A 57,671-nucleotide genomic window follows, 5' to 3' on the forward strand; every position below is an offset into this window, starting at 1 on the left:
CAGGAGACTCTAGAACAGTGGATGTGCATGTTAAAAGGGTAAGAGAAAAGCTTCAAGGAGGACCAAATTGGCAAATTGAGACTGTTTGGGGAGTGGGATACAAATTTGAGGTGAAATAGATGTTTAAAAGAGGGCTGTTTTTTAAGATGTTAGCCACCTATACAATTATAATTTCAATGAGTTTAATAATTATTGCCTCTTTTTTGTCTTATTGGTTCCAAAATTATTTTTTCGAGCAGAGAAAAGAACAATTCTTGGATAAATCATATATGATACAAGGACTTGCTATGAAATATATGGCTGGGGATGCTACTTCGGAAAAATTAAATGACGTAATGACAATTATTGCTGAGTATATAAAATCCGATATTTGGCTTACGGATAGCTACGGTTGTGTTTATTTGGTGTCTAATAAAGATCATAAGGAGTTTATGGGAAAACAGGTTTTTGCTGAGCAACTAGATCAGCTTAGGCTTGGGCATACGTTTGAGATTACAGGCCCTTATGCTGGAATATTTGATAATACGGTAAGAGTTTACGGTACGCCAATAAGAACTGAGGCGGGCACTTTTAAGGGGTCTATAATATTATGCAACTCAATTGAAGAATTAAGCCAATCTTTAAAACGTGTCTATGAAATAATTTGGATATCTGCAGTTTTTGCAATAATATTTTCTTGTATTGTTATATATTATTTTTCTCAAAAAATAATTATAAAGCCTTTAGCAGAGATTAATTCAGTAGCTAAGAAGATATCTAATGGGGATGTTTATAAGAGGGTCTATTTAAAATCTAATGATGAAATAGGAGAACTCGCTCAATCATTTAATTTTATGGCTGATTCTGTAGAAAAAAACGAGAAAAATAGACGCGAATTCATATCCAATGTATCGCACGAGATTAGATCTCCTATAACATCAATTAAGGGGTTTATTGGTGGGATACTGGATGGGGTAATTCCAGAGGAAAAGGAAAAATACTACTTATCTATTGCATATGAGGAAATTCAAAGACTAACAAGGCTTGTAAATGACTTATTAGATATGTCTGCAATTGAAGCTGGGGAGTTTAGTTTGAAAATTATGGAAGTGGATATTAATGAGATCATTAGACTTACAGTTATAAAAAATGAAACAAAGATTAAAGAGAAAAGGGTCTCTGTAGATGTATGCTTTGATGAAGATAATTTATTTGTAGCAGGAGACAAAGATAGATTAGTACAAGTGATTACAAATTTATTGGACAATGCAATAAAATATGTAAGCGATGGTGGGGAAATAAAGATTAGCTCAAAATCTAAAGGAAGAAATGCCTTAATATCTGTGTTTAATGCTGGTCCGCAAATAGCTGAGGAAGATTTATTGCATATTTGGGATAGATTTTATAAAGCGGATAAATCAAGAACAGCAAAAGATAGTACTGGACTTGGATTAGCCATAGTTAGAAATATAATAACTCAATTACAGGGTGATATATGGGTTGAAAATAAGGACAATGGTGTTTATTTTACTTTTACATTAACGAAAGTGAATAATTTATAGTGAAATAAAATTTTTATAATATAGATATGACCAGTAGGGAGGGGATGATGCTATGGATAATAAGGATGACTATGAATCTTGTAATGAAGTAAGAGATGCTCTGTGGAAGAATGCAGATTTTGGAAAGGACATCTTTAGCGAAATTAAATTTAGAAAAAACAACAAGAAAAATTATTTCAAGACATTTTTAAAAGTAATTAGTTTTATGCTGATAGCAGCCCTATCTGGGGGGATTACAGCCCAGTATATAATTAATAAGGGGAAAGTGCCAAAAGTGACTAGTAGCAATTTAAATTCAGGTGTAAGAGAAAACGATAATATTCAAGAGGCAGATGATAATCCTATTTCACAAGTTGCACAAAAGGTAGCACCATCAGTAGTTGGCATTAGTAGTAAAGCAGAAGAAGTGTGGGATACACCAGAAGGTAATGGTTCAGGGATTATATTTAAAAGTGATGGATATATTATTACTAATTATCATGTAATTAAAGGTGCGACAAAAATAAAAGTGAAACTGAGCAATGATAATATTTTGAAAGCAACAGTTGTAGGCACGGATGTTATATCTGATTTGGCGGTTATAAAAGTTGAAGCTAGTAACTTGCCTATTGCAAAATTTGGAGATTCAGCGAAGGTTAAAATTGGTGATATAGCTATTGCAATTGGTAATCCATTAGGAAAACAGTTTTTAGGAACGGTTACTGCGGGTATTATAAGCGCATTGGATAAAAGAATTAATATTGTTGATAAAAAAACAGGTAAACAAACTATCTATAAAGTAATACAAACTGATGCAGATATAAATCCAGGGAATAGTGGTGGAGCGTTATGCAATATCTATGGAGAAGTTATTGGTATAAATAGTTTGAAAATTGATTCAACCAGTGAAACTTACGGAACGGGGTTTGCTATTAATATAAATGAAGCTAAAGAAGTTATTAATGATTTGATGACTCATGGTAAAGTTATTAGACGGCTAAAATAGCTTAATTAAGGTTAATAATATAATCTTAGCAGTTGTATAAGTTAGGCATAGCATACTATTAGTTATTTTTAAAGAAAAACCATAATAAAAGAATGAATTATATGGTAATTTTTATGTAAAGTTGTGGCTTAAAATACTTTTTTAGTATAATATTATAAATAAGGCATATGAAAAAAATAATTATGTGGTAGACATAAGGCTTAAACATAATAATATTTGGGGGTAATAATGTATTTGGTAGTTGGACTAGGAAATCCAGGAGATGAATATAGGTATACAAGACATAATGTAGGATTTGATGTAATAAATTTAATGGCAGAGAAGTATAATACTTCGATTAATAGGGTAAAATTTAAAGGAGTATGTGGAGAAATAATCATATCGGGGGAAAAAGTTATTCTTTTAAAACCTAGTACATATATGAATTTAAGTGGAGAAAGTGTGCGCGAAGCAGCTTCTTTTTATAAGATTCCAAATGAAAATATCATCATAATGTATGATGATATTAGTTTGGATGCAGGTAAATTAAGAATACGGAGTAAGGGTAGTGCTGGTGGACATAATGGGATAAAAAGCATTATAGCTAACATGTCGTCCGACATATTTCTAAGAATAAAAATAGGAGTAGGACAACCGGAAAAGTCGCTAATACCTCATGTTTTAGGGCGATTTTCTAAAGAAGACCGGGTGCTTGTAGAAAAGACTTTTGAGGCTAGTATAAAAGCTGTTCAAACGATAATAGCAAAAGGATATACGGAGGCTATGAATCAATTTAATGGATTTAATGCTTAAATAAAATTATTATTGGGAAATCATCTATATTTATGGAGTGAGTGAGAGGTGTTAACGTGAGACTGAGTGGGCTTATGGAGCCTTTGAAAGAGAGTAATCAATTTAAAAGTATAATAAGTGATATAGAAGAGAAAATATATCCAATTGGTGTATATGGACTTTCGGAATCAGCTAAGAACTATTTAGTGAATGGTGTGTACGAGCAATTAGATAAATCTATATTGATTTTAACGCATAGTGATGTAGAGGCTAAAAATATTTACGAAGACTTATCTTTTTATGTAAATGATGTGTACTATTTTCCGACCAGAGAAATGGGATTTTATAATGCTGATGCTGTATCTGGCGACTTGAGATGGGAAAGACTTAAAGTAATGAAAAAAATTACTGAAAGCGGTAAAAAAATAATAATTACGTGTATTGAGGCTTTGGCAGCGACTTATATGCCTATAGATTTGCTCCAAAAATATATTTTCAAATTAGCGGTAGGGGGCACTTTAAATTTAAATGTTTTTTCAGAAAAATTAATTGAATGTGGGTATGAAAGGGTAGAAAGAGTAGACAATAAAGGTCAATTTTCAATAAGGGGAGGAATTATAGATTTATATCCCCCTATTTCTGCGTTACCTTTTAGGATAGAACTATATGACGACGAAATAGATTCTATAAGGACATTCAATAGTGAAACTCAGAGGAGTATTGATAAGGTAGCCGAAATAGATATATTTCCAGCAAAGGAAATGATATTAACCCAGGAAATTAGGGAAAAAGGATATAACAAAATAAAGGAAGACCTAATCAATGTGGTAGGTAGTCTTAACAAGAAAAAAGATAAAGAAATTATAAAAAAAATAACTTCATTAGTTGATATTAATTTGGAATCACTTAAAGAAACGTGGAGTTTTAAAGATGTTGATAGCTATATGCCTTACTTTTATGATAATGCATCTTCTTTTTTAGATTATATGAAGGGATCATTTATAGTAGTTGATGATTCACAAAGGTGCCTAGGTAAACTAGATAGCGTGTATTTCGAATTTGAAGAAAATTACGAGAATTTTTTAAGGCGAGGAAGTATACTACCTAAACAAGCAGAAATTTTAATTGATAAGCAATATATATATGAAGAGTTAGAGAACGCAGAAGTTATTACAATAAACGCTATTGCTAAAAGCACAACAGTGCTTAAGCCAAGGGACATAGTATCTTTTTCTCAAATTACTAATTATGATTACCATGGCCAATTAGACATGCTTATTGAGGATATAAATGACAAAAAGAGTAAAGGATACAAGATCGTAATTCTTTCTGGTACAAGAACTAGAGGGGAGAAGTTATTAGATATACTTAGGGATAGAGGCATTGAAAGTGTCTATAAAGACAGTATTTCTCGAATTGAGTTTGGAGAAGTGGTTGTAACCTTTGGTAATCAATTAAAGGGCTTTGAGTATCCGCAGCTGAAGTTATGTGTTATTTCCGATAAAGAGGTTTTCGGTGGATCAAAAAGAAAAGCTGCTAGTCGTTCTAGTAAAAAGGGAGCAAGTAAACTTAAAAGCTTTACAGAACTTAAATTGGGAGACTATGTTGTTCACGTAAATCATGGAATAGGTGTATACAAAGGAATTAAGCAATTGGAAGTTCACGGGCATAAAAAGGATTATTTGCAACTGAGTTATAATGGTTGTGATAACCTCTATGTTCCAGTAGAACAATTAGATTTGGTACAAAAATATATCGGTAGTGAAGGCAAAGCTCCAAAGATTAGCAAATTAGGTGGGCTAGAATGGGCTAAGGCTAAGAATAAAGTTAAAAACTCTATTGCAGATATTGCAGAGGATCTGGTAAAACTTTATGCAGCAAGGGCTACACTTAAGGGCCACCGATATAGCAAGGATACTGTATGGCAAAAACAGTTTGAAGAAGAATTCCCATTTGAAGAAACTCCAGATCAAATAATAGCAATTGAAGAAATCAAAAAAGATATGGAATCGGATAAACCAATGGATAGATTGGTATGTGGTGACGTTGGGTATGGAAAAACAGAAGTAGCCATTAGAGCGGCATTTAAAGCGGTTATGGATGGAAAGCAAGTAGCATTCTTAGTACCAACTACAATACTCGCTGAGCAACATTATAAAAATCTTACCAAAAGATTTTCAGACTTTCCAGTAAAGGTTGAAATGGTAAGTAGATTTAGGACACCTGCTGAGCAAAAAGTTGTCATTAAGGCGACAAAAGAAGGAAACGTAGATATATTAATAGGAACGCACAGAATAATTCAACAAGATGTAAAATTTAAAGACCTAGGGGTATTGATTATAGATGAGGAACAACGATTTGGTGTTACTCATAAGGAAAAAATAAAAAAATTAAGAAAAAATATAGACGTGATTACTCTAACAGCTACTCCAATTCCAAGAACATTGCATATGTCGCTTACTGGAGTGCGCGACATAAGTGTAATTGAAACGCCACCAGAGGAGCGGTATCCAATACAAACCTATGTGGTAGAATTTAACGATCAATTAATAAGGGATGCGATGTTGCGAGAACTAAATAGAAAGGGGCAAGTTTTCTTTGTGTACAATAGAGTAGAAACTATCAAAGAAATGGCCGCATTTATAGGAAAGCTAGTTCCTGAAGCTAGAGTGTGCATTGCGCATGGGCAAATGACAGAAAGAGAATTGGAATCTATTATGATAGATTTTATGGAGAACAAGTATGATATATTGATGTGTACAACTATTATTGAGACGGGAATAGATATTCAAAATACAAATACAATTATAATTTACGATGCAGACAAGATGGGACTTTCTCAGCTTTACCAATTAAGAGGTAGAGTTGGTCGATCAAATAGAATAGCTTATGCATATCTTACTTATAAAAAAGATAAGGTGTTAACAGAGGTTGCTGAAAAAAGACTTAAAGCAATTAAGGATTTTACGGAGCTAGGGTCAGGTTTTAAAATCGCAATGAGAGATCTCGAAATTCGGGGTGCTGGAAATATGATGGGCGGTGCTCAACATGGTCATATGGCTGCGGTAGGCTATGATCTATACTGTAGGATGCTCGAAGAGACAGTGAAAAAAATAAGAGGTGATATAGAAATGGAGCCTATTGAAACTTCTGTTGAAATTAAAATAGATGCGTATATTCCTAGTACTTATATTCAAGATGAGTCGCAGAAAATTGAAATTTACAAGAAAATAGCGGCTATTAATTGTAACGAGGATATGGTAGATATACAAGAGGAAATAGAAGATAGGTTTTCAGACATACCATCGAGTGTTGTAAGTCTTATGAATATCGCTTATCTTAGGTGTATATCAAGCAAGGTGGGGATAATAGAAATCAAAGAGATAAAGGAGGAGATAATATTACAATTTGATAGTAGCGAAAGAATAAATCAAAAATTAGTTAAAGCCTTGATTAGTAAATATAATAGAAGTATTGTATTTAAATTAGGGAATAAGCCTGCCTTTGCATACAAACTTAAAAATTTAAACAAAGAAGAGATGGTTGAAGACCTCATAGAGATTGTAGATCATATAAAAAGTATAGTTGAAATAAAGTAAATTTGTGTTAAAATTAATGGGTATCGTAACAGAACTTTACACGGCGATATTACATATAGAATGGGGGAAATAAAATGAAAAACGTAAAAAAAATAATTGGCGCGGCTTTAATAACTATATTAGCTACATCATTAAGTGGTTGTAATATGATTGAAAAAACACCTAAGGGCATTGCTAAAAGTGTAGTTGCGAAGGCCTTCGATGCTAAAATTACTAGAGGACAGGTTGACGAACAATTAGTGGGTGTTATTAAACAATTTGAAACGCAGTATGGAGCAAATTATAAAGCTAATGCTGAGGCTATGGCAGAATTAACAAAGCAAAAACAGCAAGTAGTAGAAGGTATGATTACTGAAAAAATTGTGAATTATAAGGCGGAAGAGTTAAAATTAATGCCGACTGAAGCTAAACTAAATGAAGAAACAAATAAGCAATTAGCAGAAATTAAGAAAAGTTTAGGAACAGATGCTAAATATAAAGAGGCTTTAGCACAAACAAGCCTTACAGAAGAATCTCTAAAAGCAAGAATAAAGCCAAGTATTATTCAAGATGCGCTATTTACTGAAGTTACAAAAAATGTTAAAGTTACGGAGGCGCAAGAAAAAGCATATTACGATGCTAATCCAAACCAGTTTACAGAAAAACCGAATACAATTCATGCAGCTCATATTTTAGTAGCAACAGAACCGGAAGCGATAGCCATTAAGAAACGTTTAGACGCTGGTGAAGATTTTGCGAAAGTCGCAAAAGAAAAAGGTACAGATGGAACTAAGGACAATGGTGGAGATTTAGGAGATGTAGAGTATAATGATGCTCAAATGGATAAAACTTTTATGGCAGCAGCTATTGCTTTGCCAAAAGGTAAAATCTCAGCACCTGTTAAAACTCAATATGGATGGCATATAATAAAGACTATAGAAAAAAAAGAATACCCTGTAAAGAAATTTACAGCTGTTAAGGCAGAAGTAGAAAAAACGCTTATAACACAGGGAAAAGAAAGTGCATGGACAGCGGCTATGACAAAATGGAAAGAAGAAGCGAATATAAAGCAATATCCGAAAAATCTATAGAATTTTAACGACATTTAAGAAGGAAGGTCTCCCACTTCTATAAGTGGGAGTATAAATCTATTTCTGAAGTCGTTAATATTGCAGCTCCGCAGGAGATGATTTAATGTATAAAGAATACCTTTAATATGGAGGTATTCTTTATTTTTATTTAAACATTTGCAAATGTGCATAAAAATTCAAGTTTAGAAAGATAATAATAAAGCTAGTATATTATATAAAACTTTATATAAGGAGGGAATTATTTAAATGAAAGCAACCGGAATAGTAAGACGTATAGATGATTTGGGAAGGGTTGTTATACCTAAAGAAATAAGAAGAACACTGAGAATACGAGAAGGAGACCCGCTGGAAATATTTACCGATAGAGAAGGTGGAGTTATTTTAAAGAAATATTCACCTATAGGTGAATTAAGTGAATTTTCTAGAGAATACGCTGATTCATTACAGCAAAATATAGGAAACATAATAATCATATGCGATAAAGACAGCATAATATCTGTAAGCGGTTGTCCTAAAAAAGAGTATGTAGAGAAAAAAATTAGTAATGAATTAGAAAAAGTAATGGAAAATAGAAAAGCTGCTGTATTAGGTGAAGGTTCAGAAAAAGTTATAGCACTGTACGATGATGAAATGGAAAATAAGTACCATGCTCAAGTAATTGCGCCTATAATAGCAGAAGGCGATGCAATTGGAGCAGTAATAATAATATCTACAGAACCAGAAACTAAATTTGGAAATTTAGAATTAAAGCTAGCTGAAACTGCAGCCTCTTTTCTAGGAAAACAAATGGAACAATAAACCTAAAAGTATATATTACTCAGCGAAGTGAAACATATTTGCAGTAATATATACTTTTGTTTTTTGAGGTATTAGTAATAATAAGCCCTTAAATCAAATATTCATAATTAGAGAATGTAATTCTTACATACACCACGGGAATATAAGGAGGTTATTATGAAGAAACATTCATTGATAAAGGGAACTATTATACTTGGGATGGCAGGAATATTTGCTAGATTTTTAGGGTTGTTTTTTAGAATTCCAATACAAGCACTTATAAAAGATGAGGGTATGGGATACTACCAGATGTCTTATCCATTGTATATGATGTTTGTAGCAGTAGCTTCAGGTGTGCCCATTGCAATGTCCAAGATTATTGCGGAGATGACCGCTAAAAATGATCAGGAGGGAGCGCACCAAGTCTTAAGACAAACACTTGTTTTAATGATTATATTAGGCGGAGCATCTACTGCGCTTATGTTAATGTTCGCAAGGCCGATTATATCAATTCTTAAATGGGATCCTAAATCATATTACTCTTTTATGGTAATTGCTATAGCTCCAATTTTTGTTTCTATTATGTGTACTTTTAAAGGCTTCTTTCAAGGGCTACAAAATGTTAAACCTACTGCTGTTTCGCAAATAGTAGAACAATTTGGAAGAGTTGTCGCTGGAGTTTTATTTGCATATTTATTGTTTCCAAAGGGGATTGAATATGCAGCTGCAGGAGCGGCCCTTGGAACCCTTGTTGGTGCAGTTATGGGAAGTATATACTTGTTTTTAACTTATACTAAGATGAAAAAAGGGCAGGCAGTAAGGAAAAAAGCGAAGCATAAGCATATTTTAGCTGATTTAGGTAAGGCCGCATTACCAATATCTTTAGGTGCTGCAGTGGGAACTGTTATGGCATTGATAGATTCTATGTTAGTACCGCAGCAACTTCTAAAAGCTGGATTTTCCCAAACGCAATCCGCCGTAATGTATGGTCAGCTGACTGGGAAAGTATTTACATTGATGAATGTACCTTTGGCTCTTTCAATGGCTTTGTGCACATCTCTAGTGCCTATAATTGCCGAAGCGTTTTATTTAGGCAGAAGAGGTGAACTTATTAAAAGAGTAGATATGGCTGTGAAATTGTCTAATGTTATCTCGCTGCCGTCTTCTTTAGGAATGTTCTTTATGGCTTATCCTATAATGAATTTGGTTTTTATGAGAGATGCAGCCGGATATGAAATACTACAATATATATCAATATGCATACCTTTCGTAATTTTAACGCAAACCAGCACTGCAATACTTCAAGGCATAGGCAATTATATGAAGCCCGTATACAATTTGGCACTAGGGTGCATCGTAAAGGTCATTATAACGTACGTATTAGTTTCGCTTCCATTTGTAAATATCTATGGGGCAGTTATAGGAACCATTTTGGGATATGTTACAAGTTGTTTATTAAATATGCATGATCTAAAGAAAAATTTAAATATAAAAATCAACCGTGTAGACTCTTTTGTAAAACCAGCTATTGCTGCTATTATAATGATAGTTGCAGTTGTATTTAGTAACGCTAATGTCTATAATTATACAAGGAGCAGAGGATTATCTTGTTTAATAGCCATATTAATAGGCGTTATTGTTTATTTAATATTTATTTTTTTGCTTAGAATATTTGAATATGAGGAAATTAAAAAGAAAGTTTTAAAGCAAAAATAAAGGAGTGGAAGCTAATGATTAAAATAGTGGGATTGGGTCCTGGGTCAGTAGAATCACTAACTGTAGGAACACTTGAAATTCTTAAGGGTGATAAAAAGATTTATTTAAGAACAGAAAAGCACCCTACTGTGGATTACCTAAAATCGATATGTATAAAATTTGAAACCTACGATGATAGATATGAAGAATATAATAGTTTTGATGATGTGTATAGGGCTATTGCAGAAGATCTTATTAAGAAACACGAAATATATGGAGATATCGTATATGGAGTTCCAGGTCACCCGCTTGTGGCAGAAACTTCTGTTAAACTTTTAATAAAACTTTGTGAAAAAAATAAAATAGATATAGAAATTCTTCCCGCGGTTAGCTTTATAGATGCAGTGATTCAAAGCTTAAAACTAGATCCTATTGAAGGACTAAAAATAATAGATGCCTTTGATATAAAAAATCAAGTTTTAGATAAAAGAGTAGGGCTTCTAATAACTCAAGTTTATAACGTTTCTATAGCTTCAGACGTAAAACTTGCTTTGCTTGAGTATTACAAAGAGGATATGGAGGTTTATTTTGTTAGAGCCGCAGGTATAAAAGGGTTAGAAAGTATAAGGAAAATTAACTTATATGAATTAGATAGACAAAAGGATATAGATTATCTAACTTCAATTTATATACCAAAAGAATTAGAGGCTAGAAAAGATTTTCACGATTTAGTTCAAGTTATGGACACATTGAGAGCTGAAAATGGATGTGCATGGGATAGACAGCAAACTCATGAATCTTTGAAAACATATCTTATTGAGGAATGTTATGAGGTTATAGAAGCCATAGAAGACAATGATGAAGATAATATTATTGAGGAACTAGGTGATGTATTACTACAGGTTGTATTTCATGCACAAATAGGAAAAGAAGATGGATATTTTAATATAAATGATGTTATTTGCGGCATTACAAATAAGATGATAAATAGGCATCCTCATATTTTTAAAGTTCCACAAGGTAAAAATTGTAAAGAAGTTTTAGAAAGTTGGGAAAATATTAAGATTCAAGAAAAAGGGTTTAAGAGTTATACGGATACACTAAAGCATGTTCCGAAAAACCTGCCAGGGTTAATGAGAGCAGACAAGGTTCAGCAAAAATCAGCAAAAGTAGGTTTTGACTTTGACTGCGTTGAACTTGCTATGGGAAAGGTGCTAGAAGAATTACAGGAAGTAAGAGATGTATATAAAGGTAATAATAGGGTAAAAATAGTAGAAGAAGTGGGAGATTTGGTGTTTTCTACTGTAAATGTTGCTAGACTACTTGACATAGACCCTGAATTTGCAGTAAATTATACTATAGATAAATTTATCAATCGCTTTGCGTACATAGAAGAAAGTGCAAGGAATAAGGAGTTAGATTTAAAGAATATGACACTTACTGAGATGGACGAATTATGGAACGAATCTAAAAGACGATAAATTTATTTGTAAATAAAAATTAGACTAAAAGAAGGAATTTCAAAATCAGTGAAGAATATGCTATTTAATAGTATAATCACTACTAAGTAATGTACTCAATAACAAGGAGGCAACAAAAGTGAATAAATCAGAATTAATAACAAGCATATCAGAAAAATCTAATTTATCAAAAAAAGATGCAGAAGCAGCTCTAAAAGGTATTATAGAGAGTATTGAAGAAACATTAGAAAAAGGTGAAAAAGTCCAATTGGTTGGATTCGGAACTTTTGAAACAAGAGCAAGAGCAGCTAGAATGGGTAGAAACCCAAGAACAAAAGAAGAAATTCAAATTGCAGCATCAACAGTTCCAGTATTTAAAGCTGGTAAAGAATTTAAAGATATAGTTAACAAATAATATTATTATCATGTGAAAAACCTGGATGTATATCTAGGTTTTTTATTTTAAAAACTTTGGTTAAATTCTTGAATGGGTAAAGAAAATTAAAAAGGGGAAGTATAAATGAGATTAGATAAATATTTAAAAGTGTCAAGAATTATAAAGAGAAGGACCATTGCAAAAGAGGCTTGCGAGAGTGGCAGAGTTTCTATAAATGATAAAGTGGCAAAAGCAGGAACTGTAGTAGGTGAAAGTGATATTATAGAAATTAAATTTGCAAATCAAATTTTAAAAGCTAAAATTATAAATATTGCAGAGCATGTGACAAAAGAGAGTGCAAAAGAAATGTATGAGATAATTTTAGGAAGAGAAGACAAAGAATAAATGTTGCAAAATGCAATTCTTAATTAAGGTTAATAAGCATATATATTTTATAAGAATATAATTGTATGTCATTAATTAAGAATTGAGAATAAGATTAGCTTCTTAATTCCCAATTTTTTAGAGCAAAACTAATAAGGGGGATATTATGGAAGTGAAAAAAGAAATAAAAATAGAAGATAAGAAAAGCAGTTTAATGCTTGAAAACAGAAAAAAATTAACCGTTAACGGAGTTGTAGAGGTTATAAATTTTAATGAAAATCAAATATTATTGAATACAGATGTTGGAACAATGGTAGTAAAAGGGCGAGAATTAAAGATGAACAAGTTAGATGTTCAAAATGGGGATGTTATAATAACTGGGCAAGTGGATTCTTTTGTGTATACTAGCGACAAAAGTAAAGAAAAAAAAGATAGCATAATATCAAGATTGTTTAGGTAGAAGAATCATGATAATTTCTTTGATAGGCCAAGTTAATCTTATAATTTTCAGTTTGCTAGCAGGAATAATAACTGGAGTATTTTTTGATATATATAGATTGATAAGAGGATTTGAAAATCCAAATAAGGTACTGACTATAATACAGGATTTGTTATTTTGGACATTAACTTCTATAGTGGTTTTTATATTTTTGATGTATACTAATAAAGGGTACATAAACTTTTATGTGTATGTATGTTTAATATTAGGAGTATACTTATATTTGAAACTATTAAGTGGGGTATTTATAAGGACACAATATAAATTAATAATATTCAATGGGAAAGTGTTTAGGGTTGTATGGAATGCTATTTTATACCCAGCAAATTTGTTAGTTTATAAGCTCAAAATAAAAAAAAAAGATAAATTATAAAGAAATAGCTTGAAGAAATGTGGAATACAAATTAGAATAGGTTTATGAAGCGTAAACAATACTCATTCCATTGAAAGGAAAAGGGTATGGGATATGAAAAAAAAATTTAGTATTAAAAGTGCCGTATTAGTTTTTGCTATGATGTATGTATGTTATCTTTTAATTCAGCAACAATCAATTATGAGCAGACAAAAGAAAGAACTGCAAAAGTATAATGTTGAATTACAAAAGAAAAAAGAACAAAAAAAAGTATTACAGGATGAAGTAGAGTTATCTAAAACTGACAAATATATAGAAAAATTAGCAAGAGAAATATTAGGTCTTGTTAAAGAAGGTGAAACTCCTGTTATGGATAATAAAAACTAAATGCTATAATTATTGTTACGCTTATTATTAAATTAATATATAAAATAAAAACATAATTTTTAAGGAGGAGTATTTTTAATATGACCTTAATGGCTGGAAGTATTGTAGAAGGTAAAGTAGTAAATATCACCAATTTTGGTGCGTTTGTAGAAGTGGAGGGCAAGACAGGATTAGTGCATATATCTGAGGTTTCAGATACATTCGTTAAAAATGTTAATGATCATCTAAAAGAAAATGATATAGTAAAAGTTAAAGTAATCTCTGTAGATGATAATGGGAAAATAAGTTTATCAATAAAACAAGCTGGAGCGCCTAAGAAATCTATTAAACCTATGGAAATAGATTGGGAAAAGGAAAAAAGCAAAGCAAATGCAAGTGGGTTTGAAGATATAATGACTAAATTTCTAAAAGATAGTGAAGAAAGATTTCAAGATGTTAAAAAACATCAAGAAGGAAAAGGAAGAGGTTATAGTAAAAAAACTTCAAGCTATTAGTAAATCTGTAGGAACTAAGTATTTAGTTCCTATTTTAACAAAAAAAAGTTATTGACAACGGTTTGTACATCATATATAATAAAACATGTTGCCAAGAGGTAGCATTTTCTAAGCTATAAGTAAGTAAAATGAAAGTAAGTAAGCTGGAGTGGCGGAACTGGCAGACGCACAGGACTTAAAATCCTGCGGTGGTTAAACACCGTACCGGTTCAATTCCGGTCTTCAGCACCAAATATCGCGGGATGGAGCAGCTGGTAGCTCGTCGGGCTCATAACCCGAAGGTCGTAGGTTCAAGTCCTACTCCCGCAACCAACTATGGCGGAATAGCTCAGCTGGCTAGAGCATTCGGTTCATACCCGAAGGGTCGTAGGTTCAAGTCCTATTTCCGCTACCACTTTAACAGATGATGAGTTTAAAAACGCAATATGTTTTTTATAAAAAACTATTGACATATGTAGAGAATTAGTATAACATTAAAAATGATTTTGAAAAACTTATTTAATAGTAATAGTAAGCTGGTATGAAGAAGTAAATAGAGAGATAGAACTTAAAATAGTATAATAGTTAAACATTGTATCAATTAAAGTTTAGTCTTTAACATTAATATCGCGGGATGGAGCAGTTGGTAGCTCGTCGGGCTCATAACCCGAAGGTCGTAGGTTCAAGTCCTACTCCCGCAACCAATGAGTTTTAAATTACTCATCATATCAGTTAAATAAGATTCTAAATATAATTAGCTAAAAGAAACAAGCTAAAGTAAAAAAACTAAAAAATGCGTAGAATATAAAATTATAAAGAGTTTATGACGTATTAATTCAAATATTCTTAAATACAATATCGCGGGATGGAGCAGTTGGTAGCTCGTTGGGCTCATAACCCAAAGGTCGTAGGTTCAAGTCCTACTCCCGCAACCAATAAGTTTAAATTACTTAATACGTAAGTAAAATAAAACTTCATAACAAGTATACTGAAAGTAAATAAGCTGGAGTGGCGGAACTGGCAGACGCACAGGACTTAAAATCCTGCGGTGGTTAAACACCGTACCGGTTCGATTCCGGTCTTCAGCACCAAATATCGCGGGATGGAGCAGTTGGTAGCTCGTTGGGCTCATAACCCAAAGGTCGTAGGTTCAAGTCCTACTCCCGCAACCAATAAGTTTTAGATTATTTAGAACGTAAGTGAAATAAAACTTGATAACAAGTATACTGCAAGTAAGTAAATAAGCTGGAGTGGCGGAACTGGCAGACGCACAGGACTTAAAATCCTGCGGTGGTTAAACACCGTACCGGTTCGATTCCGGTCTTCAGCACCAAATATCGCGGGATGGAGCAGTTGGTAGCTCGTCGGGCTCATAACCCGAAGGTCGTAGGTTCAAGTCCTACTCCCGCAACCAACTATGGCGGAATAGCTCAGCTGGCTAGAGCATTCGGTTCATACCCGAAGGGTCGTAGGTTCAAGTCCTATTTCCGCTACCATAACTCACAATTTATATTGTGAGTTATTTTTTATTTACTGGAAAACTATAAAACTGAAGCTATAATGTGAAAAAACATATAAGTATAAATTTCTCGAATATACAATGCCATGAAGTGACAAGCTTCATTTAATATTTTAAAACCTACTATATTAATATGGTAGGTTTTTCTATATTATAGGGAATTGTAAAAATATAATGTAAAAAATATACAAATTATTGTCTCATAAAAAACATACGAGCACCCCATCTTATGACATTTATTTCCAAGGGACGTTGCTATAATGGAGTCCTAATGATTAAAGGGTGGGTGATTTTTAATATGCAATACGGGATTGATATATTTCCATATGAAAGACTTAGAAAGATAAAAGATGAAGTAAAAAAGAAAAATGCATTAAATACTAATTTAATTATTACAGGAATTGTTTATTTTGTTATAAGCTTATTAATAAGTAGGGTCTTGCTTCTTAATAACACTGCCCCATTTGGAATAGCTTTCTTAATAGCTACAATATTTGTAAATAATCATAGAATTTCAATAATTACAGCCAGTGGTACATTCTTAGGATATATTACTTTAAATGGTATTGCAAAGAATATACCATCGTATTTAATAGTAATAGTTACAATTGCTTTTTTGAGTCATGTTTTCAACAAAATAAAATCAAAAACTAAAGTTTTAGCTAGCATGTTTGCTATTATTATATTTGAGTTGTTTACCTATAACTTCTTCATAACCCGGGTAAGTGGGTTAATGGCTTTTTTAAATTCATTTTTTCTGGTTTTATGTATCTTCCCATTATATTTTATTCTGGACTATAGTCTTTTATGCTTTAAGGAGATTAAAACAAAACATATATTTTCAAATGAAGAAATAATAAGTATGTCAATTATAAGCTCCTTAATTATAGCAGGTACTTGGGGACTAAGTATATTTGCCATATCAATTACGAATATTTTAGGCCTGGCATTTGTTATAATAATAGCTTACATTAACGGAAGTGGAGCTGGTGCTGCATCAGGAATTTCCATGGGTATTATTGTAGGAATGTCTTCTGAAAATATGATTGTGTTTATAGGAATGTATGGTGTTTGTGGCTTAATAACGGGTGTTTTTAAAGAAACTGGAAAGGTTTTAAGTGCAATATCTTATTTAGTAGCCTTTTCAATAATAAAAATATATTGTATTACGGGATCTGATTTTATGATATTTGAAGCTTTTGTAGCTGCTGTAATATTTTTGCTAATACCACAAAAAGTTTATAGCGAATTATCCACAGAATTTAATTCCGATAAAAAAAAGCAAAATGTAGAACAGGGGTATATAAATAAAATTAAAGATACATTTGTAGGAAGGCTAAATAATTTTTCAGATGTACTTTCTAATATGTCAGATATATTAAATAACTTAGTGGATAATGAAAAATTGGCGATGAAAGGTAAAAGCAGCGCGTTGGTTGAAAATCTTGCGGACAGGGTGTGTAGTAATTGTAATATGAAGTCTATGTGTTGGAAAAGGGAATTACATTATACATATGCAGCATTTGAAGAATTAATTCAAAATTTTGAGAGGAAGAATAATAGCGTACCGGAAGAAATTGAAAGAAAATGTATAAAGAGAACCGCCATACTTAAAAATACAGAAGATATTGTTAATAAGCACATTATAAATGAAATGTGGAGAACGAGGCTTAGTGAAGGCAGAGAGCTTTTAGCAAATCAGATTAGTAATATGGCGGGTTCTGTAGGAGAAATTGTTGAAGATTTTAATTCTGAAATTCAAATAGATACTTCTATGGAAAAACTTATATGTAGAGCCTTAGATAAAAATAGAGTTAAGCACAATGATCTTATGTGTTTGAATGATAAGCTCGGACGATTGAGTATTAAATTGTCACTTAACGCTTGCAGTGGAAGGCAAATGTGTGTAAAGGATTTATTGCCGATTATAAATGGGGTCACAGGCAAGTGCATGTGTGTTAGTGATGAAGGGTGTAATATAAATCCGAAGACCAATATATGTAAGGTAACTATTGAAGAAACACCTAAGTTTCATGTGGTATCTAATGTGGCTAGGCAGTGTAAAGATGGTGAAAAGTCCAATGGAGATAGCTATAGCTTTGGTAAGCTTCCTGATGGAAGTTATATGTCAGTTATTAGTGATGGCATGGGATCGGGACCCCAAGCGGGTAGAGAGAGCGAGGCTGCGGTTGAATTAATAGAAAAGTTTACATCAGCAGGTTTTAGTAAAATTACGGCTATAAACACTGTGAATTCAATAATGACATTGAGATTTTCCGAAGAAGAAAAATTTTCAACTATAGATTTAAGCAGCATAGACTTATACACTGGGGAAATTGATTTCTTAAAAGTGGGGGCAGTTGCAACTTTTCTAAAATCAGGTGAAAGTTTAGAAATTATAAAATCAAAATCTCTTCCTATCGGTGTTTTAGATAAAGCAGATATAGATATACAGCAAATGGAATTAAAAAATGGAGATATTATGGTTATGCTTAGTGATGGGGTATTAGATTACAATGATGAAAATGTAGGGAGGGTGGATTGGGTAGTTGATTATTTAGGTAAAAACAATTGCAACAATCCCAAGGATTTAGCTGAAGGGTTGCTCTCAGAAGCAAAAAAATTAAGTGGCAATAGAGTAAAAGATGATATGACAGTTCTTGTTTCAAAGATATATAGTCTATACTAAATGTATTTTATAAAAGAAATATTTTAATGCCCTGTAAATTGAGAGAAAAATCAGGGAATATATAATAAAAGAGATTAAAAAATGGAGAAAGTATTTATGGGGGTAAGAACCTCTTTTACATTCTTCATTTTTCCCATTTTTAACGGCATTTCAGAAGGAAAGTCTCTCATTTCTATAAGTGGGAGTTACATGCCCTAACAAATTGAAAACTTCGGTGGGAGTTTAAATCTCCTTCTAAGTCGTTAATATTGCAGCGACCCAAGAGATGATTTAAAGGTGTGTCTAAAAAAATGGAAAATATATATTACTAAATGATATAGTAATATGATATAGTGATATGGTATTAAAAAAATATAAACCTGCAAAAAACAGAAAACATTTTAAAAATAAATTTGGGAAGTGAAAATTTTGTCAGAAACAGTTATGGACTTTATAAAAGAGAATTCAATGTTTGATAAGGGAGATAAGGTTATAGTTGCATTTTCTGGTGGACCTGACTCCACGTGTTTGCTCTATATTTTAAACAACTTTAAGGAAGAACTTGGGATTACACTTATTGGTGCACATCTAAACCATTGTCTTAGAGGAGATGAGTCTGATAAAGATCAGGAATATGCAAAAGAAATTTGTGAGAGTTTGAATATAGATTTTTATAGTGAAAAAGTGGATGTACATAGAATTTCAAAGGAAAAGAATTTATCTTGTGAAATGGCAGGACGAGAAGCTAGATATGAATTTTTTGAGCAACTTATGGTTAAATTAAATGCTAATAAAGTCGCTTTGGCACATAATGCTAATGATCAAGCTGAAACTATTTTAATGAGGATAATGAGAGGAACGGGTATCGAGGGAATAGTAGGAATAAGACCTGTTCGCGACAAAATATATGTAAGACCCATACTTCGTCTTAGTAGAAAAAAAATAGAGAAATATTGTTTAAATAATAATATCAATCCAAGAATAGATAAATCAAATTTAGAAAATATTTATGCGAGAAATAAGGTAAGATTAGAATTGATTCCATATATGGAACAAAATTTTAATAAAGATATAATTAAAACATTAAACCGATTATCAGATATTGTAAAAAAAGACAATGATTATTTGGAAAATATTTCTGAAAAAGAGTATAAAAAACATTGTGAGATAGGTCAGCAAAGGGTTATAATAAATAAGGCGGCTTTTGCGGAGCATGAAGCAATTTTAAGTAGGATTATTAGGAGTGCTTTGCTTGCGGTGAATCATAATTTATATAATTTTGAAAAAGTTCATATATATAGTATTATAGAACTTCAAAGACATGAAACAGGTAAAAGTATAATGCTACCTCAGAATATAATAGTTGAAAACTGTTATGGGAATATACATATATATATTTGTGTAAAAGCTACTGAAGCTAATAACAATCAGTACTCTCTAAATATAAATCAGGAAAACTTTATTCATTCTTTAAATAAAGTAGTAAAAATTGATGTTAATCCTAAGCTACAATTTACAGAATTTAAAGAAAATGATTGTATTAAGTATTTTGACTATGATAAAATTAAGAAACCAATAATATTTAGGTATAGAAAAGATGGGGATAGATTCATTCCACTAGGTATGAAGGGTAGTAAAAAGATAAAGGATTTGTTTATAGATTTAAAAATACCTAAAGCCCAAAGAAATGCAATACCGTTAATATGTTTTGGGGATGATATAGGTTGGGTAGTTGGATATAGGGTTAGCGAAAAATTCAAGGTTACAAAGGATACTAAAAATATATTGCAGATTAGAATTGGAAGAGAGGAATAAGAATGAACAATGATATTAAAGAGGTAGTATACAGCGAAGATCAATTAAGAGATAAAATTAGACAAATGGGCGCAAAAATAAGTAAGGATTATTTAGGCAAAGAGCTTATACTTATTGGAATTTTAAAAGGATCAGTTATATTTATGGCAGATTTAGTAAAGCAAATTACAATTCCATGCAAAATGGATTTTATGGCAGTTACAAGCTATGGGAATTCCACTAAAACTTCAGGGGTTGTAAAGATCTTAAAGGATTTAGACTTTGAAATTGAGGGAAAGGATGTATTGATAGTAGAGGATATTATAGATTCTGGAGTTACGCTTAAATATCTAATGAAGTTACTATCTGCAAGGAAACCTAATAGTTTAGAAATTATATGCTTACTGAATAAACCAGAAAGAAGAACGGCCAATATAGATGTTAAATATTTAGGTTACGATGTACCAGATTACTTCCTTGTAGGATTTGGCCTGGACTATGCAGAGAAATATAGAAATTTACCATTTATAGGAATACTTAAAGAAGAAATTTATAAGTAAATGTGTATAAAATAATATATATATTATTGTCAACTGCTTTTTAATGTGATAAAATTTTAAAGTGAATAAAAAGAGAGGGGGGTTTCTAATGAAGAAAATTTCTAGTGCATCAATCTGGATCGTAGTGTTTGTACTTGTGATTTATGCAGCACTAACCGTACTTGATAGTAGCAAAGATGTTAGTCAAATCAGCGTTAATAAATTCCAAGAATATTGGATTAAAAAGGATATTAAAACTGTTCAGGTAAAAGAAGATAAAACAGTATCAGGAGAACTAAAGAACGGAACACGATATGAAACTATAGTCCCATTGACGAGATTGCTTCAAGTTATGGACCAAAACCCAAATGCAAGCGTTACAGAAACATACTTAAAGCCAGCTAGTATGCCAATGTGGTTAAATGTCTTGCCAACACTCCTTATAATTTTAATGTTAGTGGCCTTTTGGTTTATGTATATGCAGCAATCGCAAGGTGGCGGCGGTGGCGGTAATAGAGGTGTAATGAATTTTGGTAAAAGTAGAGCCAAAATAGCAACGCCAGATAAGAAGAAAGTTACATTTGATGATGTAGCTGGTGAAGATGAAGAAAAGGAAGAACTTGCAGAAGTTGTAGATTTCTTAAAACAACCTAAAAGATACCTAGAAGCAGGTGCAAGAATTCCTAAAGGTATTCTTCTTATAGGACCACCGGGTACAGGTAAGACGTTACTTGCGAGAGCAGTATCAGGAGAAGCAGGAGTTCCATTCTATAGTATATCAGGTTCGGAATTTGTAGAGATGTTTGTAGGTGTTGGAGCTTCAAGAGTAAGAGATTTATTTGAACAAGCGAAAAAAAGTGCTCCTTGTATAATATTTATTGATGAAATTGATGCAGTAGGTAGACAAAGAGGAGCTGGCGTTGGCGGTGGTCATGATGAAAGAGAGCAAACTCTAAATCAGCTATTAGTTGAGATGGATGGATTTGGTGTAAATGAAGGCATAATTATGATAGCCGCGACAAATAGACCAGACATACTGGATCCTGCTCTTTTAAGACCAGGCAGATTTGATAGACATATATTAGTGGGTGCGCCTGATGTTAAAGGAAGAGAAGAAATACTAAAGGTACATTCCAAAGGTAAACATTTAGCCGAAGAAGTAAAACTTGACGTATTAGCTAAAAGGACACCTGGGTTCACTGGTGCGGACCTTGAGAATTTAATGAACGAAGCTGCACTGCTTACAGTTAGAAATAAAAAAACAGTTATAGAAATGAAAGAGCTTGATGAAGCAGTAACTAGGGTTATTGCAGGGCCGGAAAAGAAGAGTAAAGTTATCAGTGAAAAAGATAGAAAATTAACAGCATATCATGAAGCCGGGCATGCTGTAGTAATGAAATATTCTCCATTATCTGATCCAATTCATCAAATAAGTATTATACCAAGAGGAATGGCAGGTGGGTACACAATGCATCTACCTGAAGAGGATACTGCTTATACTTCAAAACTAAAACTTAAAGATGAAATGGTCGGGTTATTAGGTGGTAGAGTTGCTGAAAAATTAGTATTAAAAGATATTAGCACAGGTGCTAAGAATGATATTGATAGAGCATCGGCTATTGCAAGAAAGATGGTTATGGAATATGGTATGAGTGATGAACTCGGACCAATATCTTTTGGTAACGATCATAATGAAGTATTCCTTGGAAGAGATTTAGGCAAAAGTAGAAACTTTAGTGAAGAAATAGCTAATAAAATAGATACAGAGGTTAAGATGCTTATTGATGAAGCTTATGGAAAAGCTGAAAAAATCCTTGCTGAGAATGCAAGTAAACTTCATGCAGTAGCTCAAGAACTGTTGTTAAAAGAAAAACTCGAAGGCGTGGATTTTGAGGCTATAATGGCTAAAACAGATTCAGGTGAGATTGATTTAACAAAGATTTAACTTGGTAAAAGACATACAGTGAGTTAGCTGTATGTCTTTTTTTATATCATTTAACCAGTAAAGAGAGTCCATTCTAACAGAAACTTTATATTAGTGCGATTTACTAAGAAACTTACTGTAATTATATACCAACATTTGATGAGAATTGTGGTATAATATATAGAATTAGCTTTATAGGTGTAACTTTCACTGTAACCGTTAATATTGCAGCGACCCAGGAGATGATTTAATTAAACCGAATTTCTTATAAAGATTTAACTTGACAAATATATTCAAATTGTTAAAATTAAATTGTTAAATTAGGAACATTTGAAATTAATATTTTATAATATTGGATATATTATTTTGTGTTTTTATAATGGCAAAAATATAAAGCGACTTGCAAGTTATTTTAAATTATATAGGTGGTGTATAAAGTGATTTTAGTTTTAGATGTTGGAAATACTAATACTGTTTTAGGAGTTTTTAAGGAAAAGGAGTTAATTGTAGAGTGGAGAATATCTACTGATGCAAAAAAAACTGCTGACGAATACGGAATTCAAGCAATGCAATTATTTAATCAGCGAAACATAAAAACAGAATATATTAAAGGCGTAATAATTTCCTCGGTTGTTCCCAATAGTATGTATTCACTAGAACATATGATAAGAAAATATTTCGATTTGAAACCAATGGTAGTAGGCCCGGGGATTAAGACTGGAATAAATGTAAAATATGATAATCCAAAAGAAGTAGGCGCGGATAGAATTGTTAATGCTGTATCAGCTCATGAAATTTATAAAAGATCATTAATATTAATAGATTTTGGTACAGCTACAACCTTTTGTGCTATAAGCAAAGAGGCTAATTACTTAGGTGGAACTATATGCCCTGGTATTAAAATAGCTTCTGAAGCACTATTTGAGAGAGCGGCAAAGTTACCTCGGGTGGAGCTTGTAAAACCAGAAACAGTTATATGTAAAAATACTGTCGAAAGCATGCAGTCCGGAATAATATATGGATATATTGGTCAAGTAGATTATATTGTTAATAAAATGAAAAGTGAAATGGTTAGTATGGGAGAAGAAGAGCCTTTTGTAGTAGCAACGGGAGGACTTTCAAAACTGATAACCAAAGAGTCTTCTGCTATTGATGAGTTTCATCCCAACTTAACCTTAGAAGGCCTTAGAATGATTTATGAGAAGAATAGGGAATAGGTGATTTAACGACGTTTCAGAAGGCGATTTATACTATAACGAGGAAGAAACTTCAGTGGAGTATAAATCGCATTCTGAAGTCGTTAATATTGCAGCTCCGCAGGAGATGATTTAATGAAAATATCAAATATTAACTTTGAAAACAATGTTTTTTTAGCCCCTATGGCAGGAGTTACAGATATTGCCTTTAGAGGGTTATGCAAAGAATTAGGGTGTGGTCTACTATATACTGAAATGGTAAGTGCTAAAGGATTATATTATGGAAGTGACAATACAGAATCTCTTATGCGAATTTCAAGTCAAGAGAAACCCGTAGCTGTGCAGATATTTGGTAATGATCCTAAGATTATGGCTAGTTCCTGTGAAATTTTCAACGCAAGAAGCGATATATGTATGGTTGATGTAAATATGGGGTGTCCTGTTCATAAAATAGTAAAAAATGGAGAGGGATCAGCTTTGATGAAAAACCCTAAACTAGCAGCGCAAATAGTAAAAGAAATGAAAAAGGTTTCAACAAAGCCTGTGACAGTGAAGTTTAGAAAGGGATTTGATTCAAATAATGTTAATGCTGTAGAATTTGCTAAATATATGGAGGATGCAGGGGTAGATGCTATTGCAGTGCATGGCAGGACTCGCGAACAAATGTATGAAGGCAAGGCCGATTGGGATATTATAAGGGCTGTAAAAGAAAATGTTAAAGTACCAGTAATAGGTAATGGGGACATATTTTCCGTAGAGGATGCTGTCAAAATAAAGGAAATGACTAATTGTGATGCTATAATGATTGCAAGAGGGTCTAGGGGTAACCCATGGATTTTTAGAGAGATTAAGCAGGCAATAAACGGAGAAAAAGTTATATATCCTACTCCTGAAGAAAAAATAGATATGTGTATAAGGCATTTAAATTTAGCTGTAAAATATTATGAAGAAATTAAGGCTGTTAGAGAAATGAGGAAACATACAGCCTGGTATATAAAAGGGCTTAACAACTGTGCTGAAATTAAGAATGAAATTAATACTAAAAATAGTTATGATGAGGTAAAGCAGGTGCTTTTGGTTTATAAAAATTATTTGAAGACTATAAAAGAATAATTTAAAAATTAAAACGGGAATTTATATAATTAACACTGAATAAGATAATAGTACATTAATGTATAAGGTGCAGATGTATGAAGCCAATTTTATGTGTAACTTCAAATATAGATAATTTATATAATGAATTTGGATTTTTAAGTAAAATTAAAGATAAACTAAAGATGAAAGTAATAAGTAGTGAATACATTAAAGATTTAGATATTAAAGTTACTAGTGTAAAAATACCACCAAATTTTAATAGAAAAGCATACTTAAATAATTTAACTTATGCTAAAAAAATATGTAAATGTAGTGAAGTGCAATTATCGCCAAAAACACTGAGGCCTATGGATTATAATTATTTTAATGAATTTCAAAAGCGATTTTTAGCATTTAGTGTTATAAAAAGTATACAGCTTATGATTAGAATGAGAAATAAAAGTTTGAAAAGTTGCTGCATTGTTATATATGATGCGGTAGAAATGATAAACTATAATATTATTATTGAATTAGCAAAGCATTGCAAATATATTATATTTTTATCGCATGATTTAGTAAAAACTAGGAAACTTGCAGATTATATTATCGCTAATTTTGGTGTATCACCTATTGTTACAAATGATGAACTATATGCTGTTAAAATAGCAGATTTTATTGTTTCATCTAAAGATTATGAATTCGGTGATGGGAAATTAGTCTGGTTCTTAGATAATAGTATAAGCACTTCAAAAAATATTATCGCTGTAAATGATGTAAGTTATAATGTGCCTTGGAAAACTTTTGAAAGAGATTTTTCTATCGAACTTTTAGGATCGATATTATGTCAAATGCAAGAAAGTGACATTGAAAAAGCTCTTAAGTACAATGGTATATATCTTGAAAAAATAAAATTCAACAAAAATGTAATATATTAGACTATTTTGTTCGTAACATATTGACAATAGTAACGCTCTGATTTATAATGGCTAAATGGTTACATGTATTGTTATTCTAAGAATAAATCTTAGAACCGATAATTTATCAATTTGAACTAATAGTCTTATATTATATAAATTATATGAAATTACTATATTTCGAGGAAGACAGTATTGTAGTTGGGGTGTAATATGCTAGGATATTGTTAGTTTATAGTGGATTTTATGGATATTTACTAATTTATTTAATAAAAATTAAAAAGGGGAGAAATAAATGAGCGTATCAAAACAATATGTAATGACCTATGAGGGAATTACGAAATTAGAGGGAGAATTAGAATTTCTTAAGACTGTCAAGAGAAAAGATATTACTGAAAAAATAAAGGTAGCACTTGGGTATGGGGACTTAACCGAAAACTCAGAGTATGATGAAGCTAAAAATGAACAAGCATTTGTTGAAGGTAGAATAATACAATTGGAAAATATGCTTAGAAATGCAAGTGTTATAGATGAAAACGATATTGAAATAGATGTAGTAAGTATAGGATCTATAGTTAAGGTTAAGGATTATGAGTTTGATGAAGAAGTTGAATTTTATATAGTGGGTTCAGCAGAAGCAGATCCAATGATAAATAAAATATCGAATGAATCACCAGTTGGATGTGCACTCGTTGGTAAGAAATCAGGAGCAATTATAGAAGTTGCAGTTCCAGATGGTGTTGGTAGGTATGAAGTATTGGAAGTGCGACGCGGGTAATTGTTTAAAAATTATTTGATTTTTATAGAACATAGGGGTACTTAACAATTTATAATTGGTAGGTGCCCTAAAGAAATATATACATAGAAGAAATATGGCAGAGCAAATGATTGGTAATTATTTTCTAGATTGGAAAAAAACAGGAGGTATATTAATGACAAACGAAAAAAATAATGAAGAAAAAAGTGAAGAGAAAAACTTGCATGAACTTGAATCAAAATATAATGAACAGGTAACCATAAGACGACGAAAATTAGCTGATTTAAAAGAAGAAGGCAAAGATCCATTTGATGTGTACAAAGTTGAAAGAACTCATACATCACAAGAAGTAAAAGAAAATTTTGAGAAATTAGAAGGCGCTCAGGTAATTGTAGCAGGTAGACTCATGTCTAAAAGAGTTCATGGTAAGGCTGGTTTTTCTGATATTCATGATAGATATGGTAAAATACAACTATACATAAAAATAGATGATGTAGGCGAAGAAAAATTAAAAGAATATAAAAGTTTTGACATAGGAGATTTTGTAAGCATAACTGGTACACCTTTTGTTACAAAAACTGGTGAAATATCGCTACATATAGTAGACTTTCAGCTTATAGCTAAAGCTCTAAAACCACTTCCGGAAAAATGGCACGGATTAAAAGATCCTGATTTAAGATTTAGGCAAAGAGAAGTAGACATAATAATGAACCAAGAAGTAAGAGATACGTTCATGAAGAGAATATCAATAATTAAATATATCCGAGAATACTTAGATAACAAAGGATTTTTAGAAGTTGAAACTCCGATTTTATCCACAGTAGCAGGAGGAGCCGCAGCAAGACCATTTAGTACTCATCATAATGCGCTTGATATTGAGATGTATCTTAGAATTGCAACAGAGTTATATTTAAAAAGACTTATTGTTGCTGGTTTTGAAAAGGTATATGACATGGGTAAAAACTTTAGAAACGAAGGAACAGATATAAGACATAATCCAGAGTTTACAATGATAGAATTATATGAAGCTTATGCAGATTATAATGATATGATGGAAATTACGGAAAATATGATAGCTTACGTTTGTGAAAAGGTTCATGGAACTACAAAGGTTAATTATCAAGGAACTGAAATAGATTTTACACCACCATGGAGAAGAATTACTATGGTAGATGCAGTAAGAGAATATTCAGGTGTGGACTTTGATAAAATAACTACTAATGAAGAAGCTAGGGTTATAGCTAAAGAAAAGCATTTACAATTTAAAAAAGAATTAGAAAATTGCTCAAAAGCAGATATATTAAATGAATTATTTGAAGTATATGTGGAAGAAAAACTAATTCAACCAACATTCTTATGTGATTACCCTGTAGAGATATCACCTCTTACTAAAAAGAAGAGAGGAGATTCAGAGTTTACAGAGAGATTTGAAGGCTTTGTGTTTGGAAGAGAAGTGTGTAATGCATACTCAGAGTTAAATGATCCAGTAGTTCAAAGAGAGAGATTTATGCAACAAGCAAAAGAAAGAGAACTAGGTGATGATGAGGCTTATTTAATAGATGAAGAATTTATGAGTGCATTAGAAACCGGAATGCCACCAACAGGAGGACTGGGCATAGGAATCGATAGAATGGTAATGTTCTTAACGGACTCTTATTCAATAAGAGATGTTATCCTATTTCCTACAATGAAACCAATTCAGTAATTTAAGAAAATAAAAAGGATATTTTAGTTAATCTAAAATATCCTTTTTATTTTTTAAGCATAACTATAGCACTTAAAATCATAAAATTATAAAAAAAAAGAAAAAACTATTGAATTTTTAGTTATGTATGTTATAATGTTGTTGTAAGCAATAATAATCCGCGATAGCTCAACGGTGGAGCACTCGGCTGTTAACCGATAGGTTGAAGGTTCAAATCCTTTTCGCGGAGCCATTTTTTATTTTTGGAACTCAATATTATAAGAAATCTAATGCATAATAAAATAATTCACTGTGATAAAGAAGAGTAGTAGTAGTACTTTATAAGAGAGATTGTGGCTGGTGTAAACAATCAAAGTATTATTGTGAAAGGGACTTTTGAGTGTATAGAATTTAAAGTAGGGCATGTGCCAATAAGGGTGGAACCGCGGAAGTAATTTTCGTCCCTTAGGGTATAGTCTTTTTTTTATACGTAAAATAAAAGAGAATGCTTTATGCGGGTGTGATAAATTGAATTGGTTATATTTAGGGTAAATAGGAAAGAATACAAGATGTAATGTTAATATATTGTAATGACCATTGAGAAGTATATAAAACAAGATATCATTAGATTGTAAAAAAAATAGGAGGGGTTAATATGGCATTTGAAAAAAGTATGGATAAGATAGTTGCGTTATGCAAAAACAGAGGGTTCGTATTCCCAGGGTCTGATATATATGGTGGGCTCGCTAATTCGTGGGATTATGGTCCTCTGGGAGTTGAATTTAAAAACAATGTTAAAAAAGCTTGGTGGAAAAAATTTGTTCAAGAAAGTCCATATAATGTAGGCGTAGACTGCGCTATACTTATGAACCCAGAGGTATGGGTTGCGACGGGCCACGTTGGAGGATTTTCAGATCCGCTAATGGATTGCAAAGATTGCAAAGCTAGATTTAGAGCGGATAAGTTAGTGGAAGACCATATGACAAATCAGGGAGTAGAAGTAGCTACTGCTGATGGATGGTCAAATGAAGAGTTAAAAGAATATATAGCAAAAAATGAAATAGTATGTCCTAAATGTGGAAAGAAAGACTTTACTGATATTAGAAAATTTAATTTAATGTTTAAGACTTCCCAGGGAATAACAGAAGATGGAAAATCAGAAATATATTTAAGACCAGAAACGGCTCAGGGTATCTTTGTAAACTTTAAAAATGTTCAAAGAGCTTCAAGAAAAAAAGTTCCATTTGGAATAGGCCAAGTAGGGAAGGCTTTCAGGAATGAAATAACACCAGGGAATTTTATTTTTAGAACTAGGGAATTTGAGCAAATGGAATTGGAATTTTTCTGTAAACCGGGTACAGATTTAGAATGGTTTGCATATTGGAAAGAGTATTGTGCTAATTTTTTGTATAATTTGGGAATGGAAAAGGAAAATTTAAGATTTAGAGACCATGGAGAAGAGGAATTATCTTTTTATAGTAATGCTACTTGTGACATAGAATTCTTGTTTCCTTTTGGATGGGGTGAATTATGGGGCGTTGCTGATAGAACTGATTATGACTTAAAGAAACATATGGAACATTCAGGGAATGATTTAAGTTATCTAGATCCTATTACTAATGAAAAATATGTACCGTATTGTATAGAACCTTCTCTGGGTGCAGATAGAGTTGTTCTTGCATTCTTAGTTAATGCATATGATGAAGAAGAACTTGAAGGCGGAGACGTAAGAACAGTGCTTCATTTACATCCAGCACTTGCACCATTTAAGGCGGCTATTCTACCTTTAAGTAAAAAATTATCAGAGAAATCGCTCGAAGTTTTTGCTATGCTAGGCAAAAGATTTAACGTAGACTACGATGAAACCGGAAGTATAGGAAAAAGGTATAGAAGAGAAGACGAAATAGGAACTCCATACTGCATAACTGTAGATTTTGATACGTTAAAAGATAACACTGTAACAATTAGAGACAGAGATACAATGGGTCAAATAAGAGTAAGTATAGACGATTTAGAAGATTTTATAGAAGAAAAACTACAATTTTAAATTTTAAATTGTAATAGTTAGTTTGGTTTAGAGAATGGCGTGTAGTATATAATGAGGCTTGAGTAGGCTGTGGTTATACTATGCGTTGTTTTTTTATAGAATAAATCTAAAAAATTATAAAATAAATTTGTAAAATAAATAATATAATATAAAGTATATGGAGATTACATGGAGGGTTATATGAAAAAGGATTTCAATGAATTTAAGGAATTTATAAAAGGAAAAAAAGTTGGAGTTGTAGGTATAGGAGTTAGCAATATTCCTTTAATACATTTTCTAGTAAAGCTTAAGGCAGTTGTTACAGCTTTTGATAAAAAAACTTATAGTTTACTGGGACAGGTAGCAATAGATTTCGAAGAAGAGGGCGTGAAGCTGGTATTAGGGGAAGATTACTTAGATGATCTAACGGGGTTTGATGTTATTTTTAAAACACCATCTATGAGAGTAGATAACCCTGCTCTTTTGAAAGCAAAAAAAGAAGGAACATATATAACTTCCGAAATGGAAGAGTTCATAAAATATTGCCCGGCTAAAACTTACGGCGTAACTGGTAGTGATGGAAAAACAACTACAACTACAATAATATATAATATATTAAAAAAAGAAGGATATAAAACTTGGGTTGGAGGCAATATTGGTACACCACTGTTCGCAAATATTGAAGAAATAACCAAAGAGGATAAAGTAGTATTGGAATTGTCGAGCTTTCAGCTTATGACTATGACGGTTTCTACAGATGTAGCAGTAGTAACAAATCTGAGTGTGAATCATCTAGATATTCATAAGGATATGGAGGAATATATAAATGCAAAGAAAAATGTGTTTAAATATCAACGTGACGGTGATCTGATTGTATTAAATAAGGATAACGCGTTAACTTATGAATTAAGAAAAGAGGTTAAGGGAAAAGTTAAGTATTTTAGTGTATGCGAGAAACTAGAAGATGGTGCATATTTTCAAAATGATAAATTATTCATTATGAACAAGGTAGTATGTAATCTTGAGGAAGTAAAGCTAAAAGGGATGCATAATGTGCAAAACCTATTAACTGCCTTTTGTGCAACTCAAGATGAAGCAACAGCTGCGAGCATGAGAGAAGTGGCTACCACTTTTATGGGCGTACCTCATAGGGGCGAATTCGTGAGGGAGGTAGAAGGAGTTAAATATTACAATGATTCAATAGCGTCTACGCCAACTAGAACTATAGCAAGTCTCAAAGCTTTTGGAAAGCCTGTTATACTAATTGCAGGAGGATATGATAAAAAAATACCTTTTGAACCTTTAGCAGAAGAAGGCTACACAAATATTAAAACACTAATATTAGTAGGTGACACTAAATATAAAATAAAAGAAGTTTTTGAGCGTATGTCTAAAGAAAATAAAATACCTTTGCAGATTATACTTGCTGAAAATTTTAATGAAGCAATTTTTACAGCTAAATTAGTTGCTAAACCTGGTGATATAGTGACGTTGTCACCGGCATGTGCAAGTTTTGATATGTTTCAAAATTTTGAAGTAAGAGGTAATAAATATAAGGAAATAGTAATGACATTATAATAAAAGACATTTTCAGGTTCATTAAATAGGAGCTCTGGTAAAAAAAAGATTATTTTTACTGGGGTTTTTATTTTATTAATAAGGGAATTATAGTAGTACAGCACTGAGGGGGATGATTTAAGTGGTTTTTAATAAACCTACGATATTTATTTTTATAGTCTGTAGGTGTGCTAAATGCGTAACAAATGGTCCGAGCGTATCATTATGAGTAAAACGGATTATATGGAACATATAAACATATATATGGAAATAGATTGATATAATAGAGGATTATAAACAAATGGTTAGTTATACATATGATATTATATTAATTGTCGCTGGAACATACAGTTATAAATTAACTTTAAGTGCACAGTGATGAAAGAAAAATTCATTATCAAATATTTTTTAAAGTAGTTGACAATGATGAAAAAAAGAATTATAATAGTAAAAGTCATCACATGATGACAAAGCAAGTTGGTCTTTGAAAATTAAACAGAGAAATAGGTAAAGATAGCGAAATAATATTTCGTTAAACCAGTTAATTACTTTAGTATAAAGTAAAATTAGTCGTAAGACTAAAAAGTATGTAATGAGCTTGCGAATCAACTTAATTGTTGATTAAACGACTTAACAGTTGTCGCAGATTAATCATTTCAACTAAAAAAGTGTAAACTTTTAAATTGAGAGTTTGATCCTGGCTCAGGACGAACGCTGGCGGCGTGCCTAACACATGCAAGTCGAGCGATGAAACCTTTCGGGGTGGATTAGCGGCGGACGGGTGAGTAACACGTGGGTAACCTGCCTCAAAGAGGGGAATAGCCTCCCGAAAGGGAGATTAATACCGCATAATATGTTTTGGTCGCATGATCGAAACATCAAAGGATTTTTCTTTTAGAAAATTCCACTTTGAGATGGACCCGCGGCGCATTAGCTAGTTGGTGAGGTAACGGCTCACCAAGGCGACGATGCGTAGCCGACCTGAGAGGGTGATCGGCCACATTGGAACTGAGACACGGTCCAGACTCCTACGGGAGGCAGCAGTGGGGAATATTGCGCAATGGGGGAAACCCTGACGCAGCAACGCCGCGTGAATGATGAAGGCCTTCGGGTTGTAAAGTTCTGTCTTCTGGGACGATAATGACGGTACCAGAGGAGGAAGCCACGGCTAACTACGTGCCAGCAGCCGCGGTAATACGTAGGTGGCAAGCGTTGTCCGGATTTACTGGGCGTAAAGGATGCGTAGGCGGACATTTAAGTCAGATGTGAAATACCCGAGCTTAACTTGGGTGCTGCATTTGAAACTGGGTGTCTAGAGTGCAGGAGAGGTAAGTGGAATTCCTAGTGTAGCGGTGAAATGCGTAGAGATTAGGAAGAACACCAGTGGCGAAGGCGACTTACTGGACTGTAACTGACGCTGAGGCATGAAAGCGTGGGGAGCAAACAGGATTAGATACCCTGGTAGTCCACGCCGTAAACGATGAATACTAGGTGTCGGGGGTCGAACCTCGGTGCCGCCGTTAACACATTAAGTATTCCGCCTGGGGAGTACGATCGCAAGATTAAAACTCAAAGGAATTGACGGGGGCCCGCACAAGCAGCGGAGCATGTGGTTTAATTCGAAGCAACGCGAAGAACCTTACCTAGACTTGACATCCCCTGCATAACCCAGAGATGGGCGAAGTCCTTCGGGACAGGGTGACAGGTGGTGCATGGTTGTCGTCAGCTCGTGTCGTGAGATGTTGGGTTAAGTCCCGCAACGAGCGCAACCCTTATCATTAGTTGCTACCATTAAGTTGAGCACTCTAGTGAGACTGCCCGGGTTAACCGGGAGGAAGGTGGGGATGACGTCAAATCATCATGCCCCTTATGTCTAGGGCTACACACGTGCTACAATGGTGAGTACAAAGAGATGCAAGACCGCAAGGTGGAGCCAAACTCAAAAACTCATCCCAGTTCGGATTGTAGGCTGCAACTCGCCTACATGAAGCCGGAGTTGCTAGTAATCGCGAATCAGCATGTCGCGGTGAATACGTTCCCGGGCCTTGTACACACCGCCCGTCACACCATGAGAGTTGGTAACACCCGAAGTCCGTGAGGTAACCGTAAGGAGCCAGCGGCCGAAGGTGGGATTGATGATTGGGGTGAAGTCGTAACAAGGTAGCCGTAGGAGAACCTGCGGCTGGATCACCTCCTTTCTAGGGAGTAGATGTATTGACTTCGGTCGATGCAATAGAAGAATATTAATTTGTTCTTCAAAAATATCTATTGTAATTAATCGTACCTAATTCTCTGTTTAATTTTGAGAGACTAATTTCAGTTAACTCTTAGGAGTTAACTGATGAATAGTTTTTCTAATGGGGGTATAGCTCAGCTGGGAGAGCACCTGCCTTGCACGCAGGGGGTCAAGAGTTCGATTCTCTTTATCTCCACCATTAAATGGGCCTATAGCTCAGCTGGTTAGAGCGCACGCCTGATAAGCGTGAGGTCGATGGTTCGAGTCCATTTAGGCCCACCATTTATGTTCTTTGAAAATTGCACAGTGAAAAAAGTTGTTTTAAAAAAATTAAAGCTACGCAAGTAGTTTATAAATTGATTTAATACAATTTCGCAAAATTAATATAACCGTCTATGTAAATAGACAGAATCAAGGTCAAGCTACAAAGGGCGCATGGCGAATGCCTTGGCACTAGGAGCCGAAGAAGGACGCGTTAAGCTGCGATAAGCTTTGGGTAGGCGCAAATAGCCTGTGATCCAAAGATTTCCGAATGGGGGAACCCACATAGTAACAACTATGTACTGCATACTGAATAAATAGGTATGCAGAGGTAGACCCGGGGAACTGAAACATCTAAGTACCCGGAGGAAGAGAAAGAAATATCGATTTCCTAAGTAGCGGCGAGCGAAAGGGAAAGAGCCCAAACCCAGGTCTTTGACCTGGGGGTTGAGGATAGATCATAAATACTGCAATTCCTTAATTGAAGATAGCTGGAAAGCTGCTCCGCAGAAGGTAATAGGCCTGTAAATGAAAAGGAAAAACAGTCAGATCTAATCCAGAGTACCACGAGACACGTGAAACCTTGTGGGAAGCTGGGAGGACCACCTCCCAAGGCTAAATACTACCTAGTGACCGATAGTGAAGAAGTACCGTGAGGGAAAGGTGAAAAGAACCCCGGAAGGGGAGTGAAATAGAACCTGAAACCGTGTGCCTACAACCGGTCGAAGCACTTTATATGTGTGACGGCGTGCTTTTTGTAGAACGAGCCAACGAGTTACGATATGTAGCAAGGTTAAGTACTTAAGGTACGGAGCCGAAGGGAAACCAAGTCTGAATAGGGCGCATAGTTGCATGTCGTAGACCCGAAACCGGGTGACCTATCCATGGCCAGGATGAAGCGGAAGTAAAATTCCGTGGAGGTCCGAACCACGTTGGTGTTGAAAAACCATGGGATGAGCTGTGGATAGCGGAGAAATTCCAATCGAACTCGGAGATAGCTGGTTCTCCTCGAAATAGCTTTAGGGCTAGCGTCGATTAATTGAGTAATGGAGGTAGAGCACTGAATGGGCTAGGGGCTGACAACAGTTACTGAACCCTATCAAACTCCGAATGCCATATACTTTTATTTCGGCAGTCAGACTGCGAATGATAAGATCCGTAGTCAAAAGGGAAACAGCCCAGACCATCAGCTAAGGTCCCAAAGTGTAAGTTAAGTGGAAAAGGATGTGGGATTTCTAAGACAACTAGGATGTTGGCTCAGAAGCAGCCACTCATTTAAAGAGTGCGTAATAGCTCACTAGTCAAGAGATCCTGCGCCGAAGATGTCCGGGGCTAAAACTTACCACCGAAGCTATGGGTGTACACAATTGTGTACGCGGTAGAGGAGCTTTCTGTACTGGCTGAAGTCATACCGTAAGGAGTGGTGGACGGTACAGAAGTGAGAATGTTGGCATGAGTAGCGAGAGTTAAGTGAGAATCTTAACGGTCGAAAACCTAAGGTTTCCTGAGGAAGGCTCGTCCTCTCAGGGTTAGTCGGGACCTAAGCCGAGGCCGAAAGGCGTAGGTGATGGACAATCGGTTGATATTCCGATACCACCAATGGACGTTATTAGAAATGGGATGACGCAGGAGGATAAGATGTGCACACTATTGGATGTGTGTCTAAGCATTTAGGCGGAGCAGACAGGCAAATCCGTTTGCTCTTAACGCTGAGATGTGATGGGGAAGGGAATTTATTCCCGAAGTATCTGATTCCACGCTGCCAAGAAAAGTCTCTATCGAGGATATTGGTGCCCGTACCGCAAACCGACACAGGTAGGTGAGGAGAGAATCCTAAGACCATCGGAAGAATTGTTGTTAAGGAACTCGGCAAATTGACCCCGTAACTTCGGGAGAAGGGGTGCCTACGAAAGTAGGTCGCAGAGAATAGGCCCAAGCAACTGTTTAGCAAAAACACAGGTCTCTGCTAAAGCGAAAGCTGATGTATAGGGGCTGACGCCTGCCCGGTGCTGGAAGGTTAAGGGGATTAGTTAGCGCAAGCGAGGCTATGAACTTAAGCCCCAGTAAACGGCGGCCGTAACTATAACGGTCCTAAGGTAGCGAAATTCCTTGTCGGGTAAGTTCCGACCCGCACGAATGGCGTAATGATTTGGGCACTGTCTCAACAACACATCCGGCGAAATTGTAGTGCAAGTGAAGATGCTTGCTACCCGCGATTGGACGGAAAGACCCCGTAGAGCTTTACTGTAGCTTAGCATTGAATTTCGGTATTGTCTGTACAGGATAGGTGGGAGACTGAGAAACATGGGCGTCAGCCTGTGTGGAGTCATCCTTGGGATACCACCCTGACAGTACTGAGGTTCTAACTGGAGGCCATGAATCTGGTCACAGGACATTGTTAGGTGGGCAGTTTGACTGGGGCGGTCGCCTCCAAAAAAGTAACGGAGGCGCCCAAAGGTTCCCTCAGCGCGGTTGGAAATCGCGCGAAGAGTGCAAAGGCAGAAGGGAGCCTGACTGCGACACTTACAAGTGGAGCAGGGACGAAAGTCGGGCTTAGTGATCCGGTGGTACCTCGTGGGAGGGCCATCGCTCAACGGATAAAAGCTACCTCGGGGATAACAGGCTGATCTCCCCCAAGAGTCCACATCGACGGGGAGGTTTGGCACCTCGATGTCGGCTCGTCGCATCCTGGGGCTGAAGTAGGTCCCAAGGGTTGGGCTGTTCGCCCATTAAAGCGGCACGCGAGCTGGGTTCAGAACGTCGTGAGACAGTTCGGTCCCTATCCGTCGCGGGCGTAGGAAATTTGAAGGGAGCTGTCCTTAGTACGAGAGGACCGGGATGGACAAACCTCTGGTGCACCAGTTGTCACGCCAGTGGCATCGCTGGGTAGCTATGTTTGGAAGGGATAAACGCTGAAAGCATCTAAGCGTGAAGCCCACCCTGAGATGAGATTTCCCATAACGCGTGTTTTTAACACAAGTTAGTAAGACTCCTGGAAGACCACCAGGTTGATAGGTTAGAGGTGTAAGCATGGTAACATGTTCAGCTGACTAATACTAATAAGTCGAGGGCTTGACCTAAATATATAATTAGAAATAACGCGATAATTCTTCCGCAGGAACTATTTTTTTCGTAAGAAAGAAACTAAGCTTCTGACAAAGGAAGAAGCTTAATTCACTGTGCAATTTTGAGAGAATATTTATTTTCTCAATCTAGTGATTATGGCATGAAGGTAACACCCGTTCCCATACCGAACACGAAGGTTAAGCTTCAATGCGCCGATGGTACTGCAGGGGTGACCTTGTGGAAGAGTAGGTTGTCGCTAGGTAATGTTCCGCGATAGCTCAACGGTGGAGCACTCGGCTGTTAACCGATAGGTTGAAGGTTCAAATCCTTTTCGCGGAGCCATTTTTTTAAATATAATAACATATGACGGATATTAATAAATCTGGTGATTATGGCATGAAGGTAACACCCGTTCCCATACCGAACACGAAGGTTAAGCTTCAATGCGCCGATGGTACTGCAGGGGTGACCTTGTGGAAGAGTAGGTTGTCGCCAGGTAAACATGGATCTTTAGCTCAGCTGGTTAGAGCTACCGGCTCATAACCGGTCGGTCCGGGGTTCGAGTCCCTGAAGGTCCACCATATGTGGGGATATAGCTCAGCTGGGAGAGCACCTGCCTTGCACGCAGGGGGTCAAGGGTTCGATTCCCTTTATCTCCACCAAAGAACAGTCCAATATGGGCTGTTTTTTTTGTGGAGATAAATAAGTTGTTAGTAAAAAAACTGGGTTAAATCATCTCCTGTGCAGCGGTTGATTTTATTCCAAGATTGCAGCTCCGCAGGAGATGATTTAAGTGGATTATTAATGTTGTTAGTAATTCTAAATATAAAAATTCTTAATAACGTTTATAAATAAATGAATTAAATGCTTAAATACAAACAATTTCTTATATACTTGACCATGCGTGTCAATACATATAAAACAAAGGATTATAATGAAACAATGAGGAAATCGAGAATAACGTGAATATATAACAAAAAAAATAAATATACAACTTTATTATTATGATAGAATACTCCTTGTCGTCACAAACAAGTGGCAAGATAATCTAACTATTGATAACTATTTAATATATTTTCAAATGAAAATAATTTTTAAAAAGTTGTTGACAAAACAAGAAATACCTAGTAGAATAGTAGAAGTCGTCACATGATGACAAAGCAAGTTGGTCTTTGAAAATTAAACAGAGAAATAGGTAAAGATAGCGAAATAATATTTCGTTAAACCAGTTAATTACTTTAGTATAAAGTAAAATTTAGTCGTAAGACTAAAAGTATGTAATGAGCTTGCGAATCAACTTAACAGTTGTCGCAGATTAATCATTTCAACTAAAAAAGTGTAAACTTTTAAATTGAGAGTTTGATCCTGGCTCAGGACGAACGCTGGCGGCGTGCCTAACACATGCAAGTCGAGCGATGAAACCTTTCGGGGTGGATTAGCGGCGGACGGGTGAGTAACACGTGGGTAACCTGCCTCAAAGAGGGGAATAGCCTCCCGAAAGGGAGATTAATACCGCATAATATGTTTTGGTCGCATGATCGAAACATCAAAGGATTTTTCTTTTAGAAAATTCCACTTTGAGATGGACCCGCGGCGCATTAGCTAGTTGGTGAGGTAACGGCTCACCAAGGCGACGATGCGTAGCCGACCTGAGAGGGTGATCGGCCACATTGGAACTGAGACACGGTCCAGACTCCTACGGGAGGCAGCAGTGGGGAATATTGCGCAATGGGGGAAACCCTGACGCAGCAACGCCGCGTGAATGATGAAGGCCTTCGGGTTGTAAAGTTCTGTCTTCTGGGACGATAATGACGGTACCAGAGGAGGAAGCCACGGCTAACTACGTGCCAGCAGCCGCGGTAATACGTAGGTGGCAAGCGTTGTCCGGATTTACTGGGCGTAAAGGATGCGTAGGCGGACATTTAAGTCAGATGTGAAATACCCGAGCTTAACTTGGGTGCTGCATTTGAAACTGGGTGTCTAGAGTGCAGGAGAGGTAAGTGGAATTCCTAGTGTAGCGGTGAAATGCGTAGAGATTAGGAAGAACACCAGTGGCGAAGGCGACTTACTGGACTGTAACTGACGCTGAGGCATGAAAGCGTGGGGAGCAAACAGGATTAGATACCCTGGTAGTCCACGCCGTAAACGATGAATACTAGGTGTCGGGGGTCGAACCTCGGTGCCGCCGTTAACACATTAAGTATTCCGCCTGGGGAGTACGATCGCAAGATTAAAACTCAAAGGAATTGACGGGGGCCCGCACAAGCAGCGGAGCATGTGGTTTAATTCGAAGCAACGCGAAGAACCTTACCTAGACTTGACATCCCCTGCATAACCCAGAGATGGGCGAAGTCCTTCGGGACAGGGTGACAGGTGGTGCATGGTTGTCGTCAGCTCGTGTCGTGAGATGTTGGGTTAAGTCCCGCAACGAGCGCAACCCTTATCATTAGTTGCTACCATTAAGTTGAGCACTCTAGTGAGACTGCCCGGGTTAACCGGGAGGAAGGTGGGGATGACGTCAAATCATCATGCCCCTTATGTCTAGGGCTACACACGTGCTACAATGGTGAGTACAAAGAGATGCAAGACCGCAAGGTGGAGCCAAACTCAAAAACTCATCCCAGTTCGGATTGTAGGCTGCAACTCGCCTACATGAAGCCGGAGTTGCTAGTAATCGCGAATCAGCATGTCGCGGTGAATACGTTCCCGGGCCTTGTACACACCGCCCGTCACACCATGAGAGTTGGTAACACCCGAAGTCCGTGAGGTAACCGTAAGGAGCCAGCGGCCGAAGGTGGGATTGATGATTGGGGTGAAGTCGTAACAAGGTAGCCGTAGGAGAACCTGCGGCTGGATCACCTCCTTTCTAGGGAGTAGATGTATTGACTTCGGTCGATGCAATAGAAGAATATTAATTTGTTCTTCAAAAATATCTATTGTAATTAATCGTACCTAGTTCTCTGTTTAATTTTGAGAGACTAATTTTATCTAACTCTTAGGAGTTAGATAATGAATAGTTTTTCTAAAATGTTCTTTGAAAATTGCACAGTGAAAAAAGTTGTTTTAAAAAAATTAAAGCTACGCGAGTAGTTTATAAATTGATTTAATACAATTTCGCAAAATTAATATAATCGTCTATGTAAATAGACAGAATCAAGGTCAAGCTACAAAGGGCGCATGGCGAATGCCTTGGCACTAGGAGCCGAAGAAGGACGCGTTAAGCTGCGATAAGCTTTGGGTAGGCGCAAATAGCCTGTGATCCAAAGATTTCCGAATGGGGGAACCCACATAGTAACAACTATGTACTGCATACTGAATAAATAGGTATGCAGAGGTAGACCCGGGGAACTGAAACATCTAAGTACCCGGAGGAAGAGAAAGAAATATCGATTTCCTAAGTAGCGGCGAGCGAAAGGGAAAGAGCCCAAACCCAGGTCTTTGACCTGGGGGTTGAGGATAGATCATAAATACTGCAATTCCTTAATTGAAGATAGCTGGAAAGCTGCTCCGCAGAAGGTAATAGGCCTGTAAATGAAAAGGAAAAACAGTCAGATCTAATCCAGAGTACCACGAGACACGTGAAACCTTGTGGGAAGCTGGGAGGACCACCTCCCAAGGCTAAATACTACCTAGTGACCGATAGTGAAGAAGTACCGTGAGGGAAAGGTGAAAAGAACCCCGGAAGGGGAGTGAAATAGAACCTGAAACCGTGTGCCTACAACCGGTCGAAGCACTTTATATGTGTGACGGCGTGCTTTTTGTAGAACGAGCCAACGAGTTACGATATGTAGCAAGGTTAAGTACTTAAGGTACGGAGCCGAAGGGAAACCAAGTCTGAATAGGGCGCATAGTTGCATGTCGTAGACCCGAAACCGGGTGACCTATCCATGGCCAGGATGAAGCGGAAGTAAAATTCCGTGGAGGTCCGAACCACGTTGGTGTTGAAAAACCATGGGATGAGCTGTGGATAGCGGAGAAATTCCAATCGAACTCGGAGATAGCTGGTTCTCCTCGAAATAGCTTTAGGGCTAGCGTCGATTAATTGAGTAATGGAGGTAGAGCACTGAATGGGCTAGGGGCTGACAACAGTTACTGAACCCTATCAAACTCCGAATGCCATATACTTTTATTTCGGCAGTCAGACTGCGAATGATAAGATCCGTAGTCAAAAGGGAAACAGCCCAGACCATCAGCTAAGGTCCCAAAGTGTAAGTTAAGTGGAAAAGGATGTGGGATTTCTAAGACAACTAGGATGTTGGCTCAGAAGCAGCCACTCATTTAAAGAGTGCGTAATAGCTCACTAGTCAAGAGATCCTGCGCCGAAGATGTCCGGGGCTAAAACTTACCACCGAAGCTATGGGTGTACACAATTGTGTACGCGGTAGAGGAGCTTTCTGTACTGGCTGAAGTCATACCGTAAGGAGTGGTGGACGGTACAGAAGTGAGAATGTTGGCATGAGTAGCGAGAGTTAAGTGAGAATCTTAACGGTCGAAAACCTAAGGTTTCCTGAGGAAGGCTCGTCCTCTCAGGGTTAGTCGGGACCTAAGCCGAGGCCGAAAGGCGTAGGTGATGGACAATCGGTTGATATTCCGATACCACCAATGGACGTTATTAGAAATGGGATGACGCAGGAGGATAAGATGTGCACACTATTGGATGTGTGTCTAAGCATTTAGGCGGAGCAAGCAGGCAAATCCGTTTGCTCTTAACGCTGAGATGTGATGGGGAAGGGAATTTATTCCTGAAGTATCTGATTCCACGCTGCCAAGAAAAGTCTCTATCGAGGATATTGGTGCCCGTACCGCAAACCGACACAGGTAGGTGAGGAGAGAATCCTAAGACCATCGGAAGAATTGTTGTTAAGGAACTCGGCAAATTGACCCCGTAACTTCGGGAGAAGGGGTGCCTACGAAAGTAGGTCGCAGAGAATAGGCCCAAGCAACTGTTTAGCAAAAACACAGGTCTCTGCTAAAGCGAAAGCTGATGTATAGGGGCTGACGCCTGCCCGGTGCTGGAAGGTTAAGGGGATTAGTTAGCGCAAGCGAGGCTATGAACTTAAGCCCCAGTAAACGGCGGCCGTAACTATAACGGTCCTAAGGTAGCGAAATTCCTTGTCGGGTAAGTTCCGACCCGCACGAATGGCGTAATGATTTGGGCACTGTCTCAACAACACATCCGGCGAAATTGTAGTGCAAGTGAAGATGCTTGCTACCCGCGATTGGACGGAAAGACCCCGTAGAGCTTTACTGTAGCTTAGCATTGAATTTCGGTATTGTCTGTACAGGATAGGTGGGAGACTGAGAAACATGGGCGTCAGCCTGTGTGGAGTCATCCTTGGGATACCACCCTGACAGTACTGAGGTTCTAACTGGAGGCCATGAATCTGGTCACAGGACATTGTTAGGTGGGCAGTTTGACTGGGGCGGTCGCCTCCAAAAAAGTAACGGAGGCGCCCAAAGGTTCCCTCAGCGCGGTTGGAAATCGCGCGAAGAGTGCAAAGGCAGAAGGGAGCCTGACTGCGACACTTACAAGTGGAGCAGGGACGAAAGTCGGGCTTAGTGATCCGGTGGTACCTCGTGGGAGGGCCATCGCTCAACGGATAAAAGCTACCTCGGGGATAACAGGCTGATCTCCCCCAAGAGTCCACATCGACGGGGAGGTTTGGCACCTCGATGTCGGCTCGTCGCATCCTGGGGCTGAAGTAGGTCCCAAGGGTTGGGCTGTTCGCCCATTAAAGCGGCACGCGAGCTGGGTTCAGAACGTCGTGAGACAGTTCGGTCCCTATCCGTCGCGGGCGTAGGAAATTTGAAGGGAGCTGTCCTTAGTACGAGAGGACCGGGATGGACAAACCTCTGGTGCACCAGTTGTCACGCCAGTGGCATCGCTGGGTAGCTATGTTTGGAAGGGATAAACGCTGAAAGCATCTAAGCGTGAAGCCCACCCTGAGATGAGATTTCCCATAACGCGTGTTTTTAACACAAGTTAGTAAGACTCCTGGAAGACCACCAGGTTGATAGGTTAGAGGTGTAAGCATGGTAACATGTTCAGCTGACTAATACTAATAAGTCGAGGGCTTGACCTAAATATATAATTAGAAATAACGCGATAATTCTTCCGCAGGAACTATTTTTTTCGTAAGAAAGAAACTAAGCTTCTGACAAAGGAAGAAGCTTAATTCACTGTGCAATTTTGAGAGAATATTTATTTTCTCAATCTAGTGATTATGGCATGAAGGTAACACCCGTTCCCATACCGAACACGAAGGTTAAGCTTCAATGCGCCGATGGTACTGCAGGGGTGACCTTGTGGAAGAGTAGGTTGTCGCTAGGTAATGTTCCGCGATAGCTCAACGGTGGAGCACTCGGCTGTTAACCGATAGGTTGAAGGTTCAAATCCTTTTCGCGGAGCCATTTTTATTTAAAGTATATAAAGCTAATTATTAGCTTTTTTTTATTTTTTGAAAAATTAAATAAATAATATACAAATTTTAAAAAATAGATATGAGCTTTAGTAATAACTTATATTTAGTTTAAATATATAATTAAGTATCAATAAATTTATTTTATTGATACTTTTATCTTTTTTAGAAAGTAATAATTATAAAATTCAGCTATATACAAAGGCTTTTTATTTAAAGGTAGAATATATGAATATATATCTAACGAAAAGCTAGGAGGTATCGTATATGAAAGAATATATAAGCAAAAATCTAAGAAATATAGGAATTGTTGGGCATAGTGGTTCAGGAAAAACCACATTAATGGAATCAATATTATATTACACTAAAGCTATAGATAGATTCGGAAAAGTTAATGATGGTACTACAATTAGTGATTACGATATTGAAGAGAAGAAAAGAAAAACATCTATTTCTACGTCGGTGGCTTTAAGTGAATGGGAAAATATAAAATTAAATTTAGTAGATATGCCTGGATATTTTGATTATGAAGGAGAAATGATTGAGGGGCTAAGAGCTGTAGATATGGCAATGATAACTGTTTGCGGGGTATCAGGTATAGAAGTTGGAACTGAGAAGGCTTGGGAATATATCAATGACCATAAGCTACCTAGAGCATTTTTTATTAATAAGCTAGATAGGGAAAATAGTAATTTTCAAGTTGCTTTGCAGCAGATAAAAGAAAAGTTTGGAATATCTGCAGTGCCAATTCAGTATCCTATAGGTAGTGAAGAAAATTTTAACGGCGTAATAAATATCATATCTAGAAGGGCTCAAATATTTAATCCCAAAACACAGGAAATGGAAGATAGTGATATTCCAGAAGAATTAATAGGTAAAGTAGATGAGTGTAAACAGATGGTTATGGAAGCCGTTGCTGAAACAGATGAAGTTCTATTAGAAAAATATTTCAATGAGGGTTCTATAAGTGAAGAAGAAATATATCAAGGTCTTATAAAAGGAGCTTCTATGGGAGAAATTACACCTATAATGTGTGGATCTGCTTTACTTGGTATAGGAATGAATACATTGCTAGAAGATATCGTTGAATGCTTCCCTTCTCCAATTGAAACAACTATGTACATTGCAAAGGATATGAAAAACAATAAATATACGCAAGTCAAAATTGATGATATGGGTCAATTCTCAGCATTAGTATTTAAAACTATTGCAGATCCTTTTGTAGGTAAATTATCTATGTTCCGTGTTATTACTGGAAAAGCTAAAAGTGACACAATAGTATATAATACTAATAAAAATAAAGAAGAAAAAATAGGTGCTATGTATTTTTTAAAAGGAAAACAACAATTTCAAACTCGAGAAATTGAAGCAGGGGATATAGGTGCAGTTGCAAAACTTCAATGCACGACTACTGGAGATACTCTTTGTGATAGAGCGAAACTAATAATGTTTGATACTATGGAGTTCCCACAACCAGTTTTTTCAAGAGCTATTGTAACTAAATCAAAAGGTGATGAAGATAAAATATCTAATGGATTAACAAAATTGTTAGAAGAAGATCCCACATTCTCAATATCTAGGAGCACGGAAAATGCACAAACTATAATCTCAGGATTAGGATCTACCCACTTGGAGGTTATAGTTAGTAAATTGAAAAATAAATTTGGAGTTGAAGTATCATTAGAAATTCCAAAGATTGCTTATAGAGAAACAATTAAAAAAACTTCTGATGTCCAAGGAAAACATAAAAAGCAATCTGGAGGGCATGGCCAGTATGGTGATGTAAAGATTAAATTTGAGCCTAGAATAGACGGTGCAGATGATTTAGAATTTATTGATGCAGTGGTTGGTGGAACGGTTCCAAGACAGTATATACCTGCTGTTGAAAAAGGGTTAAGGGAATGCATTAGACATGGCGTACTTGGAGGATTCCCAGTTATAAGGCTTAAAACAACGTTACATGATGGTTCGTATCATGCTGTAGATTCTTCTGAAATGGCATTTAAAATGGCGGCATCGTTAGCTTACAAGAAGGGTCTTAAGGAATCAGATCCTGTTTTATTAGAACCAATTATGCATGTGGAGGTCACATGTCCAGAGGACTATATGGGCGATATTATTACGGATATAAGCAAGAAAAGAGGTAGAATTTTGGGGATGGAGTCTGTTGAAAGAGGTCAGAAAGTCATAGGAGAAGTACCTCAATCAGAATTATTTGATTATGCAACAGATTTACGCTCAATGACTGGTGCTAGGGCAAATTTTAGAGTCAAGTTTGAAAGATATGAAGAAGTGCCTCAGGATGGAATTGATAAAATAATCGAAGCTAGCAAGAACATGGAATAGTATAAAATAAAGAAATAAAACCATAGGTAGCTACGGTTTTATTTCTTTGTTTTAACGGGATTTCAGAATGATTTAATTATGAATTTTTAGGTATAGAAAAAGAATAAAAGTAAATTATGATAAATGTGCATATTCTGATCAAAATTACAAAACCTATTGTTAAATATAGTAAAGAGGGGAGAATTAAATGTCTGAATATAAATTAGACATTCCTGGAGAAATTAACTTAAGTGATTACAGTAGCATTCATGATTATATGGGCATAATAGAGCGAAATGATAAGTTCACAATTATTTCAAAAATGAAAAATGCTGATGAAATGAAAATATTATGTGAAATGTTGGAAAATAATTCTTTTACCGTTGTAACACAAGGAGATAAAGAAAATGGCAAGTATTATATCACATCGCAAAAGGGAAGGTAAGGAGGAAATTAAGGGCAGTTATGTAAGTGAGCTATTTACATAATATATTTAACAAGGACATCGCTATTAATGTTTGAATATTTTTAAAAAGCAAATTAGGAAATAAAACTTCCGAAATTTGTTTTTTGATTTTATAGGTGTTATTACTGTTTATTTTTTATTCTTATAGATAGTAAAGTATGAAACTCACTCAATATTGGTAGTATTAGGATAAATTTGGGTTCAATTGGTTATAATTATAGTAAGAAGTAAATCCATTGCAAGTGAGGTGTTTTAACATGATGTTTAATAAATTTACAGAAAGATCACAAAAGATTTTAGTATATGCTCAAGAGGAGGCAAAGCAATTAAAGCATGGTTATGTAGGGACAGAGCATATATTGCTAGGAATTCTAAAGGATGAAGATGGAGTATGTAAAAAATCATTGGGTGATATGAAAATTTCGTCTGAGGGTGTAAAGAAATTAGTAATGGAGTATGAGGGAGAAGGAGACATAGAAATGCGGAGTAGCGAGATACCTCTAACTCCAAGAACGAAAAGGCTGCTAGAACTAAGTCTTTTGGAAGCGAGAAATTTGAATCATAATTATATTAGTCCAGAACATATTTTGTTAGCATTAATTAGAGAAGAAGAAGGTGTTGCATATACAATTTTGGCTAATTTAGGAGCGGACTTTAATAAACTTAGAAATGGTATACTAAATAATTGGTGTTCTGAGGATACTCCAAAAGGTAGTTCATCAAAAGAAAAGCAAAAACAGGGTACTCCAAACTTAGAACGTTTTGGTAAAGATTTAACTGAGATGGCAAGACAAGGTAAACTTGATCCTGTTATAGGTAGAGGTAATGAAACTCAAAGACTTTTAGAAATTTTATGCAGAAGAATGAAGAATAATCCATGCCTTATAGGAGAACCAGGCGTAGGGAAAACAGCTATAGCAGAGGGACTAGCACAAAGAATAGCTTCCGGTAGCATTCCAGAAATTTTAAAAGACAAAAGGGTTATAACTTTGGATATATCCTCAATGGTGGCAGGTTCTAAATACAGGGGAGAGTTTGAGGAAAGGCTTAAAAAGGTTATGCAAGAGATAGTCGCCGCAGGAAATATTATTATATTTATAGATGAAATTCATACCATCATCGGAGCAGGAGGAGCCGAAGGGGCCATTGATGCATCTAATATATTAAAACCAGCCCTCGCTCGAGGAGAACTTCAATGCATAGGTGCAACAACTATAGATGAATATAGAAGGCATTTTGAAAAAGATGCAGCACTCGAGAGAAGATTTCAACCTATAATTGTAGGAGAACCAAGCGAAAATGAAGCTGTTGAAATATTAAAAGGATTAAGAGATAAGTATGAAGCGCATCATAGAGTAAAGATTACGGATAGTGCAATAGAAGCAGCTGTTAGCTTATCACATAGATATATATCTGATAGATACTTACCTGATAAAGCAATAGATCTTATAGACGAAGCTGGTGCAAAAGTAAGAATTCAAAATTTAACTACTCCAGCAAATCTGAAAGATTTAGAAGAAAAAATAGATGGAATTTGTAAAGAGAAAGCTGATGCTATATCAGTGCAGGACTTTGAAAAAGCAGCTAAGATTAGGGATATCGAAAAACAATTAAAGGATAAATTATATAATTCAAAAAATAATTGGAAAACTCAAAATCAAGCGGATGAGCTAATAGTTACAGAGCTTGAAATTGCTAATGTGGTATCAAGATGGATTAATATACCTATAGAAAAATTGACTGAAAAAGAATCGGAACGACTACTAAAGTTAGAAGAGGTACTCCACAGGAGGGTAATAGGACAAGGTGAGGCAGTGAAATCTATTTCAAGAGCTGTAAGACGTGCAAGGGTAGGGTTAAAGGATCCAAAGAGACCTATAGGATCTTTTATATTTTTAGGTCCCACTGGGGTAGGAAAAACAGAATTGTCTAAAGCTTTAGCAGATGCAATGTTTGGTGATGAAAATAACATGATAAGAATAGATATGTCAGAATATATGGATAAGCACACTGTTTCAAGGCTTATGGGTTCACCCCCCGGATATGTAGGTTTTGATGAGGGTGGGCAATTAACGGAAAAGGTGAGGAGAAACCCTTATTCAGTTATACTTTTTGATGAAATTGAAAAAGCTCATCCAGACGTAGTTAATATTTTGTTACAGATATTAGAGGATGGAAGGCTAACAGACGGAAAAGGGAAAACAGTAGATTTTAAAAATACAGTAATTATAATGACATCAAATGTAGGCGCGTCTAGTATAAAAAAACAGAGGTCTCTAGGTTTCGATATAAAGGATAATGAAGCAAGCTCTAAATATGAAAAGATGAAAGAAAATATAATGGAAGAGCTAAAACATTCATTTAGACCTGAATTTTTAAATAGAATAGATGACATTATCGTATTTCATTCGCTAGAACATGAAGATTTATATAAAATAGTAGGATTAATGCTTAAGGTAGTAAAAGAGCGTCTTAAAGATCTTGAAATTAATATTACTTTTGATGAGGAAACTAAGAAGCATTTAGCTAAGGCGGGACTTAATACTACTTATGGAGCTAGACCACTAAGGCGAGAAATAACTAATACTGTGGAAGATAAGCTTTCTGAAGAAATACTTAAGGGTAATATTAATAAAGGTGATAATGTAAGTGTTCTTATGAAAAATAGTAAATTGATTTTTAAGACTTTACATATTTAATGTTGTTTATGTGTAGGATATGCTTAAAAAACATAAATTTTTTTTACTTTCAGTTTATAACTAAACTTACAAATAAATAAAACTAAGGAAAACTGCACACAAGAGGTATACGGTTTTTCTTAGTTTTATTTAGGATATGCAATTATATTCTGTTATACACAACATATGAATCAGTTGTATCGCTAACTATTGGATTATGGTAATGTAATTCTACAATTTAAATAATAAAAGATTTTTCATAAACAACATAGGCACATTAATATTTTATATAAAAATGCTTATTTATTATCTATATATTTAACATTTTTAATTTCTGGCATAGATATATTCAATGATTTTAATGTATCTTTATTTATATACACTTCTGTTTCTTCAGAGATTTTAATTGGCATATTAGATATATCATTACCCTTTAGTACATCAACTGCCATGTTACCTGCTTCATATCCTAACTTATAATAATCTATTCCTACAGTAGCTAATGCTCCAGATTCTACGGAGCCTTTTTCCGATGCTATAACAGGTATTTTTGCCTCCAATGTATTTTTTACTATTATAGGCATGGATGACACTATTAACTGATCAGTTGGTACATATAAAACGTCTATTTTCGGAAGTAAGCTACTTATGGCACTATTAACTTCATTAGTGCTTGTTACTCCGGAAGTAACAATTTCATAACCTTTAGCTGCTTTTTTTAGCTCATTTACCTGTACTTGTGAATTTACTTCACTTGTATTATATAAAATTCCTATTCTTTTAGCATTGGGCATCAATTCCTTTATTAACTCCAATTGTTTTTTCACTGGTAAATAATCTGAAGTCCCAGAAACATTAGTTTCTGGCTTATCTAAAGACTTTATTATTCCAGCTTGCACAGGATCAGTAACGGCCGTAATTATTATTGGAATTTTTTTTGTAGCATTATATGACCCCTGTGCTGAAGGGGTAGCTATTGCATAAATTAAATCCTTCTTTCCAGATGCAAACTTTTTGCCGATAGTTTGGGTCGTAGTTATATCTCCTTGGGCATTTTGATAATCAATATCTATATTGTCTCCCTCCTTATAACCATTATCCTCTAGTGCTTTTATAAATCCTTCTCTACTTTGATCTAGTGCAACATACTCTACTATTTGACTTATACCTATTTTTATAACTTTCTTCTTTTCATTCGTTTTTGTACATCCGGTTAATATGCATGTAATTATTAGTGTAGTAGCTAACATTTTTTTCACAATAATACCTCCTTTATACCGCGTATTCAAATTTTTTTAATATACTTTCTATTGTTAATTTTTTCTTTTCGGATTCATTTAAATCTAAAATAACTTCACCTTTATGTAGCATTATTAGCCTATTACCATACTGAAGTGCATCCTTTAAATTATGAGTTATCATCAATGTAGTAATATTTTTTTCTTTTACAATCTTTTGAGTTAACTCCATTATCTCATTAGATGTCTTTGGGTCTAAGGCTGCAGTATGTTCATCTAACAACAGTAACTTAGGAGCAGATAGACTTGCCATTATCAATGATAGAGCTTGTCTTTGTCCCCCTGATAAATAATTTACATTCACATCTAAAAGCTTCTTTAGATCTAATGATATTCCATTTAAAAGAGCTTCTAGTTCTTTAGTTTTATACCTAAGGCAATATTTAAAATTAATTAATTTCCCCTTGTTTAAAGCCAGAGATAAATTTTCTCTAACGGTCATGGATGGACATGTTCCTAAGGATGGGTTTTGAAAAACCCTGCTTACGATTCTTGTTACTTTATGTTCAGGCATTTTAGTTAAATCATTTCCTTCAAGAAAAATATTACCTGAGGTTTCTTTAACTAATCCAGAAATTATATTTAATAATGTGGACTTACCTGTTCCATTACTACCAATTATGCTTATAAAGTCCCCTTCGTTAATGTCTAAATTGATGTCCTTAAATAACACATTTTCACCTAAATAAGAATTATAAAAAATTTTTGATAAATCTTGTATTTTTAACATTTAATAACCACCTCCGTATAGATTTGTTACTTTCACTATTACTCCTACCACCAACTGTTATAAATAAAATTATTACAAAAGATGTGACCATTTTTAAATCCACAGGTGTAAGTCCAAAATTCATAGCTAAATATATGGTAATTTGGTAGATTAGAGTGCCTATAATTACACTACTTGTCTGTTTTATAAACTTTCCGTTTTTAATAATAGATGATCCAATGATTATAGAAGCTATACCTAAAATTAATGTACCTATGCCCATAGATATATCCGAAAATCCTTGATATTGAGCCATCATACTTCCGGAAAAGGCTATAAGTCCATTTGATATCATAAGTCCTAATATTTTTATTTTACCTATTTCTACGCCTAAAGATTTAATCATTTGTGGGTTATCGCCCACACCTTTCAATGCATATCCTAATCCTGTTTTTAAAAACATATCGATAGCAACTTTAAATATTACAACTAAGATTAAAGCTACAATTAAAGGGTTGAAATCATAAAAAATATTTTCATCATTAAAGAGGGCAATGTTTGCCTTTCCCATAATCCGTAGGTTTAGAGAATATAAAATTCCCATTACTAGAATGCCTGAAAGTAAGTTTGATATTTTAAATTTAACATGGAGTATTCCCGTTAATAACCCCGCTATACACCCAGAAGCTAGCGCAAGCACTGAGCCTAAAATAGGAGAAATTCCACTTTTTAAGGTTACAGCTATTATTGCTGCCCCTAAGGAAAAACTTCCATCAGCAGATAAGTCCGGAAAGTCCAAAATTTTATAGCTTATATACACCCCCAATACCATGATTGATAAAATTAAGCTTTGTACTAATATTCCTATTGCGGCTTCCATAAAAATCCTCCTTTGTAAATTAAGATAAGATATTTAAAATACAAAAAAAAGCCACATAGAATATCTATGTGACTTTTTTCATATAACTTATGAAAAACTTATAATCATAGTCAACATAGATACAAATCATTTGATGCAAGCATCAATGGACCTGTACCTATGTTTAATTTTTAGGTACAAATCCTATGTAAATTGGCGACTAAAGACAAATTGTATTTTTTGATTTAATAAGTTTTTCATAATTAATCTCTCCTTAAAAAAATATTATATTTATAATACCATTTTTATCTTTAATAATCAAGAATATTTTTTCGTTAAAACTATTTTATTATTTTGATTTTATAGGGTGTACAACCTTATGCAAATATAAATAATTTAATTTATTTGTAAGAATTTATTTAATCTTGTATAATATTATAATGAGACAAGAAGGGTTTATTCAAATATCAAATGATTCTAGTGTTTTATTGAAGAGACTACTTTTAGAAAAAAATTAAAGGGTTACTTTTTATAGTTGTGATATTTATGTTAATGTAGTAGGGTGACTAAATTTAGAATGGGACTTCTGGAGAGTTAGGACTCGGGATTCTCTAGCGTGAAAAGTAAAGAAATAAAGATCGATAAAACAATTATTGTATAAGAGCGAAAAGAAAATTAATGCTAAGGATATTAATATTTTAGGGACGGCTTCATTAAAAGATATTATAAGTAAGATTTTTTAATGGCACTATTTATTAAGTAGGGAGAAAAAGATGAGAGAAGAAAAAAGCAAGGAACTTATGAATATATTAAAAAGAATGGCCCCTGGAACGACGCTTAGGGAAGGCCTTGAGAATATCTTAAGAGCTAAAACCGGAGGGCTTATTGTTTTAGGAGACGGAAAGGAAATATTGGACATCGTAGACGGCGGATTCCGAATAAATGCGGACTATAGCCCTGCTTATGTATATGAACTAGCGAAGATGGATGGAGCCATAGTAATAAGCAGTGATTTGAAAAAAATATTATATGCTAATACTCAGCTCATGCCAAGCCCTACAATACCCACTTTTGAAACAGGGACAAGGCATAGGACAGCTCAAAGAATAGCTAAGCAGACTGGGTATGCTGTTGTTGCTATATCACAAAGGAGAACCATCATAACTGTATACAAAGATGATATAAAATATGTTTTAAGAGATAGTAGTATTATTTTAGCAAAGGCAAATCAAGCTATTCAGACATTAGAAAAGTATGTTTCAGTTCTTGAGCGAGTAGTAAGCAATCTAAATCTTTTAGAATTTCAAGATTTAGCAACCTTGTTTGATGTAATATCAGCAATACAAAGAACAGAAATGGTTATGAGAATAGTTGGTGAAATTGAAAGGCATATATGCGAACTAGGGAATGAGGGTAGACTAATTTCAATGCAACTAAATGAGTTAATTAGAAGTGTTGAGGAGGATGGAATACTCTTAATTAGGGATTATTGTCAAAGTGGTATGGATTATACGCAAATATATAGACAAATAGAAAATATGAGTTCTGAAGAACTCATGGATTTAGATTTTATTTCTAGAATCATTGGATATATAGGTGTTCCGTTAGTAGATACTCTAATTTCTCCAAGAGGATATAGAATGCTTGGTAAGATACCTAGAATACCTGTAAATGTTATAGAAAATTTAGTTAAACACTTTAGAGAATTAAAAACTACAATGGAAGCTTCTTATCAACAACTTGATAGCGTAGAAGGTATTGGGGAAGCAAGGGCTAAAGCTATTAAAAATGGGTTAAGAAGGTTGAAAGAGCAATTTATATTAGACAAGCAAATATAGCATAAAATAAGTTTTAACTTATTTTATGCTATATTTGCTAACGCATAGTATACTTACCTAAGGTACTAATTTTGTCATACTCTTTTAAAAGAATATCATATAAGTTTAAGTCTACAAGATTACATAAAGAAGCAATATAAAAAAGGTTGTTTCCTAATTCTTTTTCTAAGACTTCTCTACAGTTTTCACAAAGATTACCTAGCATGTGGGTATCAAGTGAAGCACTAAGAGTATCCAAATCTAAATCATCTATATCAGCAGGAGTATATTGCTTCTTTGCTTCCACGCCAATACAACCACAATTGGTAACAGACTTTGCAACAGCTCTGTTAACTCTAGCCTGAGACTCTTGAAGTTTGGTGATTATATCCAAAATACTTTTATGTCGTAATAGGGACTCATCCACAGAGTTTTGAAAATTATCAAAAATACAATCTTTCATTAAGTTCAACTCCTTTTAATCATTTAAGTAGCTATACTATCTTTATTATAGGATTTACATTACGTTTTTGTCAATAAATTAAGTACGCATTTAACCTTATGAATATATAATAAAGCAACAGGAGTTTTATTAATAGGGGGCGTGTTATGTTAAATATTGGCCAAAAAATATTTGTAGCATATTATGGTGCTGGGTATGTACAGAATATAAACAGTGAAGAATTGTATAATATAAAATGTAAATATATAAATATATATCTTTTATTAGATAATATGAATTTTATGATTCCGATAGATAAAATAGAGAAACATAAAATAAGAAACATTTCAAATAAAGTAGAATTAGAAACAGTTTTAAATACAATATCAAATAGGTCCAATTGTATAGAAAGTAATTGGAATAATAGATATAGATTTAACAAGAAAAAAATCCAAAGTGGTAATGCTCTAAAAATGTGCGAGGTACTTAGGGATTTATATTATTTAAAGAAGAAAGATATGCTTCCACCGGGTGAGTTAAAGATTCTAGAAAGAGTTGAAGGGATGGTAGCCAGTGAAATAATGTTAGTGTTTGAACTTAGTATGGAACAAGCGTTAAACAAAATAAGGGATTTGGTTTAACAAATTGTTAATTCTAGGGTGCATTTTATTGAAATGCACAACTTTATAGTATATATTAGATAATAACAGGATATAAATCCAAATAAGTGTTAATAATTTAGAAGGAGGTGAAATTTTTTGTTAAAAAAAATTTTGAGAGGACTTTTTACAATCATAGGACTAATTTTAGGGTACTTAATAGGAGATATGCTTCTAAGCACAAGCTATTTAGGTGAGCTTAATTATTTTAAAAATGGTGCAATTCAAGGAATAATATTCATTATTTTTTCTACTTTAATTTTTGGAGTTATTTTATTTCTAATATCTCCTATAATCGTATCTTTTATAATGAAGTTTATGGATCATGTGGAGAAAAGCACACAAAAAATGCCAACTTCTCAAATTATTTTTGGTACGGCAGGGGCAATAATAGGTCTTATAATAGCATCTTTGTTTGCAGGATTATTTAAATACCAATCTCTTATATGGAATATTATTGCTGTTATTTTTACTGTTATAATGGCAGCTTTAGGAGCAGATATTTGCGCTAGGAAAAGAGATGAAATATTATCCTTCTTTACAAGCATTAAAAGGAAAGATGGATTCAAAGATAAGAAAATCAAAGGATTTACTAATGAAAATCCTAAGGTGCTAGATACATCAGTAATAATTGATGGTAGAATATTTGATATTTGTCAAACGGGTTTTGTTGAAGGGCCACTAGTAATACCAACTTTTGTATTGGAAGAGCTTAGGCATATAGCTGATTCATCAGATGGGCTTAAAAGGAATAGAGGCAGAAGAGGATTAGATATACTAAACAAAATTCAAAAGGAATTAAATATAGAAGTTGAAATTTGGGAGAAAGACTTTCCCAATATTGCAGAAGTAGATAGCAAACTCCTTAAGTTAGCTCAAGTTTTGAATGGTAAAGTAATTACTAACGATTTTAATCTTAATAAGGTAGCTGAATTCCAAGGAGTTCCAGTCTTAAATATTAATGAACTTGCAAATGCAGTAAAACCAGTAGTTCTGCCAGGGGAAGAAATGAAAATTCAAGTGATGAAAGATGGAAAAGAATCGGGCCAAGGGGTAGCTTATTTAGATGATGGCACAATGATTGTTGTTGAAGGTGGAAGACGATATATTGGTGAAAATATAGTTGTTATTGTAACATCAGTACTTCAGACGGCAGCAGGTAGAATGATTTTTGCTAAAAACAAGGAATCTTTAGTAAAAAGTTAGTCATATTGTGTGAGTAATTTTTCTATGAGTAAAAACTGTGCTAGTGTACTTATTCATGATGGGTCTAGAGCATTTATAAACGAATATGTTATTAGCAATTAATGACAACTTCGATGATGGTTTTACTATTGACAGTAGTACAGTTAATGTGTATATTGATTAATAACTATAAAAAATATTAAATCTAAATTAAATAGTAGGTTGAGAAACTTTCAAAGTTTTTAACCCGTTTCGGAGCTGTAGCAAAACTACCGGTAGCATAACCGTTAAAAAATGAGTACAAATTTAGGTGGTACCGTGATAAAGCTCGCCCTAAAACAGGGTGAGCTTTATTATTTTTTTGATGTTTTTTATTTTAAATGTGTATCATGTAAATAAAAAATTCAAAGATAAAAGCGGTAAAGATGGTCAGGACCTTAGTAAGTACATTGATATAGAAATACCTATAACGATAAAAAGTAGTAGCTGTGTTATAAGTCATCATACAATGGCCACTACCTTTTATCATAGAGACGTCTAATAAATAAAAAGGAGAATAAGCATGGAATTTAATATGCTAAAGGGTAAATTTACAGTAGAGCAAGTTAAACAGATAAATCCACTAGTGCTTGCATTAGTTGGAGATGCAGTTTATGAGGTATTTATTAGAACCTATCTTGTGGAAAAAAATAGAGATATGAATGTTCATAAAATTCATATTAAAACAGTTGAACATGTAAAAGCACATGCGCAAAGTGAGTATATGAAATTCTTTATAGAAAATTTAAATGAAGAAGAGCTCAGTATATTTAAAAGAGCTAGAAACTCTAAAAGTGGCACAACACCTAAAAATGGAGATTTAAATGAATATAAATGGGCTACGGGGTTTGAAGCTTTAGTGGGGTTTCTATATTTAAGTGAAAAGAATGAAAGACTAAACTATATTTTCGAGAAAATTATAAACCACGATTTGGGGGCTGAGTAATTGTGCTTAAGGTTAAATTAATAGAACATACGCCTAATCCAGAAAAAATTATAGCGGCGGCAGCTAAACTTTGTTATAGTCAAGTTGGGGTTGATGAAATACTAGAAGATTTGAATGAACAAAAAACACAAAAGTTGTTAGATATGTTAATGACTTATGGCCATCATTCGCCAATAGAACATGTGAGCTTTACTTTTGCAATTGAGGGTATATCTAGAAGTTTGACTCATCAATTAGTGAGACAC

Annotated in this window: 38 protein-coding genes, 17 tRNA genes, 7 rRNA genes and 1 other annotated feature (2 of these 63 running past the window's edge); of the genes, 58 read left to right on the forward strand and 4 right to left on the reverse strand. The window is 34.7% G+C overall.

Annotated elements, in window-relative coordinates:
- The 53 genes from ACWJJT_RS12190 to ACWJJT_RS12450 form a co-directional block, all read left to right on the forward strand.
- Positions 1 to 119: the final stretch of a response regulator gene (locus ACWJJT_RS12190; RefSeq protein WP_462954891.1), read on the forward strand. It extends 568 nt beyond the left edge of the window; the window shows 119 of its 687 coding nt (coding positions 569–687); its start codon lies beyond the left edge, outside the window; it ends in the stop codon at positions 117 to 119.
- A complete protein-coding gene (locus tag ACWJJT_RS12195) occupies positions 120 to 1,541 on the forward strand; it encodes a HAMP domain-containing sensor histidine kinase (RefSeq protein WP_462954892.1) in 1,422 nt (473 codons plus the stop codon).
- A gap of 52 nt (positions 1,542 to 1,593) precedes the next feature.
- Positions 1,594 to 2,526: a S1C family serine protease gene (locus ACWJJT_RS12200; RefSeq protein WP_462954893.1), complete on the forward strand. Its 933-nt coding sequence runs from the start codon at positions 1,594 to 1,596 to the stop codon at positions 2,524 to 2,526.
- 228 nt (positions 2,527 to 2,754) lie between these two features.
- The gene (pth, locus tag ACWJJT_RS12205; RefSeq protein WP_462954894.1) at positions 2,755 to 3,318 is read left to right on the forward strand and encodes an aminoacyl-tRNA hydrolase; all 564 of its coding nucleotides are present in this window, start codon (positions 2,755 to 2,757) and stop codon (positions 3,316 to 3,318) included.
- Between the two features lie 56 nt (positions 3,319 to 3,374).
- Positions 3,375 to 6,896, forward strand: a complete 3,522-nt coding sequence (gene mfd, locus ACWJJT_RS12210; protein WP_462954895.1) for a transcription-repair coupling factor — start codon at positions 3,375 to 3,377, stop codon at positions 6,894 to 6,896.
- Positions 6,897 to 6,970: 74 nt separating this feature from the next.
- A complete protein-coding gene (locus ACWJJT_RS12215) occupies positions 6,971 to 7,966 on the forward strand; it encodes a peptidylprolyl isomerase (RefSeq protein ID WP_462954896.1) in 996 nt (331 codons plus the stop codon).
- Positions 7,967 to 8,212: 246 nt separating this feature from the next.
- The gene (spoVT, locus tag ACWJJT_RS12220) at positions 8,213 to 8,764 is read left to right on the forward strand and encodes a stage V sporulation protein T (protein ID WP_462954897.1); all 552 of its coding nucleotides are present in this window, start codon (positions 8,213 to 8,215) and stop codon (positions 8,762 to 8,764) included.
- A 156-nt stretch (positions 8,765 to 8,920) separates the two neighbouring features.
- On the forward strand, positions 8,921 to 10,459 hold the full coding sequence (locus tag ACWJJT_RS12225) for a putative polysaccharide biosynthesis protein (protein ID WP_462954898.1): 1,539 nt from the start codon (positions 8,921 to 8,923) through the stop codon (positions 10,457 to 10,459).
- A gap of 14 nt (positions 10,460 to 10,473) precedes the next feature.
- Entirely contained in the window at positions 10,474 to 11,919 is a 1,446-nt protein-coding gene (yabN, locus tag ACWJJT_RS12230) for a bifunctional methyltransferase/pyrophosphohydrolase YabN (RefSeq protein ID WP_462954899.1), read from the forward strand.
- A 118-nt stretch (positions 11,920 to 12,037) separates the two neighbouring features.
- Positions 12,038 to 12,313, forward strand: a complete 276-nt coding sequence (locus ACWJJT_RS12235; RefSeq protein ID WP_462954900.1) for an HU family DNA-binding protein — start codon at positions 12,038 to 12,040, stop codon at positions 12,311 to 12,313.
- Between the two features lie 105 nt (positions 12,314 to 12,418).
- Positions 12,419 to 12,679, forward strand: a complete 261-nt coding sequence (locus tag ACWJJT_RS12240; protein ID WP_462954901.1) for an RNA-binding S4 domain-containing protein — start codon at positions 12,419 to 12,421, stop codon at positions 12,677 to 12,679.
- A gap of 145 nt (positions 12,680 to 12,824) precedes the next feature.
- The gene (gene yabP, locus ACWJJT_RS12245; protein ID WP_462954902.1) at positions 12,825 to 13,118 is read left to right on the forward strand and encodes a sporulation protein YabP; all 294 of its coding nucleotides are present in this window, start codon (positions 12,825 to 12,827) and stop codon (positions 13,116 to 13,118) included.
- A gap of 7 nt (positions 13,119 to 13,125) precedes the next feature.
- Complete coding sequence (gene yabQ / locus ACWJJT_RS12250; RefSeq protein ID WP_462954903.1) at positions 13,126 to 13,530, forward strand: spore cortex biosynthesis protein YabQ; 405 nt, start codon at positions 13,126 to 13,128, stop codon at positions 13,528 to 13,530.
- A gap of 93 nt (positions 13,531 to 13,623) precedes the next feature.
- Complete coding sequence (locus tag ACWJJT_RS12255; RefSeq protein WP_165412326.1) at positions 13,624 to 13,896, forward strand: FtsB family cell division protein; 273 nt, start codon at positions 13,624 to 13,626, stop codon at positions 13,894 to 13,896.
- Positions 13,897 to 13,976: 80 nt separating this feature from the next.
- On the forward strand, positions 13,977 to 14,390 hold the full coding sequence (locus tag ACWJJT_RS12260) for a S1 domain-containing RNA-binding protein (protein ID WP_165412325.1): 414 nt from the start codon (positions 13,977 to 13,979) through the stop codon (positions 14,388 to 14,390).
- Positions 14,391 to 14,532: 142 nt separating this feature from the next.
- A tRNA-Leu gene (locus ACWJJT_RS12265) sits at positions 14,533 to 14,621 on the forward strand.
- 5 nt (positions 14,622 to 14,626) lie between these two features.
- Positions 14,627 to 14,702: transfer RNA gene (locus ACWJJT_RS12270), tRNA-Met, on the forward strand.
- 5 nt (positions 14,703 to 14,707) lie between these two features.
- Positions 14,708 to 14,784: transfer RNA gene (locus tag ACWJJT_RS12275), tRNA-Met, on the forward strand.
- 213 nt (positions 14,785 to 14,997) lie between these two features.
- Positions 14,998 to 15,073: transfer RNA gene (locus ACWJJT_RS12280), tRNA-Met, on the forward strand.
- A 155-nt stretch (positions 15,074 to 15,228) separates the two neighbouring features.
- Positions 15,229 to 15,304 (forward strand) — tRNA-Met (locus tag ACWJJT_RS12285).
- Between the two features lie 67 nt (positions 15,305 to 15,371).
- Positions 15,372 to 15,460, forward strand: a tRNA-Leu gene (locus tag ACWJJT_RS12290).
- A gap of 5 nt (positions 15,461 to 15,465) precedes the next feature.
- Positions 15,466 to 15,541, forward strand: a tRNA-Met gene (locus ACWJJT_RS12295).
- A gap of 72 nt (positions 15,542 to 15,613) precedes the next feature.
- Positions 15,614 to 15,702 (forward strand) — tRNA-Leu (locus tag ACWJJT_RS12300).
- 5 nt (positions 15,703 to 15,707) lie between these two features.
- A tRNA-Met gene (locus tag ACWJJT_RS12305) sits at positions 15,708 to 15,783 on the forward strand.
- A 5-nt stretch (positions 15,784 to 15,788) separates the two neighbouring features.
- A tRNA-Met gene (locus tag ACWJJT_RS12310) sits at positions 15,789 to 15,865 on the forward strand.
- Between the two features lie 321 nt (positions 15,866 to 16,186).
- Positions 16,187 to 18,577: a stage II sporulation protein E gene (gene spoIIE, locus ACWJJT_RS12315; RefSeq protein ID WP_462956770.1), complete on the forward strand. Its 2,391-nt coding sequence runs from the start codon at positions 16,187 to 16,189 to the stop codon at positions 18,575 to 18,577.
- A 399-nt stretch (positions 18,578 to 18,976) separates the two neighbouring features.
- Complete coding sequence (gene tilS / locus ACWJJT_RS12320) at positions 18,977 to 20,371, forward strand: tRNA lysidine(34) synthetase TilS (protein WP_309137230.1); 1,395 nt, start codon at positions 18,977 to 18,979, stop codon at positions 20,369 to 20,371.
- A gap of 2 nt (positions 20,372 to 20,373) precedes the next feature.
- The gene (gene hpt, locus ACWJJT_RS12325; protein ID WP_462954904.1) at positions 20,374 to 20,910 is read left to right on the forward strand and encodes a hypoxanthine phosphoribosyltransferase; all 537 of its coding nucleotides are present in this window, start codon (positions 20,374 to 20,376) and stop codon (positions 20,908 to 20,910) included.
- A gap of 88 nt (positions 20,911 to 20,998) precedes the next feature.
- A complete protein-coding gene (gene ftsH / locus ACWJJT_RS12330; protein WP_462954905.1) occupies positions 20,999 to 22,834 on the forward strand; it encodes an ATP-dependent zinc metalloprotease FtsH in 1,836 nt (611 codons plus the stop codon).
- 416 nt (positions 22,835 to 23,250) lie between these two features.
- The gene (locus ACWJJT_RS12335; protein ID WP_462954906.1) at positions 23,251 to 24,030 is read left to right on the forward strand and encodes a type III pantothenate kinase; all 780 of its coding nucleotides are present in this window, start codon (positions 23,251 to 23,253) and stop codon (positions 24,028 to 24,030) included.
- Between the two features lie 114 nt (positions 24,031 to 24,144).
- Positions 24,145 to 25,122: a tRNA dihydrouridine synthase DusB gene (gene dusB / locus ACWJJT_RS12340; RefSeq protein WP_462954907.1), complete on the forward strand. Its 978-nt coding sequence runs from the start codon at positions 24,145 to 24,147 to the stop codon at positions 25,120 to 25,122.
- Between the two features lie 77 nt (positions 25,123 to 25,199).
- Complete coding sequence (locus tag ACWJJT_RS12345; RefSeq protein ID WP_462954908.1) at positions 25,200 to 26,018, forward strand: Rossmann-fold NAD(P)-binding domain-containing protein; 819 nt, start codon at positions 25,200 to 25,202, stop codon at positions 26,016 to 26,018.
- A 274-nt stretch (positions 26,019 to 26,292) separates the two neighbouring features.
- Entirely contained in the window at positions 26,293 to 26,775 is a 483-nt protein-coding gene (gene greA, locus ACWJJT_RS12350; RefSeq protein ID WP_462954909.1) for a transcription elongation factor GreA, read from the forward strand.
- Between the two features lie 154 nt (positions 26,776 to 26,929).
- A complete protein-coding gene (gene lysS / locus ACWJJT_RS12355) occupies positions 26,930 to 28,459 on the forward strand; it encodes a lysine--tRNA ligase (protein ID WP_462954910.1) in 1,530 nt (509 codons plus the stop codon).
- A 157-nt stretch (positions 28,460 to 28,616) separates the two neighbouring features.
- Positions 28,617 to 28,691 (forward strand) — tRNA-Asn (locus ACWJJT_RS12360).
- Positions 28,692 to 28,741: 50 nt separating this feature from the next.
- Positions 28,742 to 28,907: a binding site (T-box leader), on the forward strand.
- A 186-nt stretch (positions 28,908 to 29,093) separates the two neighbouring features.
- Positions 29,094 to 30,485 carry a glycine--tRNA ligase gene (locus ACWJJT_RS12365; RefSeq protein WP_462954911.1) on the forward strand — a complete coding sequence of 464 codons (1,392 nt, stop codon included), beginning with the start codon at positions 29,094 to 29,096 and terminating at the stop codon, positions 30,483 to 30,485.
- A 180-nt stretch (positions 30,486 to 30,665) separates the two neighbouring features.
- Complete coding sequence (gene murD, locus ACWJJT_RS12370) at positions 30,666 to 32,042, forward strand: UDP-N-acetylmuramoyl-L-alanine--D-glutamate ligase (RefSeq protein ID WP_462954912.1); 1,377 nt, start codon at positions 30,666 to 30,668, stop codon at positions 32,040 to 32,042.
- A gap of 658 nt (positions 32,043 to 32,700) precedes the next feature.
- Positions 32,701 to 34,219 (forward strand): 16S ribosomal RNA (locus ACWJJT_RS12375).
- Between the two features lie 161 nt (positions 34,220 to 34,380).
- A tRNA-Ala gene (locus ACWJJT_RS12380) sits at positions 34,381 to 34,456 on the forward strand.
- 6 nt (positions 34,457 to 34,462) lie between these two features.
- A tRNA-Ile gene (locus ACWJJT_RS12385) sits at positions 34,463 to 34,539 on the forward strand.
- A gap of 133 nt (positions 34,540 to 34,672) precedes the next feature.
- Positions 34,673 to 37,598 (forward strand): 23S ribosomal RNA (locus ACWJJT_RS12390).
- Between the two features lie 131 nt (positions 37,599 to 37,729).
- A 5S ribosomal RNA gene (gene rrf / locus ACWJJT_RS12395) occupies positions 37,730 to 37,846 on the forward strand.
- A 5-nt stretch (positions 37,847 to 37,851) separates the two neighbouring features.
- Positions 37,852 to 37,926, forward strand: a tRNA-Asn gene (locus ACWJJT_RS12400).
- Positions 37,927 to 37,965: 39 nt separating this feature from the next.
- Positions 37,966 to 38,082: ribosomal RNA gene (gene rrf, locus ACWJJT_RS12405) — 5S ribosomal RNA — on the forward strand.
- A gap of 6 nt (positions 38,083 to 38,088) precedes the next feature.
- A tRNA-Ile gene (locus ACWJJT_RS12410) sits at positions 38,089 to 38,165 on the forward strand.
- Between the two features lie 5 nt (positions 38,166 to 38,170).
- Positions 38,171 to 38,246: transfer RNA gene (locus tag ACWJJT_RS12415), tRNA-Ala, on the forward strand.
- A 685-nt stretch (positions 38,247 to 38,931) separates the two neighbouring features.
- Positions 38,932 to 40,450 (forward strand): 16S ribosomal RNA (locus ACWJJT_RS12420).
- 291 nt (positions 40,451 to 40,741) lie between these two features.
- Positions 40,742 to 43,667, forward strand: a 23S ribosomal RNA gene (locus ACWJJT_RS12425).
- A 131-nt stretch (positions 43,668 to 43,798) separates the two neighbouring features.
- Positions 43,799 to 43,915 (forward strand): 5S ribosomal RNA (rrf, locus tag ACWJJT_RS12430).
- Together the 16S, 23S and 5S rRNA genes with 6 tRNA genes alongside form the textbook arrangement of a ribosomal RNA operon.
- A gap of 5 nt (positions 43,916 to 43,920) precedes the next feature.
- Positions 43,921 to 43,995: transfer RNA gene (locus ACWJJT_RS12435), tRNA-Asn, on the forward strand.
- 275 nt (positions 43,996 to 44,270) lie between these two features.
- On the forward strand, positions 44,271 to 46,349 hold the full coding sequence (fusA, locus tag ACWJJT_RS12440) for an elongation factor G (protein ID WP_462954913.1): 2,079 nt from the start codon (positions 44,271 to 44,273) through the stop codon (positions 46,347 to 46,349).
- A gap of 187 nt (positions 46,350 to 46,536) precedes the next feature.
- Positions 46,537 to 46,773, forward strand: coding sequence for a hypothetical protein (locus ACWJJT_RS12445; RefSeq protein ID WP_216302346.1), 237 nt, complete (start codon positions 46,537 to 46,539; stop codon positions 46,771 to 46,773).
- A 278-nt stretch (positions 46,774 to 47,051) separates the two neighbouring features.
- Positions 47,052 to 49,493, forward strand: coding sequence for an ATP-dependent Clp protease ATP-binding subunit (locus ACWJJT_RS12450; RefSeq protein ID WP_462954914.1), 2,442 nt, complete (start codon positions 47,052 to 47,054; stop codon positions 49,491 to 49,493).
- 278 nt (positions 49,494 to 49,771) lie between these two features.
- On the opposite strand, the gene ACWJJT_RS12455 is transcribed toward ACWJJT_RS12450, so the two are convergent.
- From ACWJJT_RS12455 to ACWJJT_RS12465, 3 genes are read right to left on the reverse strand one after another with little or no spacing between them, the layout of a single operon-like run.
- On the reverse strand, positions 49,772 to 50,731 hold the full coding sequence (locus ACWJJT_RS12455) for an ABC transporter substrate-binding protein (RefSeq protein WP_462954915.1): 960 nt from the start codon (positions 50,729 to 50,731) through the stop codon (positions 49,772 to 49,774).
- A gap of 13 nt (positions 50,732 to 50,744) precedes the next feature.
- Positions 50,745 to 51,500 (reverse strand): ABC transporter ATP-binding protein, encoded by a 756-nt coding sequence (locus tag ACWJJT_RS12460; protein ID WP_165414372.1) that lies wholly within the window; start codon positions 51,498 to 51,500, stop codon positions 50,745 to 50,747.
- Positions 51,463 to 52,359, reverse strand: coding sequence for an ABC transporter permease (locus tag ACWJJT_RS12465; protein ID WP_462954916.1), 897 nt, complete (start codon positions 52,357 to 52,359; stop codon positions 51,463 to 51,465). The genes ACWJJT_RS12460 and ACWJJT_RS12465 overlap by 38 nt, the downstream gene beginning before the upstream one ends.
- A 752-nt stretch (positions 52,360 to 53,111) precedes the next feature.
- On the opposite strand from ACWJJT_RS12465, the gene disA reads away from it, so the two are divergent.
- On the forward strand, positions 53,112 to 54,176 hold the full coding sequence (gene disA, locus ACWJJT_RS12470) for a DNA integrity scanning diadenylate cyclase DisA (protein WP_462954917.1): 1,065 nt from the start codon (positions 53,112 to 53,114) through the stop codon (positions 54,174 to 54,176).
- Between the two features lie 37 nt (positions 54,177 to 54,213).
- Here the strand turns inward: disA and ACWJJT_RS12475 are convergent, their stop codons facing one another.
- The gene (locus ACWJJT_RS12475; protein ID WP_462954918.1) at positions 54,214 to 54,618 is read right to left on the reverse strand and encodes a nucleoside triphosphate pyrophosphohydrolase family protein; all 405 of its coding nucleotides are present in this window, start codon (positions 54,616 to 54,618) and stop codon (positions 54,214 to 54,216) included.
- Positions 54,619 to 54,764: 146 nt separating this feature from the next.
- On the opposite strand from ACWJJT_RS12475, the gene ACWJJT_RS12480 reads away from it, so the two are divergent.
- The 4 genes from ACWJJT_RS12480 to thyX form a co-directional block, all read left to right on the forward strand.
- Positions 54,765 to 55,238, forward strand: coding sequence for a CarD family transcriptional regulator (locus ACWJJT_RS12480; protein ID WP_462954919.1), 474 nt, complete (start codon positions 54,765 to 54,767; stop codon positions 55,236 to 55,238).
- A gap of 117 nt (positions 55,239 to 55,355) precedes the next feature.
- Positions 55,356 to 56,462, forward strand: a complete 1,107-nt coding sequence (locus ACWJJT_RS12485; RefSeq protein ID WP_462954920.1) for a PIN domain-containing protein — start codon at positions 55,356 to 55,358, stop codon at positions 56,460 to 56,462.
- A 541-nt stretch (positions 56,463 to 57,003) separates the two neighbouring features.
- Positions 57,004 to 57,426, forward strand: coding sequence for a Mini-ribonuclease 3 (locus ACWJJT_RS12490; RefSeq protein ID WP_462954921.1), 423 nt, complete (start codon positions 57,004 to 57,006; stop codon positions 57,424 to 57,426).
- Positions 57,427 to 57,428: 2 nt separating this feature from the next.
- Positions 57,429 to 57,671, forward strand: the 5' end (the start) of a protein-coding gene (gene thyX, locus ACWJJT_RS12495) for an FAD-dependent thymidylate synthase (RefSeq protein WP_462954922.1). It continues 561 nt past the right edge of the window; only the first 243 of its 804 coding nucleotides appear in the window; the start codon lies at positions 57,429 to 57,431; the stop codon falls past the right edge of the window.

This window comes from Clostridium sp. CM041 (assembly GCF_055081035.1).

What these genes read in the sequence shown, in the direction of transcription:
- ACWJJT_RS12195 (WP_462954892.1), top strand. Translation starts at nt 120, where the DNA reads ATGTTTAAAAGAGGGCTGTTTTTTAAGATGTTAGCCACCTATACAATT.
- ACWJJT_RS12200 (WP_462954893.1), top strand. Translation starts at nt 1,594, where the DNA reads ATGGATAATAAGGATGACTATGAATCTTGTAATGAAGTAAGAGATGCT.
- pth (WP_462954894.1), top strand. Translation starts at nt 2,755, where the DNA reads ATGTATTTGGTAGTTGGACTAGGAAATCCAGGAGATGAATATAGGTAT.
- ACWJJT_RS12215 (WP_462954896.1), top strand. Translation starts at nt 6,971, where the DNA reads ATGAAAAACGTAAAAAAAATAATTGGCGCGGCTTTAATAACTATATTA.
- spoVT (WP_462954897.1), top strand. Translation starts at nt 8,213, where the DNA reads ATGAAAGCAACCGGAATAGTAAGACGTATAGATGATTTGGGAAGGGTT.
- ACWJJT_RS12225 (WP_462954898.1), top strand. Translation starts at nt 8,921, where the DNA reads ATGAAGAAACATTCATTGATAAAGGGAACTATTATACTTGGGATGGCA.
- yabN (WP_462954899.1), top strand. Translation starts at nt 10,474, where the DNA reads ATGATTAAAATAGTGGGATTGGGTCCTGGGTCAGTAGAATCACTAACT.
- ACWJJT_RS12240 (WP_462954901.1), top strand. Translation starts at nt 12,419, where the DNA reads ATGAGATTAGATAAATATTTAAAAGTGTCAAGAATTATAAAGAGAAGG.
- yabP (WP_462954902.1), top strand. Translation starts at nt 12,825, where the DNA reads ATGGAAGTGAAAAAAGAAATAAAAATAGAAGATAAGAAAAGCAGTTTA.
- yabQ (WP_462954903.1), top strand. Translation starts at nt 13,126, where the DNA reads ATGATAATTTCTTTGATAGGCCAAGTTAATCTTATAATTTTCAGTTTG.
- ACWJJT_RS12255 (WP_165412326.1), top strand. Translation starts at nt 13,624, where the DNA reads ATGAAAAAAAAATTTAGTATTAAAAGTGCCGTATTAGTTTTTGCTATG.
- ACWJJT_RS12260 (WP_165412325.1), top strand. Translation starts at nt 13,977, where the DNA reads ATGACCTTAATGGCTGGAAGTATTGTAGAAGGTAAAGTAGTAAATATC.
- spoIIE (WP_462956770.1), top strand. Translation starts at nt 16,187, where the DNA reads ATGCAATACGGGATTGATATATTTCCATATGAAAGACTTAGAAAGATA.
- hpt (WP_462954904.1), top strand. Translation starts at nt 20,374, where the DNA reads ATGAACAATGATATTAAAGAGGTAGTATACAGCGAAGATCAATTAAGA.
- ftsH (WP_462954905.1), top strand. Translation starts at nt 20,999, where the DNA reads ATGAAGAAAATTTCTAGTGCATCAATCTGGATCGTAGTGTTTGTACTT.
- dusB (WP_462954907.1), top strand. Translation starts at nt 24,145, where the DNA reads ATGAAAATATCAAATATTAACTTTGAAAACAATGTTTTTTTAGCCCCT.
- ACWJJT_RS12345 (WP_462954908.1), top strand. Translation starts at nt 25,200, where the DNA reads ATGAAGCCAATTTTATGTGTAACTTCAAATATAGATAATTTATATAAT.
- greA (WP_462954909.1), top strand. Translation starts at nt 26,293, where the DNA reads ATGAGCGTATCAAAACAATATGTAATGACCTATGAGGGAATTACGAAA.
- lysS (WP_462954910.1), top strand. Translation starts at nt 26,930, where the DNA reads ATGACAAACGAAAAAAATAATGAAGAAAAAAGTGAAGAGAAAAACTTG.
- ACWJJT_RS12365 (WP_462954911.1), top strand. Translation starts at nt 29,094, where the DNA reads ATGGCATTTGAAAAAAGTATGGATAAGATAGTTGCGTTATGCAAAAAC.
- murD (WP_462954912.1), top strand. Translation starts at nt 30,666, where the DNA reads ATGAAAAAGGATTTCAATGAATTTAAGGAATTTATAAAAGGAAAAAAA.
- fusA (WP_462954913.1), top strand. Translation starts at nt 44,271, where the DNA reads ATGAAAGAATATATAAGCAAAAATCTAAGAAATATAGGAATTGTTGGG.
- ACWJJT_RS12445 (WP_216302346.1), top strand. Translation starts at nt 46,537, where the DNA reads ATGTCTGAATATAAATTAGACATTCCTGGAGAAATTAACTTAAGTGAT.
- ACWJJT_RS12450 (WP_462954914.1), top strand. Translation starts at nt 47,052, where the DNA reads ATGATGTTTAATAAATTTACAGAAAGATCACAAAAGATTTTAGTATAT.
- ACWJJT_RS12460 (WP_165414372.1), bottom strand. Translation starts at nt 51,500, where the DNA reads ATGTTAAAAATACAAGATTTATCAAAAATTTTTTATAATTCTTATTTA.
- ACWJJT_RS12465 (WP_462954916.1), bottom strand. Translation starts at nt 52,359, where the DNA reads ATGGAAGCCGCAATAGGAATATTAGTACAAAGCTTAATTTTATCAATC.
- disA (WP_462954917.1), top strand. Translation starts at nt 53,112, where the DNA reads ATGAGAGAAGAAAAAAGCAAGGAACTTATGAATATATTAAAAAGAATG.
- ACWJJT_RS12475 (WP_462954918.1), bottom strand. Translation starts at nt 54,618, where the DNA reads ATGAAAGATTGTATTTTTGATAATTTTCAAAACTCTGTGGATGAGTCC.
- ACWJJT_RS12480 (WP_462954919.1), top strand. Translation starts at nt 54,765, where the DNA reads ATGTTAAATATTGGCCAAAAAATATTTGTAGCATATTATGGTGCTGGG.
- ACWJJT_RS12490 (WP_462954921.1), top strand. Translation starts at nt 57,004, where the DNA reads ATGGAATTTAATATGCTAAAGGGTAAATTTACAGTAGAGCAAGTTAAA.